The sequence below is a fragment of the Pseudomonas sp. NPDC089918 genome (genome assembly GCF_050280605.1).
Taxonomy (GTDB): Bacteria; Pseudomonadota; Gammaproteobacteria; order Pseudomonadales; family Pseudomonadaceae; genus Aquipseudomonas.
The window spans coordinates 1-57671 of the sequence record NZ_JBNNVP010000011.1; the positions used below are offsets into that span (position 1 = coordinate 1).

45 protein-coding genes and 2 pseudogenes (1 of these 47 running past the window's edge) are annotated in these 57671 nt (G+C 60.8%); 26 read left to right on the top strand and 21 right to left on the bottom strand.

Annotation, left to right across the window (positions count from 1 at the left end):
• Window positions 1-177 precede the first annotated feature (177 nt).
• The 5 genes from ACQKPC_RS10290 to pvdM form a co-directional block, all read right to left on the bottom strand.
• Window positions 178-2658, bottom strand: coding sequence for a TonB-dependent siderophore receptor (locus ACQKPC_RS10290; protein WP_427624386.1), 2481 nt, complete (start codon window positions 2656-2658; stop codon window positions 178-180).
• Window positions 2659-2956: 298 nt separating this feature from the next.
• Window positions 2957-4606 carry a cyclic peptide export ABC transporter gene (locus ACQKPC_RS10295; RefSeq protein WP_427624388.1) on the bottom strand — a complete coding sequence of 550 codons (1650 nt, stop codon included), beginning with the start codon at window positions 4604-4606 and terminating at the stop codon, window positions 2957-2959.
• Window positions 4607-4880: 274 nt separating this feature from the next.
• Complete coding sequence (locus ACQKPC_RS10300; protein ID WP_427624390.1) at window positions 4881-5768, bottom strand: formylglycine-generating enzyme family protein; 888 nt, start codon at window positions 5766-5768, stop codon at window positions 4881-4883.
• Window positions 5769-5996: 228 nt separating this feature from the next.
• Window positions 5997-7283, bottom strand: a complete 1287-nt coding sequence (locus ACQKPC_RS10305) for an aminotransferase class V-fold PLP-dependent enzyme (RefSeq protein WP_427624392.1) — start codon at window positions 7281-7283, stop codon at window positions 5997-5999.
• Window positions 7280-8650, bottom strand: a complete 1371-nt coding sequence (pvdM, locus tag ACQKPC_RS10310) for a pyoverdine-tailoring dipeptidase-like protein PvdM (protein ID WP_427624394.1) — start codon at window positions 8648-8650, stop codon at window positions 7280-7282. The genes ACQKPC_RS10305 and pvdM overlap by 4 nt, the downstream gene beginning before the upstream one ends.
• 412 nt (window positions 8651-9062) lie before the next feature.
• Here pvdM and ACQKPC_RS10315 point away from each other — a divergent pair, with 412 nt between their 5' ends.
• Entirely contained in the window at window positions 9063-10688 is a 1626-nt protein-coding gene (locus tag ACQKPC_RS10315) for a PvdJ/PvdD/PvdP-like protein (protein WP_427624396.1), read from the top strand.
• 138 nt (window positions 10689-10826) lie between these two features.
• Here the strand turns inward: ACQKPC_RS10315 and ACQKPC_RS10320 are convergent.
• From ACQKPC_RS10320 to ACQKPC_RS10330, 3 genes and pseudogenes are all read right to left on the bottom strand, one after another.
• Window positions 10827-12222: pseudogene (locus tag ACQKPC_RS10320) on the bottom strand (efflux transporter outer membrane subunit).
• A gap of 7 nt (window positions 12223-12229) precedes the next feature.
• Entirely contained in the window at window positions 12230-14203 is a 1974-nt protein-coding gene (locus ACQKPC_RS10325; RefSeq protein ID WP_427624398.1) for a MacB family efflux pump subunit, read from the bottom strand.
• Window positions 14204-15364 carry an efflux RND transporter periplasmic adaptor subunit gene (locus tag ACQKPC_RS10330; RefSeq protein WP_427624400.1) on the bottom strand — a complete coding sequence of 387 codons (1161 nt, stop codon included), beginning with the start codon at window positions 15362-15364 and terminating at the stop codon, window positions 14204-14206.
• Window positions 15365-15678: 314 nt separating this feature from the next.
• Here ACQKPC_RS10330 and ACQKPC_RS10335 point away from each other — a divergent pair, with 314 nt between their 5' ends.
• From ACQKPC_RS10335 to ACQKPC_RS10355, 5 genes are all read left to right on the top strand, one after another.
• Entirely contained in the window at window positions 15679-16161 is a 483-nt protein-coding gene (locus ACQKPC_RS10335) for a sigma-70 family RNA polymerase sigma factor (RefSeq protein ID WP_427624402.1), read from the top strand.
• A 144-nt stretch (window positions 16162-16305) separates the two neighbouring features.
• Window positions 16306-17643: a lysine N(6)-hydroxylase/L-ornithine N(5)-oxygenase family protein gene (locus ACQKPC_RS10340; protein WP_427624404.1), complete on the top strand. Its 1338-nt coding sequence runs from the start codon at window positions 16306-16308 to the stop codon at window positions 17641-17643.
• A 330-nt stretch (window positions 17644-17973) separates the two neighbouring features.
• Window positions 17974-18423, top strand: a complete 450-nt coding sequence (locus ACQKPC_RS10345; protein ID WP_427624406.1) for a response regulator — start codon at window positions 17974-17976, stop codon at window positions 18421-18423.
• Between the two features lie 152 nt (window positions 18424-18575).
• Window positions 18576-19196: a response regulator gene (locus tag ACQKPC_RS10350; protein ID WP_427624408.1), complete on the top strand. Its 621-nt coding sequence runs from the start codon at window positions 18576-18578 to the stop codon at window positions 19194-19196.
• Window positions 19197-22439 (top strand): ATP-binding protein, encoded by a 3243-nt coding sequence (locus ACQKPC_RS10355; RefSeq protein WP_427624410.1) that lies wholly within the window; start codon window positions 19197-19199, stop codon window positions 22437-22439.
• A 5-nt stretch (window positions 22440-22444) separates the two neighbouring features.
• Here ACQKPC_RS10355 and ACQKPC_RS10360 read toward each other — a convergent pair whose 3' ends face one another.
• Complete coding sequence (locus tag ACQKPC_RS10360) at window positions 22445-23353, bottom strand: LysR substrate-binding domain-containing protein (RefSeq protein ID WP_427624412.1); 909 nt, start codon at window positions 23351-23353, stop codon at window positions 22445-22447.
• A 105-nt stretch (window positions 23354-23458) separates the two neighbouring features.
• Between ACQKPC_RS10360 and ACQKPC_RS10365 the strand changes: the two genes are divergently transcribed.
• The 4 genes from ACQKPC_RS10365 to ACQKPC_RS10380 all read left to right on the top strand — a co-directional run bounded on the left by ACQKPC_RS10365 (window position 23459) and on the right by ACQKPC_RS10380 (window position 27403).
• Window positions 23459-24325 carry a pirin family protein gene (locus ACQKPC_RS10365; protein WP_427624414.1) on the top strand — a complete coding sequence of 289 codons (867 nt, stop codon included), beginning with the start codon at window positions 23459-23461 and terminating at the stop codon, window positions 24323-24325.
• A 127-nt stretch (window positions 24326-24452) separates the two neighbouring features.
• Complete coding sequence (gene ycaC / locus ACQKPC_RS10370; protein WP_052963111.1) at window positions 24453-25079, top strand: isochorismate family cysteine hydrolase YcaC; 627 nt, start codon at window positions 24453-24455, stop codon at window positions 25077-25079.
• Between the two features lie 193 nt (window positions 25080-25272).
• Window positions 25273-26718, top strand: coding sequence for a mechanosensitive ion channel domain-containing protein (locus ACQKPC_RS10375; protein ID WP_427624417.1), 1446 nt, complete (start codon window positions 25273-25275; stop codon window positions 26716-26718).
• 244 nt (window positions 26719-26962) lie between these two features.
• Window positions 26963-27403, top strand: a complete 441-nt coding sequence (locus ACQKPC_RS10380; RefSeq protein ID WP_008011502.1) for a carboxymuconolactone decarboxylase family protein — start codon at window positions 26963-26965, stop codon at window positions 27401-27403.
• A 9-nt stretch (window positions 27404-27412) separates the two neighbouring features.
• Here ACQKPC_RS10380 and ACQKPC_RS10385 read toward each other — a convergent pair whose 3' ends face one another.
• Window positions 27413-29005 (bottom strand): DHA2 family efflux MFS transporter permease subunit, encoded by a 1593-nt coding sequence (locus tag ACQKPC_RS10385; protein WP_427624420.1) that lies wholly within the window; start codon window positions 29003-29005, stop codon window positions 27413-27415.
• On the bottom strand, window positions 29002-30123 hold the full coding sequence (locus ACQKPC_RS10390) for an HlyD family secretion protein (RefSeq protein WP_427624422.1): 1122 nt from the start codon (window positions 30121-30123) through the stop codon (window positions 29002-29004). Before ACQKPC_RS10390 ends, ACQKPC_RS10385 begins: the two co-directional genes overlap by 4 nt.
• A 286-nt stretch (window positions 30124-30409) precedes the next feature.
• Between ACQKPC_RS10390 and ACQKPC_RS10395 the strand changes: the two genes are divergently transcribed.
• From ACQKPC_RS10395 to ACQKPC_RS10405, 3 genes are all read left to right on the top strand, one after another.
• Window positions 30410-30910 carry a sigma-70 family RNA polymerase sigma factor gene (locus tag ACQKPC_RS10395; RefSeq protein WP_427624424.1) on the top strand — a complete coding sequence of 167 codons (501 nt, stop codon included), beginning with the start codon at window positions 30410-30412 and terminating at the stop codon, window positions 30908-30910.
• A 172-nt stretch (window positions 30911-31082) separates the two neighbouring features.
• The gene (locus ACQKPC_RS10400; protein ID WP_427624426.1) at window positions 31083-32057 is read left to right on the top strand and encodes a FecR family protein; all 975 of its coding nucleotides are present in this window, start codon (window positions 31083-31085) and stop codon (window positions 32055-32057) included.
• Between the two features lie 97 nt (window positions 32058-32154).
• A complete protein-coding gene (locus tag ACQKPC_RS10405) occupies window positions 32155-34578 on the top strand; it encodes a TonB-dependent siderophore receptor (protein ID WP_427624428.1) in 2424 nt (807 codons plus the stop codon).
• A gap of 114 nt (window positions 34579-34692) precedes the next feature.
• Here ACQKPC_RS10405 and ACQKPC_RS10410 read toward each other — a convergent pair whose 3' ends face one another.
• Entirely contained in the window at window positions 34693-35844 is a 1152-nt protein-coding gene (locus ACQKPC_RS10410) for an MFS transporter (protein WP_427624430.1), read from the bottom strand.
• A 169-nt stretch (window positions 35845-36013) separates the two neighbouring features.
• Between ACQKPC_RS10410 and ACQKPC_RS10415 the strand changes: the two genes are divergently transcribed.
• Window positions 36014-37003: a diaminopimelate epimerase gene (locus ACQKPC_RS10415; RefSeq protein WP_427624432.1), complete on the top strand. Its 990-nt coding sequence runs from the start codon at window positions 36014-36016 to the stop codon at window positions 37001-37003.
• 130 nt (window positions 37004-37133) lie between these two features.
• On the opposite strand, the gene codA is transcribed toward ACQKPC_RS10415, so the two are convergent.
• The 5 genes from codA to ACQKPC_RS10440 form a co-directional block, all read right to left on the bottom strand.
• Window positions 37134-38381, bottom strand: a complete 1248-nt coding sequence (gene codA / locus ACQKPC_RS10420; RefSeq protein ID WP_427624437.1) for a cytosine deaminase — start codon at window positions 38379-38381, stop codon at window positions 37134-37136.
• A gap of 13 nt (window positions 38382-38394) precedes the next feature.
• The gene (gene codB / locus ACQKPC_RS10425) at window positions 38395-39666 is read right to left on the bottom strand and encodes a cytosine permease (protein WP_192343261.1); all 1272 of its coding nucleotides are present in this window, start codon (window positions 39664-39666) and stop codon (window positions 38395-38397) included.
• A 266-nt stretch (window positions 39667-39932) separates the two neighbouring features.
• A complete protein-coding gene (locus tag ACQKPC_RS10430; RefSeq protein ID WP_218399068.1) occupies window positions 39933-40757 on the bottom strand; it encodes an alpha/beta fold hydrolase in 825 nt (274 codons plus the stop codon).
• Between the two features lie 239 nt (window positions 40758-40996).
• Window positions 40997-41353 carry a 6-carboxytetrahydropterin synthase QueD gene (gene queD / locus ACQKPC_RS10435; RefSeq protein WP_003173033.1) on the bottom strand — a complete coding sequence of 119 codons (357 nt, stop codon included), beginning with the start codon at window positions 41351-41353 and terminating at the stop codon, window positions 40997-40999.
• 255 nt (window positions 41354-41608) lie between these two features.
• On the bottom strand, window positions 41609-42688 hold the full coding sequence (locus ACQKPC_RS10440) for a patatin-like phospholipase family protein (protein ID WP_427624440.1): 1080 nt from the start codon (window positions 42686-42688) through the stop codon (window positions 41609-41611).
• A 331-nt stretch (window positions 42689-43019) separates the two neighbouring features.
• Between ACQKPC_RS10440 and ACQKPC_RS10445 the strand changes: the two genes are divergently transcribed.
• From ACQKPC_RS10445 to ACQKPC_RS10480, 8 genes and pseudogenes are all read left to right on the top strand, one after another.
• Window positions 43020-43328, top strand: coding sequence for a PepSY domain-containing protein (locus tag ACQKPC_RS10445; protein WP_427624442.1), 309 nt, complete (start codon window positions 43020-43022; stop codon window positions 43326-43328).
• A complete protein-coding gene (locus tag ACQKPC_RS10450; RefSeq protein ID WP_427624444.1) occupies window positions 43328-43648 on the top strand; it encodes a PepSY domain-containing protein in 321 nt (106 codons plus the stop codon). Before ACQKPC_RS10445 ends, ACQKPC_RS10450 begins: the two co-directional genes overlap by 1 nt.
• 3 nt (window positions 43649-43651) lie before the next feature.
• Window positions 43652-44320, top strand: a complete 669-nt coding sequence (locus ACQKPC_RS10455) for a response regulator transcription factor (RefSeq protein ID WP_008071174.1) — start codon at window positions 43652-43654, stop codon at window positions 44318-44320.
• A complete protein-coding gene (locus ACQKPC_RS10460; RefSeq protein WP_427624447.1) occupies window positions 44317-45630 on the top strand; it encodes a sensor histidine kinase in 1314 nt (437 codons plus the stop codon). Before ACQKPC_RS10455 ends, ACQKPC_RS10460 begins: the two co-directional genes overlap by 4 nt.
• 503 nt (window positions 45631-46133) lie before the next feature.
• Window positions 46134-47450 (top strand): Na+/H+ antiporter family protein, encoded by a 1317-nt coding sequence (locus tag ACQKPC_RS10465; protein WP_427624449.1) that lies wholly within the window; start codon window positions 46134-46136, stop codon window positions 47448-47450.
• A gap of 185 nt (window positions 47451-47635) precedes the next feature.
• Window positions 47636-48454, top strand: a pseudogene (locus ACQKPC_RS10470) (cache domain-containing protein); the annotation flags it as partial.
• 102 nt (window positions 48455-48556) lie between these two features.
• Entirely contained in the window at window positions 48557-49312 is a 756-nt protein-coding gene (locus tag ACQKPC_RS10475) for a methyl-accepting chemotaxis protein (RefSeq protein WP_427624553.1), read from the top strand.
• Window positions 49313-49620: 308 nt separating this feature from the next.
• Window positions 49621-49785, top strand: a complete 165-nt coding sequence (locus ACQKPC_RS10480; RefSeq protein WP_427624451.1) for a metallothionein — start codon at window positions 49621-49623, stop codon at window positions 49783-49785.
• A gap of 70 nt (window positions 49786-49855) precedes the next feature.
• On the opposite strand, the gene ACQKPC_RS10485 is transcribed toward ACQKPC_RS10480, so the two are convergent.
• The 3 genes from ACQKPC_RS10485 to ACQKPC_RS10495 form a co-directional block, all read right to left on the bottom strand.
• Window positions 49856-50083, bottom strand: coding sequence for a DUF6555 family protein (locus ACQKPC_RS10485; RefSeq protein ID WP_008071169.1), 228 nt, complete (start codon window positions 50081-50083; stop codon window positions 49856-49858).
• Between the two features lie 316 nt (window positions 50084-50399).
• Entirely contained in the window at window positions 50400-51434 is a 1035-nt protein-coding gene (locus ACQKPC_RS10490; protein WP_427624453.1) for a purine-nucleoside phosphorylase, read from the bottom strand.
• 24 nt (window positions 51435-51458) lie between these two features.
• Window positions 51459-52415, bottom strand: coding sequence for a nucleoside-specific channel-forming protein Tsx (locus tag ACQKPC_RS10495; protein ID WP_008071167.1), 957 nt, complete (start codon window positions 52413-52415; stop codon window positions 51459-51461).
• A 476-nt stretch (window positions 52416-52891) separates the two neighbouring features.
• Here ACQKPC_RS10495 and selD point away from each other — a divergent pair, with 476 nt between their 5' ends.
• Together selD and mnmH are read left to right on the top strand one after the other, a co-directional pair.
• Window positions 52892-53926, top strand: a complete 1035-nt coding sequence (selD, locus tag ACQKPC_RS10500) for a selenide, water dikinase SelD (protein ID WP_427624456.1) — start codon at window positions 52892-52894, stop codon at window positions 53924-53926.
• Window positions 53926-55029, top strand: coding sequence for a tRNA 2-selenouridine(34) synthase MnmH (gene mnmH / locus ACQKPC_RS10505; RefSeq protein ID WP_427624458.1), 1104 nt, complete (start codon window positions 53926-53928; stop codon window positions 55027-55029). The genes selD and mnmH overlap by 1 nt, the downstream gene beginning before the upstream one ends.
• A gap of 137 nt (window positions 55030-55166) precedes the next feature.
• On the opposite strand, the gene ACQKPC_RS10510 is transcribed toward mnmH, so the two are convergent.
• Window positions 55167-55841, bottom strand: coding sequence for a histidine phosphatase family protein (locus ACQKPC_RS10510; RefSeq protein WP_427624460.1), 675 nt, complete (start codon window positions 55839-55841; stop codon window positions 55167-55169).
• Window positions 55842-56222: 381 nt separating this feature from the next.
• Here ACQKPC_RS10510 and ACQKPC_RS10515 point away from each other — a divergent pair, with 381 nt between their 5' ends.
• Both ACQKPC_RS10515 and hemB read left to right on the top strand, forming a co-directional pair.
• Window positions 56223-56930, top strand: a complete 708-nt coding sequence (locus ACQKPC_RS10515) for a glutathione S-transferase family protein (protein ID WP_427624462.1) — start codon at window positions 56223-56225, stop codon at window positions 56928-56930.
• 227 nt (window positions 56931-57157) lie between these two features.
• Window positions 57158-57671, top strand: partial view of a porphobilinogen synthase gene (hemB, locus tag ACQKPC_RS10520; protein ID WP_427624464.1) — the 5' portion only. Its footprint extends 461 nt past the window's final position; only the first 514 of its 975 coding nucleotides appear in the window; it begins with the start codon at window positions 57158-57160; the stop codon falls past the right edge of the window.

Here is a 57671-nt window from a genome sequence, read left to right on the forward strand (position 1 = left end):
TGATCGTTCCCACGCTCTGCGTGGGAATGCCTCAACGGACGCTCCGCGTTCGGCTCTGGAAGGGACGCGGAGCGTCCCGGGCTGCATTCCCACGCAGAGCGTGGGAACGATCAACGTCAGCTTTTCCCGCACAAAAAAACGCCCCGCAATTGCGGGGCGTTTTCATTGAGGTTGCAATCAGAAGTCAGCCTTGACCGACATCACGAAGTTGCGCGGTTCACCGTAGAAGTTACCCCAGCCTTCGGAACCGATCGTGGCGTAGTAGCGCTTGTCGAACAGGTTGTTGCCGTTCAGTGCCACGGACCAGGTGTCGTCGATGCGGTAGCCGATGCGACCGTTCCAGACCGCATAGCCAGCCTGGGTGATGTTGTTGCCGCTGCTCGCCGAGGTGCGGTAGTTGCTGCTTTGGGCATTGACGCCGGCACCGACGGTGACGCGTTCCAGCGGGCCGCTGAGCGCATAGTCGCCCCACACACGCAGCAGGTGGCGCGGCACATAGGTGTTGTACGACACGCCATCCTGACTGACGTCGGCATCTTCCAGAATCTTGGTCTGAGTGTAGGTGTAGCCGGCGAGCAATTGCAGACGATCGATGACTTCACCGCTGACTTCAGCTTCGAAGCCCTGGGCGCGCACTTTTCCGGAGTTCAGCGAGCAGCTGCTGTCCGGGCAGGCCGGGTCATCCTGGGCTGCGTCTTTCTGGACGGTGCGGAACAGGTTGAAGGAGCTGTTCAGGCGACCGTCGAACCATTCACCCTTGATCCCCAGTTCATAGCTCTGGCCGATCAATGGCTTGAGCGTCGAACCGTTGATGGTCTTGTAGTTGCCTTGCGGGGTGAAGATATCCGCGTAGCTGGTGTAGACGGTCAGGTTGTCGTTGATGTCGAACAGCAGCGCGGCGAACGGGGTGACTTGCCCGGTTTCCTTGGCCTCGGAGCTTGTCGGCGTGCCTTCGCCGCGCCAGAACGAGACGGAGTCGGTTTCGGACTTGTACCAGCTGACGCGGCTACCCAGTACGAAGGTCAGCGGATCGGCCAGTTTCAGGCGTGCCGTGGAGTAGGCGCCGTATTGCTTGATCCGCATGTCCACCGGACCACCCCGGGAGGCATTGGCCAGGTAATAACTTTCATCCGGCTGGGGCAGGTGATGGTCGGGGTTCAGCACATTCTGGCTCTGAGGCAGGAGGGCCACGGCGTAGAAGTCGTCCTTGTGGGAGCGGCTGGCGTTGGCACCGACGATCAGCTCGTGCTCTTGGCCGAATGCGTCGAACTTGCCGTCCACATACGCGTCGAGGCCGTAGTCGACCTGATCGTAGTCAAAGATGCTGCCGATCATCGCGGTACTGGTGCTGGTGGCGCCAACCGGTACTGAACCGCTGGGGAAGGCGTATTCCATGTCCTGGGTGTTTTTCGAGTAAACCCCCGCGACCTTCAGCGCCCAGTTGTCGTTGAACTCGTGTTTCAGGTCGCCAAAGTAAGTGGCCCGCTTGCTGCGCTGGTTGTTCCAGGCGGTGTTCAGGCACGTGGAACGAGAGAGCTTCAGGTCGCTGCCATCGGCGTAGCGCGGCAAGCCGCCCCAGCACGGAGTGGCATCGACGTCTTCATAGGCCATGCCCAGGCCGAGAGTGGTGTAGTCGCTCAGGTCGAAGTCCAGCGCACCGTAGTAGATCTGGTCCCTGCGTTCGCCCACGTCATAGAAATACTGACGGGTCTGCTGGGTCACCACGGCCCGGCCACGGATGGTGCCGGCGTCGTTCAGCGGGCCGCCGGTGTCGACCTGGCCACGGTAGTTGTCCCACGTGCCGGCAGACAACGACAGTTGAGTGTGCGGGGTGTCCTGGCCGCGCTTGCGCACGAAGTTCACACCACCGGCAGTGCCCCCGGCGCCCTTCATCATCCCGGCCGCACCGCGCAACACTTCGACCCGATCATAGATCGCCATGTCGCTGTTGAAGGCATCGGCCTGCACGTAGCTGCTGCCGATGTCCAGCGGCACGCCGTCGTACTGGTACTGGCCGGTCATGCGGAAACCCCGGGAGTAGAAATACTTGCCACCCATGGGCGAATCGTAAACGGTAATGCCCGGGGTTTTTTCCATGACCTGTTCGATGGTGTTCAGGTTCTGGTCATCGAGCATCTTGCGCGTGATGACAGTGATCGACTGCGGGGTTTCCCTGAGCGAGTGCTCGCCCTTGCCAATGGTCACCGCACCGGTGGTGTAGGAGTTGCTGCCTTCGGTGGTTGCGCCCAACCGCTGACCGTTGATGCTGGTCGGTGCCAGTTCCATCGCGCTGCCGGTGGCGGGCGCCAGCAGGGTGACCGTGTTGCCGTCGCGTTGATGGCGGATCCCGGTGCCCTTGAGTATCGCGTTTAGCGAATCATCTTCCTGGTAGCGGCCATTGAGGGCGCTGGACCGCAGGTTCTGGATACTCTCGGGGCTGTAGATGATTTGCAGATTGGTCTGTTGACCGAGGGTCTGCAGTGCCTGAGCCAATGGCTGGGCCGGGATGTTCAGGGTCCATTCCTGGGCCTGGACATACGGCGTCACCGCCAGGGTCATCGCCAGGCCGAGGCCGGTGGACGTCATGCGCGAGCGGGTCGTGCTGCTCATTAACAGGGCGCGGGTCAGAGGTCGAAGCATGAAACGGGATGCGGACATGAGGTTAAGACCTTGGCAGGTATAGTTGGTAATGGTTCTTATTCATCTCATTAAGACGATGAGGCCGCGGCAAACCGGAAAATTATTTTTCCGGTCCAGGGGCAATGCCGGTCAGTTAAGTGGAGGCCAAGACTCTGTGGCGAGGGGGCTTGCCCCCGTTGGACTGCGAAGCAGTCCTGAACCTGCAACCTCGTTCTGCCTGGCACACCGCATGCAACGTAATTGCGACTGCTTCGCAGCCGAACGGGGGCGAGCCCCCTCGCCACAGGGGGCTTGGCACGCCCCCAGGCCTCGTCAGTCAGGCGGGTTGCAGTTCGCTTTTGACCTTGCCGGCCTCCATGCGCACCAGTTGATCGGCTACGTCGAAATAGCGGTCATCGTGGGAGATGACGATGATGGTCTTGCCCAGGCGTTTCAGGTCGGGCAGCAGTTCGGTGTAGAAAATGCGGCGGAAGGTCGGGTCCTGATCGGCCGCCCACTCATCGAACACCAGTACCGGCCGTTCTTCGAGCCAGGCATTGACCAGCGCCAGGCGTTTGCGCTGGCCGGTGGAAAGGTCGGTGGTGCTGAATGCGCCGTCGCGCACGCTGACCTTGTGCGCGATCTCCAGCCGTTCGAGGTAGCGCGTGGCATCCTGGGGCACTTGCCGGTCGCCCTGAATCAGGTCATCGAACAGGTAATAGTCGGCAAATATCGTGGTGAAATTCTGCCGGTAGTCATCGCGATTGAGGGCTGTGATCGGCTGGTCGTTCACGCGGATCTCGCCTTCGGTGGGCGCATAAAGACCCAGCAGCAGTTTGATCAGTGTGGTTTTGCCGCAACCGTTTTCACCGACGATGAAGACAATGTCGCCTTGCTCGATGCGCAGGTTGACCGGGCCGAGGCGGAAGGGCTCGCTGCCCTCCACCGGGGGGAACGCGTAACGCACGTTGCTCAGTTCCAGGCTGTGGACCGGGCCGGGTTTGTGGCCCTGATCTTCCAGCAGCAGGTGCGGTTCCGGGGAGGAAAACTGTTCGCTGAGCTCGGCGATCCGGCGAAACGCAATCTGCGCACGGCTGATGATCGGCAGGGTGCTGACCAAATGTTCCAGCGGGCCCTTCATGTACAGCAGCACCAACACAAAACCGCTCATCACGGCCTTGTCGGCACTGGGCCAGAACGATTGCAGGGCCAGTGCCAGGCCGATGACCACGAAGAACAGCATCGAGCCGAACGACTTGGCAATGACGAAGGTATTGATCGAGCGGATCTGCGTGTCACAGATTTTCTCGGCGGTTTTCTGGATGCCGGATACGAACATCCGCTGACGCCGCGGGCGGTGGATGCGCAGTTCCTTGGCCCCTTCGGCGATGGCGTTGTAGTGCTTTTGCAGCTCGTCTTCGGAGTCGCGCGCCGCGTAGAAACCGCGCATGCCCTTGGCCCGGGCGATGGCCTGGATGGTGGTGCCGATGGCGATGGCCACCAGCATCATCAGAAACATCGGCCACGACAGCATGGCCAGGTAGCCGAGGCAACCCAGGGTCACGGTCAGGGAAATCGCCAATGGCGCGAAGGCGAAGGCGAAATCGCTGATGGTGTCCACGTCATGGGTCAGCACCGGGATCAGCCGGTGGCTGCGGTAGCGCTCGATCTGGTCGATCGGCGCCGACAGCACTTTCTCCCCCAGCTCTTTGCGCAGCCTGGCGATGATGTGCTGACCGACGTAGTTGGTGCCGATGTCGGAAAGAATCGAGGTCAGCAGCGCCAGCACGCACAGCCCGGCGAAAATCATCACCACGGTGCGGGTCAGGCCATCGGCGGAATGCAGCGCATTGTTGATGGTTGCCAGCAACACGGTGACGCTCAGGCCACCGATCATGCCGAGCACGATGGACACAGAGACAATCAGGCGGAAGGGCTTGAGCAGGGCGAACAATTCGTTGATCGCCCCACGCGTTGGCTTGGTCATGGAGGATTCCTGCTTCGATGCGGAGGGAGTGCCGGTACTTAAGGAAAACGAATGGTCGGGGACTTTATTTAAACGGCTGCGGAGGGTAATTGCCGGTTAGTCACAACACCTGCGGCGAGGGGCTTGCCCTAATGCTGGTAGCTAAAGCCGCGCAAACTTGTGGGAGCGAGCCTGCTCGCGATAGCGGTGGGTCAGGCAACATTGATGTTGAAGGTGCCGCCGTCATCGCGAGCAGGCTCGCTCCCACAAGGGCAAGCCCCTTACCCCAAGGGATTCAGAGCTCACGCACTACACGAAACCCCAGCCAGTCGCCGCTGCTAGTGGGCAGGCTGCTGTTGCGATTGCCGGAGCGGGAAAACACCGGTGCTTCGCCCCAGTCGTTGCCGCGCATGACCTGGCGTTTGCAGTTCTGCTCCAGCCACGGGCTGCCGTCGCTGGGCACGCCGACATAGTCTTCGCGGTAGCAGTCGGCGACCCACTCATAAACGTTGCCGTGCATGTCGAACACGCCAAAGGCGTTGGCCGGGAAAGTGCCGGCCGGGGAGGTGAAGTTGTAGCCGTCGGCGGCGCCGTAGGTGTTGGCGTTTTTGGAGATCTGGTAATCGGCGCCTTCATCGAATGCAAAGGGGAAAGCCCCGGTGCTGCCGGCGCGGGCGGCGTACTCACGGATCGACTCGCTGGGCATGCGATAGGCATGACCGGTTTTCTTCGACAGCCAGGCGATGTAGCCCTCGGCTTCGGCCACGTTCATGCACACGGCCGGGTGGCGTGCCGTCTGTTTGAAGCTCGGTTTGCCGGCCGTGCAGCGACGACCCGGCCGATCATCGAAGTCGGCGGGGGTGTTGCCGGTGGCGCGCGTGTACGCGTCCCATTCGCCGGCCAGTACCTGGAAGCGACTGATGGCGAAGGGGCGGGTGAAGGTCACTTCATGCAGCGGACCTTCATCGGGCTGGTGGCCGACTTCATCCGCTGGTGTGCCCATGGTGTAGCGGCCGGCGGGCAGCACGACCATTTCCGGACAGTCCTTGCAGTCCTTGAACACCTTGCCGGGAGTTGGCGGGCTTGCGGCCTGAGCCGTACCGGGCAGCAGGCTGGCGAGCAGTGCGGTCAGTGCCAGGGCCGATAGGGTTCGCAGGGAAGAGGGCATATGGAGCGTTTTCATAAGTCGTCTCGGTTAAAGGAAAACGGTGCCTCGCAGCTCACTCATCAGTCATGCCGACCATTGTGGCGAGCGAGCTTGCTCGCGCTGGGCTGCGCAGCGGCCCCAAAAATCTGCCAGTCATTGCCGATTTTTGTGAGCGCTACGCACTCAAGCGCGAGCAAGCTCGCTCGCCACAGGTCTCTGACTCAAGACTTTCCAAGTGAGCTGCATTGGCCTGGGAGCGAGAGTTCACGCGGAGCGCTTTTTGCCCAGCACATCGATGAAGCGGTCCACCTCGGCTTCGGTATTGAGCAGGCCGGGCGCGGTGCGGATCACCGGGCCGACGTCGCGGCTGACTGCATCGCTGACAATGTGGTTTTGAACCAGGTGGGCGGCCACGGCATCGCAATCCTGACCCTTGACCCGGAAGAAGCTGAACCCCGCCGAAAACCTCGGATCGACCGGGGTGACCAGCTCGACGCCCGGTTGCTCCAGCAATCGCTGTTTCAGGTAACTGTTGAGCTGATGGATACGTGCCTGGACGTCGGCCTTGCCCAGTTCCAGGTGCAATTTGAACGCTTCGTCCACGGCCCAGCGATGTTCGAAGGCGTGATAGCCGCCCGGGGACATGGTGGTGGAAAAGCTCGTGGCTTCGGAGAAGGTCGGCACGCTCGGGCTGACGTATTTCAGCTCTTCGCTGCGGCTGCAAACGATGCCGGTGCCGCGGGGGCCGAACATCCATTTGTGGGTGCCGGCAATGAAGAAATCGCAGTTCATCGCCGGGAAACTCAGGTCTTCGACGCCGAAACCGTGTACGCCGTCGACCACGTAAACGATCCGGTCCTTGTCGTCGCGCTGGCAATTGTGTTCATCGACGAGTCGGCCGATGTCGCTGATCGGCAGCTTCACGCCACTGCCCGAGTGCACCCAGGTCATGCCCAGCACGCGTGTTTCGGGGCGGATGTTGCGGTTGATGGTATCCAGCACCTGGTCGGCCGAGATCGACTGTGGCTGCTCGAACAACTGAATCTTGCGCACGCGGGTGCCATCGCGCTGGTTGCGAAAACGCAGGATGTTGTTCGTGGAGTAATGCTCGTGAACCGTAGTGAGGATTTCCTGATCGGCGCGCACTTGCACGCCGCCATAAATCATCGCCAGGCCTTCGGTGGTGCTGCCGGTGAGGGCGATCTGTGTCGGTTTGGTCTGCAAATACCGACCGGCCCAAAGCCGTACGTTTTCTTCGCGCTGGTGGGTCACGCCCAGGTCCCAGTCCATGGCCAGCCCGGGATTCAGGTCCAGCGCGGCGCGGTGACGGGCGATGGCCTCGCGCACGGGTTTGGGGTGGGAGGTCACCAGAAAGTTGGCGAAGTGGATGTAGTTAGGGTCCTGGTCGAACAGCTGACGCAATTGCGCCCACTTGTCCCGGGGCAGCGCTTGCGATTGCGCGGCGGCGACCGGTGAGCCGAGGCTGGCAGCCAACGGCAGGCCAGCGGCGAGGATCCCGGCCTGTTTCAGAAAGGTCCGACGGTCATTCATGGCTTGACTGGTTCCTGGCGAGAAATCAGCGTGGGCTTCGCGGCTTTTTGCACCTGTTCCCAGACCCGCAGGAAGTTGCCGCCCCAGAGCTTGGCGATATCGGCTTCGGAGTAACCGCGCTGGATCAATTCGGCGGTGACGTTGCGGATTTCGCCGACATTTTCCCAGCCCTTGATGCCGCCGCCGTCGTTGAAGTCCGAAGCGATGCCGACGTGGTCGATGCCGACCTTGCGCACGGTGTAATCGATAGCGTCGCCGAGGTCCTTGAGCGTGGCCTTGGGTTCTTCCTCAAGAATGGCGTACAGACCGCTGGCGTATTGACCGAGCTTCTGTTCGGACCAGGCGGTGATGATCGGGTCGCCGGGCATCAGCGCCATCGCCAGGTTGGGCAATGGCGGCAAATCGAAACGTGCGCGCAGGGCGTTGAGTTTGTCCTGTGTGCCTTGGGTCAGCGGTTTGAGGTATTGCGAGAAACCGACCACCTGCACCACGCCACCGCTGTTCTTGATCAGCTGCAACTCTTTGTCGCTGAGGTTGCGCGGGATGTCCACCGAGGCCCGTGGTGCCGAGTGCGAGGCCACCATCGGCGTGCGGCTCAGCTGCGCCACTTGCTCCAGACCCTTGGTCGACATCTGCGACACATCAATGATCACGCCCAGATCGTTGAGGCGCTGCACCGCTTGTTTGCCGATGTCCGACAACCCGTCGAGGGCATCGGGGGAGTCGTTGAAAAACGGCAACGGTCGTGACGAATCGGCCCAGCTGTTGTTGCCGATGTAGCTGAAACCGAACATGCGCATGCCGCGAGCGGCCCACAGGTCCAGTTTGCTCAGGTCATTGCCCAGCGGGTATGCGTTGAGCATGCTGATGAAAATCGCAAACTTGCCTTCGCCGTGCAGGCGTCGGAAGTCGTCGGGGGTGTAGGCGATGCCGACCTGATTGGGAAAGTCGCGCACCAGTCCGGAGATGATTTTGTAGCGCACTTCCTGCTGGTTGCGCGCTTCTTCGACGAAACCGTCGGTGGGCCTGTGCGGGGCGTTCGGGCCGTTCCACATTTCCGGCCAGCCGAAGACCGTCAGCGCCGCGCCGGACAGTCGGCCACGGTTGGCCTTGATCAGGTCGAACTGGCCGGAACCGTCCTTGTCGGCCTCGTTGCCGTGGGCACCGAAACTCAGGGGAACGGTGATGTGGCTGTCGAAGGAAAGGATCCGCTCCTGCAGTTCGGTGGCCTGTTTCATGACCTTGACCGGGTAGCCGGGATTGTCCTTGAACCCGTAATCCCAGACCAGCCAGCCTGCGCCGGCACTGATGGCCAGGGCCAGTGGCAGGCCGAGGTACAGGGCCTTTTTCGAACGTGTTTTTGTCATCGCCATCTCAGTCAGGTTCGCCGTTGAGTGCAGGCGCAGGGGCCTTTGCTATCTGGGAAGAACGAGTGACCAACAGAAAAAATTAGCGGCTTGTGCGATTCCCTGTGGCGAGGGAGCTTGCCTGTGGTGCAGGCTTTTTTGTGGCGAGGGGGCTTGCCCCCGTTCGGCTGCGAAGCAGTCGCAAACCGGCTTACACGTTCTGACTGCGGAATCGCGGTGAGCGGATTCAGGGTCGCTTCGCAACCCAACGGGGGCAAGCCCCCTCGCCACAAAAGCCTGCGCCACAGGAAAGGAAAGCCCTCTATCCACAGAAAGCCCCCCACAAGGGACTGTCTGGTGCGCTTAAATTTCCCCCCACAACAAACGTTCTAGCTTGGATAAAGCCTGCTTCAAGGCTGACACAGGTAGGGCAATGACGATTTCTCGACGCTGGTTCATGGCGGGCCTGGCGCTCACGAGCGCTGCGGTGCCTGCCGCTTTTTATGCACATCGTGAGTTGACCCGGGAAAAGGAACCGATCACGCCGGGGGAGGCCACGGTCGACCTGGCGAGCACCGCCGGGCAGCAACTGGCCGACAGCTTGCGTGGAATCTGGGACATTCGTTTTGTCGGCAGCGATGCCGGGCTTGAGGGCTTGCCGCAGGACGGGCTGGAGCTGTTTCTCGACATCGCTCATCGCGGACGAGGGTTGCGCGGCTACCTGGACACCGGCACTCATCTGCGTGGGGAAGGGGTGCCGCACTATCAGGTCATCGGCGATCTGGCACCGGCCAATGGCGCCGAACTGTACTGGCGGCTGATGCGCACCGACGCCCCGTTGGTGGCGCCAGTGTATGAGTTCAAGGCCAAACTCGACGAGGTCTGGGCGGCGTTCGGCAACGCCGGCAGCGGCACGTTCAGCGGCCAGGTGCTGAGCCTGAATCGCCCATTGGGTTTACCCGAACTCGACAACCGTTTTATCGCCATCAAGCGCCGGTTTCCCGAAGCGCGGGAGCGCACCGCCCTCAACCCGACATTTCTGGCGTGGCTGGTGTCCCCCGAGCATCGATTGTTTCATCAGCTCTGGCACGCCTCCCGAGACAAATGGCACAAGCTCTCGGAGAAAAAACGCGACGCGTTGCGCGGTATCGGCTGGCAACCCGGCCCACGGGACAAGGAGCGTGATGCCCGCGGGCCGCGCAAGGACCGTAACGGTTCGGGCATCGATTTCTTCTTCATGCACCGGCACATGCTCGGCATCGCCCGGTCCATGCAGGATTTGCCGTCATGGCCGGCGTTCCCCTTGCCGCAGCCGGAACTCGAGCGGGATCGCCAGGGCTTCGCGCGCTATTTCGATAATCACGATGGCAATGCCTTGCCGCCGACCTGGTTGACCGAAGGCGACGACGAATACACCAAGTGGGTCAGTGACATCAAAGCCGCAGAGACCTATCACAGCAACTTCCAGGTCTGGGAGTCGCAGTACCGGGATCCGCGTTACCTGTCGAAACTGACCCTCGGCCAGTTCGGTTCGGAGGTCGAGTTGGGCCTGCACGACTGGCTGCACATGCGCTGGGCCTCGGTGGCTCGGGACCCGTCCAACGAGATACCAGTGCCGATGGCCCGGGATCAGGCCGACTTCGCGGCGCGCTGGTATGCCCCGGAAAACGATTTTCTCGGCGATCCATTTTCGTCCCACGTCAACCCGGTGTTCTGGCGCTTCCACGGCTGGATCGACGATCGCATCGAAGACTGGTTCCGCGCCCATGAACGTTTTCACCCCGGTGAACTGAGCCGCCTGGAGGTCAACGGCGTGCCGTGGTTTGCGCCGGGGCGCTGGGTGGAAGTGGGCGATCCGTGGCTCGGGCCGGACACCCACGGTTGCAGCACGACGCCGGGTCTGCAGGTGGGGCGTTCGGTGGAAATGGATCCGGAAACCATGAAGCTGGCGTTGCGCATCACCTTTGGCGATGAAGACAACATGGGTGACCTGTTGCGCAAAGTGCCGCGACGGCCGTGGTATGCGCGGCATTTGAAGGTCAAGGGATGGCCGGTTTAAGCAGATAGACCGCGTTATCGTTCATCGCGAGCAGGCTCGCTCCCACAGGATCCGGGCTGGACACAATGTTTGTGTACGACGCCGATCCAATGTGGGAGCGAGCCTGCTCGCGATAGCGATCTCAAAGCTCACACCGAGCTAAAGCACCTGCCACCCCCCCACCCAACGCCTTGTACAGCGCAATACTGGCCTGCAACCGCGACAATCTCAGCTGCACATTCAGATCCTGGGCGGCATACAGCGTGCGCTGGGTTTGCAGCACCGTGAGCAGGTCTTCGGCGCCGGCCTGGTAACGGCTCTGGGCGATGTCGAAAGCGCTCTGCGCCTGGCTCAGTTCCTCTCCCTGCCACTGGCGTTGCTCGTCCAGCCCGCGAATGCTGTTGAGGGCTTTTTCCACATCGGCGAAGCCATTGATGATTGCCCCGCGATAGGTTTCCAGCAGTTCCTGTTGACGCGCCGTGGCCTTGTCGCGCTCGGCACTGAGGCGGCCATTGTTGAAGACCGGCGCCACCAGCCCCGAGGACAGGTTGTAGAAAGTCGTGCGCAACAGATCCGAGGCCAGGTCGGCACCGGTGCCCAGGCTGGCGGTGAGCGTCAGCTTGGGCAGCATCGCCGCGCGGGCGACGGTCACATCGGCCTGGGCGGCGGCGAGTTTGGCTTCGGCGCTGGCGATGTCCGGACGGCGGCTCAACAATTCACTGGGCACGCCGCTGGCAATCTCCGGCCAGTGCAATTGATCGAATGGCTGCTCCGCCAGCGTCAGTGCCTGCACCGGTTGGCCGAGCAGGGCGGCGAGGGTGATCCGCGCTTCCCGTGCCTGTTGTTGCACCAGTGGCAGTTTGCGTTGCTGTTCGGCCACCAGACTTTTTTGCTGAGCCAGTTCCAGCGCCGTGGCGCTGCCGGCGTCGTAGCGAGTCTGCACCAGTCGCAAAACGTTTTGGGCGTTGGCCAGGTTCAGCTCGGCGATCCGTTGCTGTTCACGCAACGACAAGGCCTGGGTGTAGCTGTTGGCCACGCCGCTTTGCAAGGTCAGCTCCACGGTGGCCCGATCGAACTCACTGGCCTGCAAGCCAAAAAGGGCGCTGTCTCGGGCCGCCCGTTTACCGCCCCAGAAATCGATCTCGTAACTGGCGCTCAGTTCCGCATCGTAATAATTCAGCGAGCGATTATCGGGGCTGACGTCCAGTTGGCTGTAGCCCTTGCCGTGCAGCAAGCGTTGGCGATTGGCGTTGAGGCCTGCCTTGAGTTCGGGCAGCAGCGGGGCGCCGGCGATGGTGGCGCTGGCCTGGGCCTGCTGCACCCGGGCGACGGCGGCGGCCAGATCGTGGCTACCCACGCTGGCCTGTTCGATCAGGCGATTGAGTTGCGGGCTGCCGAACTGCGTCCACCATTGCCGATTGCTGTGTGCAGCGGCGGCGGTGTTCGGCGATTGCCAGGCGACGGGTGGTTGCAGGCCGCTGTCGGGGCGCGGCGCAGGGTTGCTGCAGGCGGCCAGCAACAGGCTGGCGGCCAGAAGGGTCAGGGGCACTTTCATAGGTCGATCATTCACTGGTAAGGGCCGTGACCGGATCGAGCCGGGCAGCCTTGCGGGCAGGCATGAAGCCGAAGATGACACCGGTGACCAGGGCGCAGCCGAAGGCGCCGAGCACGGCGAACAACTGGAACGCAACCGCGACATTGCCGAGCAGCAGCACGCCACCGACCAGCAGCGCCAGACCGATCCCGGCGACACCGCCGACCACCGAGAGCATCACCGCCTCGGTGAGAAACTGGCGCAGGATGTCGCGCTGACGGGCGCCGGTGGCCATGCGAATACCGATTTCCCGGGTGCGTTCACGCACGGTCATCAGCATGATGTTCATGACGCCGATACCGCCGACCAATAACGAAATCGCTGCAATCGAACCGAGCATCAATGACAGCGTGCCTTGGGTGCGGGCCTCGGCCTGGATCATGGCGGCGTTGTTGGTCAGCTCGAAATCGCGCTTGCCCTTGTGCTCGCGCAGCATCGTTTGTTCGATTGCCTGCTCGGCCTCCTTGACCTTGCGCGCATCCTTGGCGGCGATCACCACATACTCGGGATTGCGGCTGCCAAACAGACGCACACTAGCAGCCGAATAGGGCACGGCGATGCGGTTGTCGCTGTCGGAATCGCCGGAACTGGAGCCTTTTTCCGCCAGCACGCCAAGCACCTGAAACGGCACGTTTTCGATCAGGATGTACTGGCCAATCGGGTCGGCCAGGTCTTTGAACAGCTTCTCCCTGACCTTGTGGCCGATCACCGCAACGGCGGCGGCGCTGTCTTCATCGGCCTGGGTGAAATAGCTGCCCTGAACCACCGGCCAATTGAAAATGCTCGGGAAGTTGGTGTCGTTGCCGCCCACATAGGCGGTGTGATCGGCGTTGCCGAAACGCACGCCGGCCGTCGAGCCGTTGACCGGCATGATCCGCTGCACCTGAGGCAGATTGGCGAGCGCGGCGACGTCGTCGAGGGTAATGATCCCGGGCGGCGTACGCGGATTGGGCGCGGCGCCGCTGAGGTAAATGATGTTGGAACCGAAGGCGCCCATCTGCGCCATCACCTGGCGCTTGCTGCCTTCGCCCACCGCCAGCATCACCACCACTGACGCAACGCCAATGACAATCCCCAGCAGCGTCAGGGCAGTGCGGAAGCGGTTGATCCACATCACGCGCCAGGCCGCCTGAACCGCGTCCAGCAGTTCGCCTTTCCAGGCGCCATTGGGCTCGCTGCCGGCGCTCAGGCGCTGGCGCAGGTCCACGGCTTGCAGCGCGCCGGGACGGGCCGTGCGCGGGGCGGCCGAGGGACTTGTGGCGGTGTCGCTGATGATCAGGCCGTCGCGGATTTCGATGACCCGGTTGGCACGCCTGGCCACTTCGCGGTCGTGGGTGATCAGGATCACCACGTGCCCCTGACTGGCCAGTTCGTCGAGCAGGCTCATGACTTCGGCGCCGCTGTGGCTGTCGAGGGCGCCAGTGGGTTCGTCGGCGAGGATGATGTGGCCGCCGTTCATCAAGGCGCGGGCGATCGACACCCGTTGCTGCTGACCGCCGGAAAGCTGATGTGGACGGTTGCCTGTGCGCGAGCCCAGGCCGAGGCGCTCGAGCAGGGCCGCCGCGCGGGCATGGCGTTCGTCCGCCGGGGTGCCGGCATAAATGGCCGGCATTTCGACGTTTTCCTGGGCCGATCCGGACGGGATCAGGTGGTAACCCTGAAACACGAAGCCGAAGGCCTCGCGCCGTAGCCACGCCAGTTCGTCGCTGCCAAGGCCAGCGACGTTTTCTCCGGCGAACAGGTAGTCGCCGCTGGTGGGGCGGTCGAGGCAGCCGAGGATGTTCATCAGGGTCGATTTGCCGGAGCCGGAAGCGCCGACAATGGCGACAAATTCGCCGGCATGGATCGACAGGTCGATGCCGCGCAGCACTTCCACCACGGGGCTGTCGCCACCGCCGTAGGCTTTGCGAATCTGTCGCAGGTCAATCAGGGGCGTTTGCATTCAGCCTCCGCTGCCGGTGAGCGGGGCGCTCAGCACGTGATCGCCTTCCGCCAGCCCCTCGAGAATCTGCGTGCGCAGCCGGTCGCTGATCCCGGTGCGAACCTCGCGGCGCTGAACCTCGCCGTCGGCCGCCACCACTTGTGCCACTTGGCGATCCGCCGCGGTGCCGTTTTGCAGGGCCGCGGTGGGCACCGTCAGCACGTTCTGCGCCTGCTGGGCGACGAAAAATACCTGGGCGGTCATGTCGGTCATCAAGGCGTTGTCGGCGTTGTCGACATCCAGCAACACGGTGTAGAGCACCACCCGTTCGCTGCCGCTGCGACCGCTGGTGGGGCTGCCCTGCGTCTGTTCGAGCGGGCGCGGCGGCACCGGCAAAATCTGCCGCACGGTGCTGCTCCAGCGCCGGCTGCCACCGCTGAGGGTGGTGAACCAGGCGGTCATGCCGGGTTTGACCTGGCCGATATCGGCTTCGGAAACTTCGGCCCATACGGTCATCGGTGACAATCTTGCAATGCGCAATATCAGCGGCGTCTGTTGTTGGGCATTGAGCGTCTGGCCTTCCCGGGCGCCGACGGCGACCACCGTGCCGGACATTGGCGCGTAGATCCGTGTGTAACCGAGCTCTGCTTCATCGCTGCGCAAACTGGCCTGGGCTTGACGAATCTGCGCCTGGAACATGTCGATGCGCGCTTGTCTCGCCCGGACTTCGGCGCGGGCGGTCTGCACATCTTCTTCGCGGGTCGCGCCGCCAGCCTTGAGGTTCTGCTGGCGCTGGTACTTTTGCTGCGCCAGATCGTGCTGGGCGCGCTGCTCTTGCAATTGGGCCTTGAGGTTGTCGATGGAAAAGCGCCCGGCGTCGAGTTTGGCTTTCTGGGTCGAGGGATCGATCTCCACCAGCAATTGGCCTTCCTTGACTTGATCGCCGGCCTCTACATGAATTTTCTGGATCTGCCCGGACGCCTGGGCGCCGACGTCGACGTAACGTCGCGGTTGCAGGGTGCCGAGGGCGGTCACGCTGTTTTCGATATCGGCGCGGGTCACGGCGGCGGTGGCAAGTTTTTCACGCCCCGGCGGGATCACTTGCCAGGCGGCCAGGGCAACGGCAGGGATCAGGCACAGAGCGACAAACAGGGCGCGTCGGGTGGGGCGGGGACGTTTCATGCGGGGTTCCAGCCGGTAAAAATCGGCCCGTCGCTCGGCGTGCGCGGCAGTGACCGGCGCCGCTGAACGCTGTCGGTGGACCGACAGACACGGGAAGCTGTCCTGTAAACGAGAACCCCGGAGCAGAATTTAAGCCTTGAGACATGGGGTTACAGCACGACAAATGAGGTTATTTCTCAAGTAAATGGATCCAGTGCTTTAAATCTATATGAGAATTACTATAAATTACGCCTCTTGCGCGCTGCCATCATCGTGCCGCCATCTCTTTTATGGCGCACTCTTTATGGCACAGATTGGCCCAAGAACCGGGAGTCATGTTGGAAAACTACTATCGCGAGCTGGTGTGTTTCCTGAACGCCAAGCTAGGCAACCGTCAGGTGGCCGAAGATGTGGTGCATGACGCTTATCTGCGGGTGCTGGAGCGTTCCAGTGACACGCCGATCGAACAGCCCCGGGCGTTTCTTTATCGCACCGCGCTCAATCTGGTGATCGACGACCACCGACGCAATGCCTTGCGCCAGGTCGAATCCCTGGACGTACTCGACAGCGAAGAGCGCTACTTCACGCCATCCCCCCACAACAGCCTCGATCATGGCCAGCGCCTGGACATGCTTCAGCGCGCACTCGCGGAGTTGCCAAAGCTGTGTCGCGAGAGTTTTCTTTTGCGCAAGATCGACGGCTTGTCGCACCCGGAAATCGCCGAGCACCTGGGGATTTCCCGGGCGCTGGTGGAAAAGCACATCGTCAATGCCATGAAGCATTGCCGGGTGCGAATGCGCCAGTGGGACGCCCATTGATCGGCACCGTTTAATCAGGCCTCGTTAAATTTTTTTTCATTGTCCTCGTTCCTATTCAACAGACGATCTGCTGCCGCACAAGGCCGGTCAGGTCACCCAGGCTTTATCCCCGCTGGTCCGGGGTTCATCCAGAGGACACTGGAAATGACACAGGCAATTGCATCGCCCATCGTTCACGACCTGATCGGCGTCGGTTTCGGCCCTTCGAACCTGGCCCTGGCCATCGCCCTGCAAGAGCGCGGGCCGAGCCAGGGCGAGCTGGATGTGCTGTTTCTCGACAAGCAGGCGGACTACCGCTGGCACGGCAATACCCTGGTCACCCAGAGCGAACTGCAGATTTCCTTTCTCAAGGATCTGGTGACGCTGCGTAACCCGACCAGCCCATATTCTTTCGTCAATTACCTCAAGCATCACGGTCGTCTGGTGGACTTCATCAACCTCGGCACCTTCTATCCGTGCCGCATGGAGTACAACGATTATCTGCGCTGGGTCGCCGGGCAATTTACCGAACAGAGCCGCTATGGCGAGGAAGTGTTGGCCATCGAGCCAGTGCTGCACCACCAGCAGGTCGAAGCACTGCGAGTGATCTCGCGTGATACGCAAGGTCAGCAGCATGTGCGCACCACCCGTTCGGTAGTGGTCAGCGCCGGCGGTACACCGCGCATTCCCGAAGCGTTCAAGGCACTGAAGGATGACGGCCGGGTGTTCCATCACTCCCAGTACCTGGAGCGCATGGCCAGGCAGCCGTGCGTGAACAACCAACCGATGAACATTGCGATCATCGGCGGCGGGCAGAGTGCGGCGGAAGCCTTCATCGACCTGAACGACAGCTTCCCGTCGGTGCAGGTGGACATGATCCTGCGTGGCTCGGCCCTGAAACCGGCCGATGACAGCCCCTTCGTCAACGAAGTGTTTTCGCCGGAGTTCACCGACCTGGTGTTCCAGCAGGCCAGCAGCGAACGCGAGCGTCTGGTCAACGAGTACCACAACACCAACTATTCGGTGGTGGACATCGACCTGATCGAACGCATCTACGGCATCTTCTACCGGCAGAAAGTCTCGGGCATTGCGCGACATGCGTTCCGTACCCTGACCACCGTCGAAAAAGCCACCGCTACCGAGCGCGGTATCGAGCTGGCGACGCGCAACAACGCCACCGGTGAAGTCACGGTTCGCTGCTACGACGCCGTGGTGCTGGCCACCGGTTACGAGCGCCAGATGCACCGCAAATTGCTGGCGCCGCTTGCACAGTATCTGGGCGATTTCGAGGTCGATCGCCACTACAAACTGATCACCGACGAGCGCTGCAAGGCCGGCATCTACATGCAGGGCTTCTGCCAGGCCAGCCACGGCTTGAGCGACACCTTGCTGTCGATCCTGCCGATCCGCGCCGATGAAATCGCCGGCTCGCTGTATGACCATGGCAAGTCGCGTGGGCATGGCCGGTCGGTGATGGATTTGTTGTTGGCGACTGCCAGCTGAGATTTGTGGCGGCTATAAGGCCGCCATCGCGAGCAGGCTCGCTCCCACATTTGATCTCTGTCTTACACAAACTCTGTGTTCACTGAGGATCCACTGTGGGAGCGAGCCTGCTCGCGATAGGCCCCTGCGAAGCACCACAAATCTTGAATCCTGAACCCTCCTGACTAACTCCTCGCTGCAACGGCGCGGCGAAACCCGACCCGTTCCGAGGGCCATGTACTGAAGGGATAAATGGCGCAGTTTTTAGGAAACGTCCTACAGAACGCTTCCTCGGTCTTGCGTAGCCTTGCCGCCTCACTCATCAGTCATTGATTGACCTGGAGGCACGCGATGATCAACAAAACCTTGCGTATCCTGATCGCCGACGAACAGCATTTTCACCGGATGAAAACCGAGCGGCTGTTCAATCAGCTCGGTTATTACCGGGTGGCCCCGGTACAAAGCCTTGTGGAGATGCTGACCCTCATCGAGTACGCCAGCGAGCCATTTGATCTGGTGGTCATCAATGCCTCGCTGGCGGATGGGGCATTGAACCTGCTCGGGTTCTTCCTCGATAACGGCCAGGTTCACCACGCCTTGATCTACGATGGCCAGCAGGCACAGTTGTCGCCGACCCCGGCCGCCGGTGTTAAACAGAAGGTTCAGCAAAAGGTTCAGGTGAGCCACGGGGCGCGGCCTGATCTGGTGTCCATTCAACGGCTGATGGCGCTCATCGATCCGCCTGCGGGTGAAGCTTCACAGTCCCCCGTGCATGCGCGATATCAGCATCAAATGGCTTGATTCTGGGTTACCGCTCGTCGGAACTATCATTTCTGACAGGTACCTCCTTCCTGTCCGTCATGCAAAAGTCTTAGCGCAGCCGTTACGTCCGGTTCGTCGTTATCCGGCGTGCATTGGTGCGCAATCGTCAGATCTTTGCACAGGGAGTTACCATGAAGTCAGTGCTGATTGTGGACGATCATCCGGTGGTACGCGCCGCAGTCAAAATCGTGTTGGAGAAGGAGGGTTTCAAACGGATTTATGAGGCGTCCAGCGGTAGCGAGGCGTTGTCGATGCTCCGAGAGCATTCACCCACGCTGGTGCTGCTGGATCTGGTCATGCCCGAGGGCGATGGGCTGGATGTGCTGGACCGGATCAGGGCCAGTGACTGGTCATGTCTGGTACTGGTTTTCACGTCCCTGGATCCGCTGTTTTTTCAAGAGCGTTGCATGCGCGCCGGGGCCATGGCGTATGTCGCCAAGACCAACGACCTGAGTCAATTGCATAAAGCCGTGCATGCGGTCATGACCGGTTACACCTATTTTGCGCGGCTGCCTTCGGGATCGCAGGACGCCCTGCAACGCAGCGAAAAACAGATGATCGACAAACTCTCCAACCGCGAACTGACCATCCTGCAATACCTGGCCCGGGGCACGAGTAACAAGGCCATCGCTGAGCTTATGCACCTGAGTCACAAGACCGTCAGCACCTACAAGACCCGCTTGATCGAAAAGCTTGGCGTGAACGCGGCGGTGCACCTGCGGGACTTCGCCAAGCGCAATCATCTGATCTGAATGAAACCGACCGTGCGCATCGTCCTGTTGGCCTTGATGTTGAGCCTTGTGCCGCACGTTTCATCGGCACTGGCTGACGAGCCGCAGCGGTTGCATCTGCTGGGGCGCTCCACCGTGGAGGGCTTTGAGGTCAAGCTGGATGAAAAGGACTGGCAATGGCTACGCGATAAACGAGCCCTTCGCCTGGGTGTAACGGGGGCGGATTACCCGCCGTTCGAAGTGACGCGTCACCGCGATGAACTGGAGGGCATCACGGCCGATTACGCCGAGCTGCTGGGGCAACTGCTGCATGTCAAAATCGATGTGCTGCGTTATGCCACTCGTGAGGCCGCCATGGACGCCCTCAAACGACATGAGCTGGATCTGCTCGGGACCTCGAACAACTTCGAAGCGGGCGACCCCGCGCTGACCCGGTCCCGAGCCTATGCCGAAGATCAGCCCATGCTGGTCACCCGCCTGAACGAGCGAATGCCCGTCGACCTTGCCGGCAAACGCATCGCCATGGTCGAAGACTATTTGCAGGCGCAGACCGTTGAAGATTTTTATCCCGATGCAAGTTTGCAACTCTATCCCTCGGCACTCGATGCGCTCGGAGCGGTAGCGTTCGGGCCAGACGATGTGTACCTCGGCGACTTCATCAGCGCCAATTATCTGATCAACAATAACTACCTCAACAATGTTCATCTGGCGGGGCCTTCCGGTCTGGATGCCAATCCATTCGGCTTTGCTTTGGCGAAGGACAATCCGCGTCTCAAAAGCATCATCGACAAGGCTCTGGCGGCGATTCCGATGGAACAACGCGTGGTCATCGAAGTGCGCTGGAGTGCCGGCAGGGCTAATGCGGCGGGTCAGGAACAGGTGCGTTTGAGCCCCAGTGAACAACGCTGGCTGGACCGGCATCCGACGGTCACTGTCGGTGCGATCGACAACTTTGCCCCGCTGACGTTCTACGATGCCCAAGGCCGGTTCAACGGGGTGACGGCGCAGTTGCTGACGCTGATCAGCCAGCGCAGCGGTTTGACCTTTCAGGTGCAACGCGGCCACTCACTGGACCGGCAGATTGAGCAACTCCAGGACGGCGAAATCGACCTGTTGCCTGTGGTCACTCCCAGTACCGAGCGCGAAGACGCATTGCTGTTTACACGCGCCTACCTCAGCAATCCATTTGTGCTGGTCAGTGCAACGACGACGGGCAGCCCAAGGACGCTGGACGATCTGGCCGGTAAACGCCTGGCGATTTATCGTGGTCATCCGTTGTTCGGGTTCCTGCAGGCCCGGGCGCCGCAGGTGCGCCTGGTCGAAGTGCAAAGCCCGGCCGAGGGCATGGAACGGGTGATCAAGGGGCAGGCTGATGCGACGCTCAGTTCATTGATCGTCGCCCGTTACCTGATCGCTCGGCACTACCCGGATCGCCTGCGCGTCAGCAGCACCGTCGGCGACCAACCCGCCCGTATCGCCTTGGCCACGCACCGCGGCGCGCTGGAGTTGCATTCGATTCTGAACAAGGCGTTGCTGAGCATTTCGCCTCAGGAAATGGACGATCTGGTGGCCCGTTGGAGCAATGATGTGGTGCTGGATGACAGCTATTGGCTACGCCATCGTCAAGGCATTCTTCAGGCGTTTGCCGTAGCTGGCGCCCTGTTGTTGCTCGCCCTGGGCTGGATCGCCTGGCAGCGCCGGCAAATCCGTCAGCGCCAGCACTGGTTACGGCAATTGCAGGAGGCCAAGAACGAAGCGGACGATGCCAACCGCGCAAAAACCACTTTTCTGGCCACCATGAGTCATGAGATCCGCACACCGATGAACGCCCTGATCGGCATGCTCGAACTGGCCCTCAAACGTGCGGACGAGGGCGTCACCGATCGCTTTGCCATTGAGGTGGCGTCCGGTGCCGCACAACAATTATTGGCGCTGATCGGTGACATTCTGGACATCGCCCGTATTGAGTCCGGGCATTTATCCCTGACACCTGAACGCGCCAATCTTCGGGAGTTGGTGGAGTCGGTGTGTCGGGTTTTCGAAGGCCTTGCACGGCAGAATGAACTGGCGTGGCGAATCGATCTGGATGAACACAGCGATTGCGACGTGTTGATCGACCCCACCCGTTTCAAGCAGGTGCTGTCCAATCTGCTGAGCAACGCCATCAAGTTCACCCGTGAGGGCGAGGTGAGCCTGACGCTGCGGGTGACGCCCGTGACGCCGGAGCATCTGACGGTCAGTGTGCGCATTGAAGACACTGGCATTGGCATCAGTGACGTCGATCGGCAACGGTTGTTCAGCCCGTTCGCCCAAGCCAGCAATAACCAGCAGTCAGCTCGCGGCGGCTCCGGGTTGGGCCTGGTAATCAGCCGCACCCTGTGCGAAATGATGGGCGGCCAGTTGCAACTCGACAGCGTCCTTGGGCAAGGCACACAGGTCGACATCACCCTTGAGCTGATCGCACTGCAACCGTTGCCTTCCATTGCGGCAGTGGATAGCGGGGTGCAGGTGCCGACGCGACCACTGACGATTCTGGTGGTCGACGATCACCCGGCTAATCGTTTGTTGCTTTCATGGCAACTGAGCCACCTGGGGCATCGTGTTCTGGAGGCTGAAGAGGGCGCCCGGGGGCTGGAGCTGTGGCGCGAACATGAGTTCGATCTGGTGGTTACCGACTGCAATATGCCCAGGCTCAGTGGTTATGAACTGGCGGGTGCAATACGCGACGAAGAGCGCGTCCAGGGATTACCGTCGACGCTGATTCTGGGCTTTACCGCCAATGCGCAGCGTGAGGAAAAAGTCCGCTGCCTGGAGGCAGGCATGGACGACTGCCTGTTCAAACCCATTCTACTGGCGGATTTGAGCGCATGGCTGGCGTCCAGGTTTGTGAATGAGTTGCCAGAGACGCTCGAAGAGCAACCCCCGCCCGAGATGGACTTGAGTGGCCTGGAGCAATACGTTGGTGCGGACCGCACACTGCTCGATCGGCTGGTGCGCGAACTGGCGGTGACCAACCGGGTTGATCGGGATGATCTGCTCGAGGCGCACGCCAGAGGCAATCGCCATGACCTGCAAGCCCTGGCGCACCGCATCAAGGGCGGTGCGCGCATGGTCCGTGCGGTGCGTTTGATCGAGCATTGCGAGCAACTGGAGCGTGTCATCAATGAAGGGAACACGGTGCTGCTCAATGAAGCCGTCGATCGGTTGCAGCACGCTATGTCATTGCTGGACAAGCATTTGAGCGCAGATTCGAGCCAGGTCTGAAGCTTTTAAGCAATATCGCTATGGCTAAATTCCTCGCCCAGAAAGTCGATCAAGGTCCGCACCGACGGCAGCAATCCGCGTCGTGACGGGAAGATCGCATGCACGATCCCGCACTTGGGTGCCCAGCCCGGCACCAGTTCCACCAGTCGGCCGGCGGCAATCTCATCGCGCACCACCACACTGGGCAGGTGGGCGATGCCGATGCCGGCGAGCACCGCATGACGCAAGGCCAGCAAGTCGTCGGTGACCATCCGCGGGGTATGACGAATCAGCGCGCTGGCGCCATCGGCACCGAACAATTCCCACTGATATTCCCGCTGCGCGCCACCCCAATGCACGCTCGGCAGACCGCTGAGATCAGCCGGCGTAGCCGGTGACGACAAGCGCTGCACAAATGCCGGACTCCCCACCAGGCATTGGGTGCTGTTGCCCAGCACCTTCATCACCATGTCAGTGTTTTCCAGCGGTGGAAAGCGCACGCGCAACGCGATATCGAACCCTTCGTGGATCAGGTCGACCCGGCGGTTGGTGCTTTCGATGAACAACTCCACCAGCGGGTATTTGAGCATGTAGCGGGTCAGCATCGGCCCGACCCAGGAATTCAGCAGTGCTGTCGGGCAACTGATGCGCACCAGGCCTTGGGGTTCGGAGCGATTGCGTTCGATCAGTTCGGCGGCGCTTTCGGCTTCCACCCGCATGGCCAGGCAACGCTGGTAATACGCCTGGCCGATTTCGGTCAACGAGCAATGCCGGCTGCTGCGGTGCAGCAAGCGCACACCGAGGCGTTCTTCGAGCTCGGCAATGCGTCGGCTGAGCTTGGATTTGGGCATGTCCAGCGCGCGTCCGGCCGGGGCGAAACCGCGGTGCTCCACCACTTGGGTGAAGTAGTAAAGGGTGTTGAGGTCTTCCACCATCGTTCTCCAAATAGAACGCTAAGGCTGATTTTTGCAGTCTAGCGCACCAAAGGCGCCGGTTTTAAGCTTTGTCCATCGCGTCACACAACAGATTTGGAGGAAAAGATGAAAAACATCATCGGTATCTACACCAGCCCACGACCTCACTGGGTCGGCGACGGTTTTCCGGTTCGCACGCTGTTTTCCTACGACAACCTGGGCAAACACATCAGCCCGTTTCTGCTGCTGGATCACGCCGGCCCTGCCGAATTCACCCCGACCACCGAGCGTCGTGGCGTTGGTCAGCATCCGCACCGCGGTTTTGAAACCGTGACTATCGTCTACAAGGGCGAAGTGGAACACCGCGACTCCACCGGCAGCGGCGGCAAAATCGGCCCCGGCGATGTGCAATGGATGACCGCAGCGTCGGGGATTCTCCATGAAGAGTTCCACTCCGAAGCTTTCGCCAAGAGCGGCGGCACCCTGGAAATGGTGCAGCTGTGGGTCAATCTGCCGGCCAGGGACAAGATGGCCGAGCCCGGTTACCAGACGATTCTCGACGCTGACATTCCGAGCATCCCACTGAAGAACAACACTGGCAGCCTGCGCTTGATCGCCGGTGAGTTCGAAGGCCACAGCGGCCCGGCGCGGACCTTTACGCCAATCGACGTATGGGACGTTCGCTTGAACGCCGGCAAGTTGCTGACCCTGGATCTGCACCAAGGGCGCAACACCGCACTGGTGGTGCTGCGCGGCACGGTTCAGGTCAATGGTGTGGAACTGGTTCGGGAAGGGCAGTTGGCGTTGTTCGAGCGCGATGGCAATCAGCTCAGTCTGCAAGCCAATAACGACGCCGTGGTGTTGCTGCTAAGCGGTGAGCCGATTGACGAGCCCATTGTTGGCCACGGCCCGTTCGTGATGAACACCGAGCAGGAAATTCACCAGGCCTTTGCCGACTTCCAGTCGGGACGCTTTGGCCGGATGAGTGATTGAAATCATTGTTGTTGCGCTGTGGCGTGCCGGGTTTGGCTGACTACGCTTGCCTGGCCACGTTTAAACGAAAAATCAGAGTTCACTTCCGCCGGCCCGTTCGGCATCGATAAAAAGCGAGGATTACCCCATGACTACTTCCTACAAACGTCTCGACAAGGATAACGCCGCCGTTCTGCTGGTCGATCATCAGGCAGGTTTGCTTTCTCTGGTGCGCGACATCGATCCGGACCGTTTCAAGAACAACGTGCTGGCCCTGGCCGACCTGGCCAAGTACTTCAAGCTGCCAACGATTCTGACCACCAGTTTCGAAACCGGCCCCAACGGCCCGCTGGTGCCGGAACTCAAGGCACTGTTCCCGGACGCGCCGTACATCGCTCGCCCAGGCCAGATCAATGCCTGGGACAACGAAGACTTCGTCAAGGCGATCAAGGCCACTGGCAAGAAACAACTGATCATCGCCGGTGTGGTGACCGAAGTCTGCGTGGCGTTCCCGGCGCTGTCGGCACTGGCCGAAGGTTTTGAGGTGTTCGTGGTGACCGATGCTTCCGGCACGTTCAACGAACTGACCCGTCAATCGGCTTGGGATCGCATGTCTTCGTCCGGCGCCCAACTGATGACCTGGTTCGGCCTGGCCTGTGAACTGCATCGCGACTGGCGCAACGACGTGGAAGGTCTGGCGACTTTGTTCTCCAACCACATTCCGGACTACCGCAATCTGATGACAAGCTACAACACCCTGACTAACGCCAAGTAAACACTGATCAACTGTGGGAGCGAGCCTGCTCGCGATAGCGGTCCGACAGTCACTGCAAATGTGTCTGTTCTACCGCCATCGCGAGCAGGCTCGCTCCCACAGTGTTTTGTGTTGTTCTCAGGCCATCAATTGCTCCTACACTGTGCCCAATCTGTGAGATCTTCGCGCCATTGGCCCTTACTGGAGTTGCTTGATGCTGTCACTGCTTACCGATCACCCGTTGCTCAGCGCGCTGATTCTGATCCTGATCGATCTGGGATTGTGGCGTTTGATCACGGCCAGCGGCAGCAACTGGAAACTGGTGGTGCGGCTGGTGATTTTCGCGCTGTTCAGCATGCTGCTGTTCAACGAAGGCTTGAACCCCATGGAGCCGGCGCCCTGGGCCGACAATGTGCCATTGCACCTGGCGGCGACCGGTTTGCAAATTGGCTGGTGGCTGTTCGGCGCGCGCACCCTGACGGTGTTGATCGGCGCGGTGATGATGCAACGGGTCGGGCACACCGGGCGTTTGTTGCAGGATCTGCTCGGCGCAGTGATTTTCCTGATCGCGATCATCGCCGCCCTGGCGTACGTTCTCGATCTGCCAGTCAAGGGCGTGCTGGCAACGTCCGGTGCGTTGGCGATCATTGTCGGCCTGGCCTTGCAAAGTACCCTCAGCGACGTGTTTTCCGGGATCGTCCTGAACACCACCAAACCCTATCAACTGGATGACTGGATCTCCATCGACGGCACCGAAGGCCGGGTCATCGACATTGACTGGCGCGCCACGCGCCTGCAAACCGCGCAAGGTAGCATGGCGGTGATTCCCAACTCGTTGGCGGCCAAGGCCAAGATCATCAACTTCAGCCGACCCAGTGACATTTTCGGGGTGTCGATCAGCTTGCAAGTAAGCCCCCATGCTCGTCCGCAAAAGGTGATCGATGCGCTGGAGCGGGCCATGCAGGGCTGTCGTCTTCTGTTGAACAAACCGGCGGCGAGCGTGGCGTTGAAAACCTCCTGCGGCACCGGCGCGGAATACGAAATCAGCGGTTTCGTGGTCTCCATGGATCAGAAGCGCGTGGTGCGCAATCAGCTGTTCGACTTGGCATTCCGGCACTTGCAGGCATCGGGTATCAACTTGCTGTCGAGCGCTGAGCCCAACTCGCCCGCTGCCCTGTCACGGCCACTGGCATTGCTGGAAAGCTCGAGCATTTTCTCGACCCTGCGCCAGGAAGAGAAGGAAGCCTTCAGCCAGAACATGACCCTGCAAACCTTCCGCGCCGGGGAAATGATCTTGTCGGCGGGGGAGGTCAGCGATCATTTGTTCATTATCGAATCAGGCGTGGTGTCGGTGGAACTGAGCCGTGGCGGGGTCAAGTTCGAGTCCGGGCGCATGGGGCCGGGAGAGGTGATTGGCGAGGCCGGGATACTGTCTGACTCGTCAGTGCCGGCGGACATCAGCGCCAAGACTTTTTGCAGTTTGTACCGGATCGAGAAGGAATACCTCAAACCGTGCCTGGAGGCGCGGCATGACATCAGCGAAGCGATGAAGACTTTGCTCGATTTCCGTTTGCAAAAGGCCCAGACGTTTGCTCAGGAAACACCCAAGATGGTGGAGAAAAAAGGGTTTTTGCAGTGGTTGCGCAAGCGTAGCGGCTGATGTGTTGGTTGCCTGTTCGGGCCCCTTCGCGAGCAAGCCCGCTCCCACATTAGATCTTCAGTGAACACAGGTTTTGTGTCCGGCGAAGTCCAATGTGGGAGCGGGCTTGCTCGCGAAAGCGCCGGTACAGTCACTGAAAATCTTCTGATCTATTGGCATCCTCAACTTCCCAATAATTGGCTATTTGTACAACCTCAGGTCGGCATTAACGTAGCGCCAACCCCACCTGTTATTGGAGCTCACCATGCAACCTCGTATCGATTTCTATACAGCCTCCCCAGATGCCCTGAAAGCCATGATGGCCCTGGAAGCCGCCGTCTCGAAGCTGCCGCTTGAAAAGTCGCTGATCGAACTGGTCAAGCTGCGCGCATCACAGATCAACGGCTGTGCCTTCTGCATCGACATGCACACCGCCGATGCCATCAAGGGTGGGGAAACGCCACGCCGGCTGTTTGCCGTGACGGCCTGGCGCGAGGCACCGTTCTTCACCGATCGTGAACGCGCCGCACTGGCCTGGACCGAATCCTTGACCCAACTGAGCCTGACCCACGCGCCGGACGAAGACTATGCGCTGCTCAGCGCCGAGTTCAGCCCCAAGGAAATGGTCGACCTGACCGTGGCGATTTCCACCATCAACAGCTGGAACCGCCTGGCCGTGGGTTTCCGCAAAATGCCTCAAGAGTAAGACTCGGGCTCAATGCGCATCGGCACTCGGCGCGGCCGGTGGTTGCACCTTGCGCATCAAGGGCACCATCGCCGTGGCGAGGATGAAGCAGACCATGATCATCAGGAACGTGTCGCCATAAGTTTGCGTCTGCGCTTCGCGGTAGGTCAGCAGCCACAACTGACGCAGGCTGGCGGTGACGCCGATGTCACCGCTCTGGCCGAGGGCCGCGAAGTTGTTGCCGACCTGGGACAGCCACTGATTGAGTGCTTCGTTGGTGCTGTTGAGGTTCTCCGCCAACCGGGTGAAGTGCAGGTTGGTGCGGTCATTGAGGATCGTGGCGCACGCGGCGATACCCATCGCGCCGCCGAGGTTGCGCATCAGGTTGAACAACCCCGAAGCATGTTTGAGCCGCGCGGGCGCCAGTCCGCCGAGGGTCAGGGTCACCGCGGGCGGCACTGCCAGTTGTTGAGCGATCCCGCGCAAGGCTTGCGGCAGCATCAACTCTTTAGCTCCCCAGTCATGGGTGATCGGGCTGAAATCCCACATCGACAAGGCGAACAACCCAAGGCCGGTCATCATGATCCAGCGCAGGTCGATGCGGTTGGCCAGAAAGGCGTACAGCGGAATCGCCAGAATCTGGAACACCCCGGTGGAAAAAACCGCCAGGCCAATGTCCAGCGCGCCGTAACCGCGCACCCGGCCGAGAAACAGTGGCGTCAGGTATATCGTCGCGAACAGGCCGATCCCCGTGATGAATGAAAAGAAACAACCGAGGGCGAAGTTGCGGTCTTTCAAGGCACGCAGATCGACGATCGGATTGGCCACGTGCAGGGTTCGACCGATGAAAGCCAATCCGGCCAGGCCGCTGATCCAGGCGGTGGTCAGAATCGTGCTGTCGCTGAACCAGTTCCAGCGAGGGCCTTCTTCGAGGGTGTATTCCAGGCAGCCGAGAAACACCGACATGAACAGCATGCTCAGGTAGTCGGCGCCCTTGAGCAGCGACAATTCCGGCTGGTCGATTTTCACCAGCATCGGTACCGCCACCGCGACGAAAATCCCCGGCACCAGGTTGATGTAGAACAGCCAGTGCCAGGACGAAATGTCGGTGATCCAGCCACCGATCACCGGCCCCAGCGTCGGTGCCAGCGAGGCCACGGCGCCGATGGTTGCGGCGGCGATCACCCGTTGTTTACCGGTGAAGAAAAAGAACGCGGTGGTGAACACCAGCGGGATCATCGAACCACCGAGAAACCCTTGCAGGGCACGGAAGGCGATCATGCTCTGGATGTTCCATGCCGCGCCGCAGAGCAGGCTGGCCAAGGTGAAACCCACCGCCGAAGCGCAGAACAACCAACGAGTCGAGAACACCCGGGACAGCCAGCCCGACAGCGGAATCACGATGATTTCGGCGATCAGGTAACTGGTCTGCACCCACGCGGTTTCGTCGGCGCCGGCCGAGAGCCCGCCGCCGATGTCACGCAGCGACGCCGAGACGATCTGGATATCCAGCAGCGCAATGAACATGCCGATGCACATGGTGGCGAAGGCGAATACCTTGGTCGCCGTCGCCATGTTGGCGGCGTTGAACGGCTGCGTGGGGGCGGCGAGGGCGCGGTTCATGGCGCGCTGGCCACGGTCGGGGTTTCAGGTTCGGCGCGGGTATCCACTTCGGCGGTCACCGACAGGCCGGGACGCAGATGACCGAGCACGCCGTCGGCCGGATCGAGCAGGATTCGCACCGGCACCCGCTGGACGATTTTGGTGAAGTTACCGGTGGCGTTTTCCGGTGGCAGCACGCTGAACTGCGAACCACTGGCCGGCGCGAGGCTGTCCAGATGACCGTGGAACTCACGTCCCTTGAGCACATCCGCATGAACGATCACGCGCTGGCCTGGCGTCATCCGCGACAGCTGATCTTCCTTGAAATTGGCATCAACCCATAGTCCGCTGGCCGGCACCACCGACAACAGTTGCGAACCGGCCTGGGCGTAAGCGCCGACCCGTGCCCGGCGATTGCCGATCACGCCGTCGACGGGGGCTTTCAACTCGGTGTAACCGACGTTCAACTGCGCCAGATCACGCTCGGCCCGTGCCTGTATCAACGCGGCGCGCGCTTGCTGCTTCTGGGTTTCGATCACGTTCAACTGACGTTGCGCAGCCAGCAGTTCGGCCTGAGCCCGGGCACTCTGCGCCTGTGCAGTCTTGAAGGTGGCGTCGGCCCGTTGTGCGCTTTCCACCGAGACGGCATTGCTGTTCACCAGGCGTTTGTAGCGGGCGTTATCGTCCCGCGAACGGGCCGTTTCGGCGCCGGCGGCATCGATGCCGGCGCGGGCCTGGCCGATCACCGCGTGTTGCAGTTGTTCGGTGGCGTCGAGGTTGGCGAGTAACGCTTCTTCGGCAGCCACCGCACCTTCGGCCTTCGCCAGGTTGGCGCGATAGTCGCGGGCGTCGAGCCGGATCAGCACATCGCCGGCCTTGATCTTCTGGTTGTCGGTGACCAGCACTTCTTCGATATACCCCGCGACCTTCGGCCCGATCACCGTGACGTCGCCACCGATGTAGGCATCGTCGGTTTCTTCGATGAAGCGGCCGGCGGTCCACCAATGGGTTGCGTACAGCCCGATGATCACCAGGGCCGCAATAGCTGCCGTCAGCGAGAGCAACCTTTTAAGCAGGGGAGGCTTGGGTGTGGTCACTGCGACAGCAAGGTCGGGTTCAAGGCTGGGCATGCTGGTCATGGACAAATACCTGTGAGAATCGGTGCTTTATTACGAATGTAATATGACGCAAGTAATATTTAGAGACAATGGGTTTCTGAGACCGGTCGTCAGTTGGCGTTGGCGGAAGGATTTCGGGCTCAACAGGCCACACAATGGACCTGAGCAACCGCGATTACAGGACTCGATCTGCCAGAGAAACCGCAAACCGAGGGCATCAAACCCGACGCTGAGGATCGATGGAATCCATTGCTTCCAGTTAATAGGAAGCATTACTATTCGCGCCTCCTCCTCACAGCACACCGCAATGACCCCCAAGCTGCCCCGCAGACACGGCTTTTTCGAGTATTACGAAGAGTTGATCGGCACCTGGACCCGTCGTCTGAGAAATCGTCAGCAGGCCGAGGACCTGGCCCACGACACCTTCGTGCGGGTGCTTGAGTCCGATTCGGCGGCGGTGCAACAACCTCGGGCGTATTTGCACCAGACCGCGCGAAACATTGCGGTGGACGGGTATCGGCGTGAGGATCGGCGCAGTGCTATGGAGTCGGAGGCGATTGATCACAGTGTGTCGTCGTCCGGCGACCCGGAGCATTTCATGCACGCGATCCAGTTGGCCGATTCCATCGAACGGGCGCTCACCGAGCTGCCGGTCAACTGCCGCAAGGTGTTCGTCTGGCAGAAGATCGAAGGCCTGACCCAGGCCGAAATCGCCGAACGCTTGGGGCTGTCCAAGAACATGGTGGAAAAGTATATGATCCGCACCCTGCGGCATTTGCGTGATCGCCTGGACGGGTTACAGCCATGATTCGCCACAGCCCCGAAAAGCTCGCCGGCTTCTGTAGGAGCTGCCGCAGGCTGCGATCTTTTGATCTTGATCTCCAGCGGTTTCAAGACTGTCAAAAGATCGCAGCCTGCGGCAGCTCCTACGAAAGGCAGGTGCGGTGCGCCTTTTCATCCCCGGCCAAACAGGACTTTCCATGATGGATACTCGTGATTGTGCGTGCGGGCAAACAACGGTTCGCGACGACGCGGCGCGGTGGTTTGTGCGTTTGCAGGAGCCTGCCGTCAACGCCGAAGAACAGCGTGGCTTCGAGAGCTGGCTGGACGAACACCCTCAGCATCGCGACGAATATCAAATGCTCCAGAGCCTGTGGGCGGCAGCCGATCTGCTGCCGGCCAAGCGTTTGCACGCCTTGTGCGAAACTTCGCCGGCCCGCGGCAAACGTCGTCCGCTGGTGCGTTATGCGGTGGCCGCCAGTGTGTTGGCGGTGGCGCTTGGCCTGGGGCTGTTCAGTGGCTTGAACCCTCCGGCGACCTACACGGCTGAGTATTCCACGGCCCTTGGCGAACGTCGTCATGTGGCGTTGCCGGACGGTTCGGTGATTGATCTGAACAGCCGTAGCCGGGTGCAGGTGCGCTATGAAAAAGATCGTCGCGGCATCGAGTTGACGCAAGGCGAGGCGATGTTCAGCGTCGAGCACGACAGCAGCCGACCGTTCGTGGTCGAGGCGGGTAGCGGCAAAGTGACTGTCACCGGCACCCGTTTCGACGTGCGTCGCGACAGCACCGAAACCCGCGTCGTCGTAGAACAGGGCACGGTCAAGGTTCAAGGTGACGGCGCTGATTTCATCAGCCTCACCGCCGGCCTCGGTACTCGCGTCAATGCCCAGGGCATTGTCGCCGCCGCTTATGCGGTCAACCCTGCAGAACTGACCGCATGGCGCAGCGGCAAACTGGTGTTCAACAACGCCAGCCTCAGCGAGGTGGCCGAAGAGGTGTCGCGCTATCGGCAAAAACCGCTGACGGTCGGCAGCGCCAAAGTGGGTAATCTGCGCCTGACCAGTGTGTTCAAATCCGACAACACCGACGCGCTGCTCAAGGCCTTGCCGAGCATTCTGCCGGTGGCCATTCGGACCCTCGATGACGGCAGTCAGGAAATAATTGCCCGATAGATTCAGGTTTTTTTCGAGTTCTTCGTCTTCTTGTCCAACTGCAACTGGTTTGCATTAACAGCCGCACACTTTTGCGATCCACAGGACAATGTTCGACGTGAAGAAAACCACCGCTAAAAATAACAAATCATCCTGGCTGCCCCTCGCTCTCGCCTTGGCGGTCAGCTCGGCGCTGCCCCAGGCGTTCGCTGCGGATACCATTCATATTCAGGCGCAGCCGTTGGGCCAGGCCTTGAGTCAGCTGGGCCAGCAAACCTCGCTGCAGGTTTTTTTCAGCCCTGAACTGGTGGCCGGCAAACAAGCCCCGGCGGTCGACGGCAATCTCTCGCCGGAACAAGCCTTGCGCCAATTGCTGCAAGGCAGCGGCCTGCAATACCAGATCGATGAAGGCTCGGTGACCCTGATGCCAGCCCCGACTTCCGCCGCCAACGGTCCGCTGGAGTTGGGCGTGACGGACATCAAAGTGGTCGGCGACTGGCTCGGTGATGCCGACGCCGCCGTGGTGCAAAACCATCCCGGCGCGCGCACGGTGATCCGTCGTGAAGCCATGGTCGAGCAGGGCGCGATGAACGTTGGTGATGTGTTGCGTCGTGTACCCGGCGTGCAAGTGCAGGATGCCAACGGCACCGGCGGCAGCGATATTTCCCTGAACGTTGGCGTGCGTGGCCTGACCTCACGCCTGTCGCCACGCTCCACTGTGCTGATCGACGGCGTGCCGGCGGCCTTCGCCCCTTATGGCCAGCCGCAGCTGTCCATGGCGCCGATTTCCTCCGGCAACCTCGACAGCATCGACGTGGTGCGCGGCGCCGGTTCCGTGCGTTATGGGCCGCAGAACGTCGGTGGCGTGATCAACTTCGTCACCCGGGCGATCCCGGAGAAAGCCACCGGTGAAATCGGCACCACCCTGGAAACCACTCAGCGCGGTGGCTGGAAACACATCGACACCGCGTTTCTCGGTGGCACCGCCGATAACGGCATGGGCGTGGCGCTGTTGTATTCCGGGGTGAACGGCAACGGTTATCGTAAAAGCAACAACAGCAATGACATCGACGACGTGATCCTCAAGACCCATTGGGCACCCACCGATCAGGACGATTTCAGCCTCAATTTCCATTACTACGACGCCAGCGCCGACATGCCCGGCGGCCTGACGCAGAAGCAGTACGATGCCGATCCGTTCCAGTCCGATCGTGACCATGACAACTTCAGCGGCCGTCGCAAGGATGTGTCCTTCAAGTGGATTCGGCAGATCGACGACCGCACCCAGGCCGAAGTGCTGACCTACTATTCCGACAGTTTCCGTGGCAGCACCATCGCCGCTCGCGACCAGAAAACCCTCAGCTCCTATCCGCGTACTTATTACACCTTCGGCATCGAACCGCGGGTGTCCCATGTATTCGATCTGGGCCCGACCACTCAGGAAGCCAGCGTCGGTTATCGCTACCTGAAAGAGGGCATGCATGAAGAGGCGAGCCGCCTGGCGCTGGTGAACAATCAGCCGGTGGTCACCAAAACCTCCGATGGTCATGTGTTCCAGGACCGCACCGGCGGCACCGAAGCCCACGCCGTGTACATCGATGACAAGATCGACGTCGGCAACTGGACCGTGACCCCCGGCATCCGTTTTGAAAGCATCAGCACCGAATGGCACGACCGACCGGTTCTCGACACCGCCGGCAAACCTGTGCAGGAAAAACGCCGCAGCATCGACAGCAACGAACCGCTGCCGGCCCTGAGCGTGATGTATCACATGTCCGAGGCCTGGAAGCTGTTCGCCAACTACGAAACCTCGTTCGGCAGCCTGCAATATTTCCAGCTCGGTCAGGGTGGTTCGGGTGACAACACCGCCAATGGCCTGAACCCGGAAAAGGCCAAGACCTACGAGATCGGTACGCGCTACAACGATGACGTGTGGGGCGGGGAAGTGACGCTGTTCTACATCGACTTCGATAAAGAACTGCAGTACATCAGTAACGATGTGGGCTGGACCAACCTCGGCGCCACCACGCACCAGGGCCTTGAAGCCTCGGTGCACTACGACATGGCGGCGCTGGACCCACGACTCGACGGCCTGACCGCCAACGCCGGTTTCACCTACACACGCGCCGTTTATGAAGGCGAGATTCCAGGCTTCAAGGGCCGTGACCTACCGTTCTACTCGCGTCAGGTGGCGACTGCCGGGCTGCGTTACGACATCAACCGCTGGACCTACAACCTCGATGCCTTTGCCCAGTCCAAACAGCGCTCGCCGGGCACCGCGGTGAACGCTGATGGCAGCTTCAGCGGCAACTACATCACCGAAGGCAGCGCGGACGGCCAGTACGGCGACATCCCGGGTTACGTCACCTGGAACGTGCGTGGCGGGTATGACTTTGGCTCGCAACTGTCGAACCTGAAAGTCGGGGCAGGGGTGAAGAACATCTTCGACAAGCAGTACTTCACCCGCTCCAGCGACAACAACTCGGGGATGTACGTCGGCGCACCGCGTACGTTCTTTGTGCAGGCCAGCGTCGGGTTCTGATAGACCGAGTTGACTTCATCGCGAGCAGGCTCGCTCCCACAATAAATCTTCGGTGAACACAAGATTTGTGTACGACGCAGATCAAATGTGGGAGCGAGCCTGCTCGCGATGCTGTTAAACCTTCAACACCTTCCCACCAATCGCCACGGCCACCAGCAACACCGCCATCAACCCAAAGGCAAAACTCAAGCTGCTGCCATGGGCGATAAAGCCGATCACCGCAGGCCCGGCGAGAATCCCTGCATAGCCCAACGTGGTAATGGCCGGCACGGCGATGCTTTCCGGCATGACGGTCTGTTTGCCGACGGCGGTATACAGCACCGGCACAATGTTCGAGCAGCCAGCCCCCAGTAACGCATAACCCACCAGCGCCGCCTCCCACGCCGGTGCGAACGTCGCCAGCGCCAGGCCCGCCGCGGCCGTCAGCCCACCGAACACAATCACCCGCGTATAACCAAGACGCCGAACAATTCTGTCGCCGGTCAAGCGCCCGACGGTCATGGTCAGCGCAAACGCCGCATAACCCAGCCCGGCATACGCCGTGTCGATCCCGCGCTCCTGCGCCAGGAACACCGCGCTCCAGTCGAGCGCCGCGCCTTCGGCCAGGAACACAATGAAGCACATCCCGCCGATAAACAGCACGATGCCATGGGGCACGGCGAATGCCGGGCCGGAGCTTTCACTGCCGTAAGGCAACAGGTGCGGCGCGGCTTTAAGCAATGCCAGCACTAGAATCACGATCACCACCAACATCGCCCCCAGCGGCGAAAAACCCAAACCGAGCAGGGCGCTGACACCCGCCGCGCCGACGATCCCGCCGAGGCTGAACAGCCCATGAAAACCCGACATCATGGTCTTGCCGCTGACCCGCTCGACGATCACCGCTTGCAGGTTCACCGTCGAATCCACCGTGCCCAGGCCCGCGCCGAACATGAACAACGCCGCGATCAACGCCGGAATCGTAGACACCGTCGCCAACAGCGGCAGTGCCGCACAGATCAACAAGGTGCCGCCGCTCAACACCCGACGGCAGCCGAAGCGCGTCGCCAGAATCCCGGCCATCGGCATCGCCAGAATCGAGCCCACCCCCAGACACAACAGCAACAGCCCAAGGGTTCCTTCATCCAGCCCGGCCCGCGCCTTGGCGTAAGGCACCAACGGCGCCCAGGCCGCGATGCCGAAGCCTGCGATGAAAAAGGCGATGCGGGTGGACATCTGTTCCAGACGTCCGGGGACGAAGGTCGCTTGGGTGTTGAGGTTGGTCATATCGATCCTTGGCAAAAAACGTCGCGTCCCCAAGGGACATTGAACAACCGCAAAGGGTTCGATCATCACGTCCGGGCGGGGGAGCAGTCAGGCAGGGTGACATCCTTGCACAGCCGGCCGCTGTTTCGCGATATCGTCGACACATCAATTGTTCATAGAGAGGGGCGCCATGACGCGGATGTACGATGCTCGGGGCAATATCTATGCGGTGGTGGCGCCTGACGCCCTGCGCGGCAGCGGTATAGAGCTGCCTGAACAGGCCTGCCGTGCCGCGCAAATCCGGGAAACCTGGGCGTTGTCGGCCATCGAGGCATTCTGCGGCTGGGCTCCCGGGACACAACCACCCGGCAGCAAGGCGCATCGTTGCGATGGTCTGCTGGTGGGGCCGTTTCAATCGTCGCCGCCGTTTGACCTGCTGATCGTCAACACCGACGGCAGCCTGGCCGAGCGCAGTGGCAACGGCCTGACGATTTTTTCCCAGGCCCTGAGTGAACAAGGGCTGATGCCGGAAGAGGCCTGTCAGCTGCGGGTTCATCACGACAAGAGCGACGCGGTTTCGCCGGTGGAGACTTCAGTGAAACCCGCTGAAATCGATGGTGTGCAAGGGTTCTGGCTGGATTTGGGAAAGCCTTCGTTCGGGCCGCAAGCGGTGGGTGCGCGCGAGGTTGAACGCGTGACGCTGAATGATCGTGAAGTCAGCCATGTGCAGCCGTTGTCAGCGCTTGATCCTGCCTGGAGCCGGAGCCAGTTTGTGCGCATCGGCAATCCGCATTGCGTGACGCTGCTGGCGAATGCCGACGCGTTGCCGAGCAATGAGCAGATGCGTGAGCCGCCATTGGCGCAAGGCTTGATGCGTATTGCCTATGCCATGCCGACCGGGGCAGGGCAGCCGTGTCCGGCGGGTGTGAATCTGCAATGGGCGATGCTTGAATCCGAGGGCCGAATCGTTGCACGGGTGTTCGAGCGTGGCGAAGGGCCGACCGCCTCGTCGGGCACCAGCGCCAGTGCGGTGGCGTGTGCGGCGTGGCGAGTGGGTTGGGTGGCGGCCGGGGCAGTGAAGGTGGTCATGCCTGGCGGCACGGCGCCGATTTTGCTGGAAGAAGTGGATGGTGAATTGAGTCGGGTGAGGTTGTTTGGTACGGCGCGGTTGATGGGTTGAAATTTAGATCGCCATCGCGAGCAGGCTCGCTCCCACAGTGGATCGTTGTGTACACAAATACCGTGTCCACCGAAGATCTAATGTGGGAGCGAGCCTGCTCGCGATGGCGTCAGCCCAGACAACCTGAACTTCAGCTCAGATCGCTGAAAAAATCCACCACCGGCATCTGCCGCTTCATCAACACCTTGCCCCCGCGAACCGAGTACAGCGGCAGGCCCTGGCTGCGGATCACCTCATAATCGCTGTCCGCCGACAGAATCAGCAGATTCGCCGGCCGTCCTTGCTCCAGCCCATAGCGATCACCCAGGTTCATGGCCTTGGCACTGTTGTCGGTCACCAGATCCAGCGCGCTCTGCAGATTGCGATAACCGAGCATGTGGCAGATGTGCAAACCAGCCTCGAGCACCCGCAGGATGTTGCCGTTACCCAGCGGATACCACGGGTCGACAATCGAATCCTGGCCGAAGCACACATTCATCCCCGCTTCGAGCAACTCATTCACCCGAGTCACGCCACGGCGTTTCGGGAAGCTGTCGAAGCGTCCTTGCAGGTGAATGCTTTCGGTGGGGCAGGAGACAAAGCTGATCCCCGAATGCCCGAGCAGCCGAAAGAGCTTGGCGCAGTACGCGTTGTCGTAGGAGCCCATGGCCGTGGTGTGGCTGGCGGTGACGCGCGAACCCATGTCGCGGCTGCGGGCCTCTTCGGCCAGCACTTCAAGGAAACGTGAGTGCGGGTCGTCGGTTTCGTCGCAATGCACGTCCACCAGGCAACCGGTGCGTTCGGCCAGGTCCATGAGGAACTTCACCGAGCTCACGCCCTGATCGCGGGTGTATTCGAAATGCGGAATGCCCCCGACCACATCGGCGCCCAGGCGGATCGCCTCTTCCATCAGCTCCCGACCGTTGCGGTACGACTCGATGCCTTCCTGAGGGAACGCGACGATTTGCAGGTCGATCAGATGACGGCTTTCTTCGCGGACTTCGAGCATTGCCTTGAGCGCGGTCAGCTCCGGGTCAGTGACGTCGACGTGGGTGCGCACATGCTGGATGCCGTGGGCGGCGAGGGTCTGGATGGTCTTTTTGGCGCGGGTCTTGGTGTCTTCGTGGGTGATGGTCGCCTTGCGCTCGCCCCAGCACTCGATGCCTTCGAACAGCGTGCCGCTCATATTCCAGCGCGGCTCGCCAGCGGTCAGGGTGGCGTCGAGGTGAATGTGCGGCTCGACGAAGGGCGGTACCACCAGATTACCGCCGGCGTCCAGGTCGTCAGGCCCCAGTGATGGGGCTTCGGTTTGCCGGGCGATGCTGTGAATCAGGCCGTTTTCCAGGTGCAACTCATGCAGGCCTTCTTGGTTGCGCAGACGGGCGTTGATGATGTGCATCAGGCAATCCTTCTTATAGATCTTGGAGTGGCGCGTCGGCGGTACGGGCACCCAGTACGCCGGTCAATAACACATACGTTAGCGCGGCAGCGGCAATCCCTACCAGCGGCGCGACCCATGGCGAGTTGAAGGCGGCGACCGTGCCGACCGCATAGGCAGTCAGGCCAGACCAGTTGAACGCGGGCAATTGCGTATCCGCCAGGCGGGGATAGTGACCCCGATAGCGGAAGAAAAAGTCCGCCATGATCACCCCGCCAATCGGCGGAATCACCGTGCCCAGCAGAATCAGGTAAGGCACCAGCATGTCGTACATGCCCAGCAGGGCCAGCAGCGTGCCGATCACCGCGCCGGCCAGGGTCACGGTTTTGCGACGGTCGGTGCGCAGCAGGTTGCAGCCAGCGACGGCGAAGTTGTAGATGGTGTTGTCCTGAGTACTCCAGATGTTGAGCAGCAACATCGCCATCGCGGCCATGGCGAAGCCTTGCAACAGCAGCACTTCGACCACATCCGGTTGCTGATAGACGATGGCGCCGTAGGCACCGATTAGCACCATCAGACCGTTGCCGACGAAGAAGCCGATCAGGCTCGCCAATACCGCCACCCGCGCCGAACGGGAGAAGCGTGTCCAGTTGGTGGCTTGCGTCGCACCGCTGACGAATGTGCCGAACACCAGGGTAATCGCGGTCGACCAATCCAGCGTTCCTGTCGGAACCACCGCGAGCAAGCCCTCGAGACCGCCGACCTTCACCGTCGCGACCCACATCGACAGCATCAGCAGCAACATCATGGCCGGTACGGCGATGTACGACAGAATCTCCAACCCGCGATAGCCGATGTAGGCCGTGGCACAGAAGCCCAGGCCGAACAGCACCATCAACCCGAGAACCGTGCCCTCGCTCAGTTCGAAATATTTTCCCAGCACCACTGCCGCCGTCGCGGTGCCCCAGGCATACCAGCCAATTTGGGTGAAGCCGAGGATCAGATCGCTGAGTTTGCTGCCCACTTCACCAAAGCAGAAACGTCCCATCAGCACCGAGTTCAGGCCGCTCTTGAAGGCGATGTAGCCCAGCCCAGCGGCGTAGATCCCCAGCAGCAGATTGCCGACGATAATCACCGCCATCATCTCGCCGAAACTGAACGCCACACCGAGCTTGCCGCCGGCAAACATGGTCGCGGTGAAGAAGGTAAAACCCAGTAGCACCATGGCGGTGGAGGCAAGTCCCTTGCGGGCATGCATCGGGACTTCGCTGAGGGGGTAATCGTTGCCCGAATCGTTCTGCGTCATATGGCGTTCCTTGCTGGATGGAGGACGCGGGGGGTGTTGCAGTGCTCGTGCCAAGCGTGGGGTGGCGTAGTTATTTATAGCCGAGCCGACGGAGTTGGCCCGCAGAGAGGCACGAAAGCGGTGCGGGGTTGAGTCAAATTGGAACATTTGTTGATCGTTCCCACGCTCTGCGTGGGAATGCAGCGCGGGACGCTCCGCGTCCATTCCGAGGCGGACGCAGAGCGCCCATTGAGGCGTTCCCACGCAGAGCGTGGGAACGATCATCATCAACCGGCCAACGGCAAAAACCGCAGCAGCGCCGCCACAATCACCTCCGGCGCATCCTCCTGAACCAGATGCCCGGCATTCGCAATGGCATGAAACTGCGACCCGGCAATCATCTGTTGCAGCGCCCGGCCGCGCTCGATGGGAATCCACTGATCGTCCTCTCCCCAAAGAATCTGCACCGGGCAGCGAACCGTCGGATACAGCCCTTCGACCTCGCGGGTATAACGTTCATCCATCTGCGCGATCTGCCGATAGAACGCTGCTTGCCCAGGCTCCCCAAGCCATGGCCGCACATAGGGCGCCAGCTCTTGATCGGGAATCTCGCGCTTGATCGCGCCGCGAATATAGGCCGGCACAATCGCCTGCTGAATGTAATCGGGCAATCCGCTGAATGCGGCTTCATGCTGACGCACATGCTGCACGAATGGCGAACCCCAGGGCGACAGCGCCACTGGATCGATCAGCGTCAGGCTGCGGTAATCCTTGCCATTGAGCAGATGCGCGCGCAACGCGGTGGCGCCGCCGAAATCGTGGGCCACCACGTCTGGCCGTTGCAGGCCCCAGTGCTCCAGCAACTGCGCCAACAGTTGGTTTTGTACGCCCAGCGACACATCGCCGTCCGGCTGTGTGGATTGCCCGTAACCCAGCAGATCGAAGTAGTGCACCCGGTGCGTGGTGATGAAGTGCGGCGCAATCCGGTGCCATACATAAGAAGAGAAGGGCGTGCCATGCACGAACACCAGCGGCGGACCGTCGCCACGTACGGCGTAGCGCACGGAGTGCCCATTGAAACGATAGGTCTGAGCCAGCGGCCAGTCAGCCATGGGAGCGTCCTCTTGGCATGTGCGAGCCAAGAAGCATAAGCATAAAAAAACAGCCATTGAAGGCTGTTTCTCTATTCACTGACGAAACGCAGTTGCCCCTTGTGGGAGCCCTGTGGCGAGGGGGCTTGCCCCCGTTTGAGTGCGTAGCACTCACAAGATCTTTGGTGTATCAGAGATTTTAGGGCTGCTTCGCAACCCAACGGGGGCAAGCCCCCTCGCCACAGAATCTCCCTCGGGGGTTATTCACCGCGATAGATGCAACCGCTGGTGCAGGTCTCGTGGATGCGAATCGCGCTGAGTTCCGGCAGCAGGGGCTTCAATTCATTCCAGATCCACTTGGCCAGCACTTCGCTGGTCGGGTTTTCCAGGCCGGGAATGTCGTTCAGGTAGTTGTGGTCCAGGCGCTCGTAGAGCGGCTTGAAGATCGCCTTGATTTCCGAGAAGTCGCGGATCCAGCCGGTGTGCGGATCAAGGTCGCCGCTCAGGTGAATCGCCACTTTGAACGAGTGACCGTGCAGGCGACCGCACTTGTGGCCGTCCGGCACGTGGGGCAGGCGGTGGGCGGACTCGAAGGTAAACTCTTTGAAGATTTCCACAGTGATGTTCAGCTCTGTCAGGTGGCGATCGCCGCGGCGATAGGGGCAGGTGGCGAGTTTACCAGCTTGTGTTTGGCGATGCGGGAAAACACTGACCAGTGTCCTGTCTCACCAATACGTTCCTCTTTTGGCGAGTGGCTGTTGTCGTCAGGCAAGGCGCCGCGACGAGTCATAGCCCGCTATGGCGAGGAGCGGCAACGCAGCATGGCGACAACAGCCACCGTCAAAAAGGAACAGTATTAGCGAGACAGGGCACTAGAGGGTCAGCAAGCGCTCGCCGAGGCGACCGTTGGCGGTCAGTTCGAGAAACTCGTCACCTAGCCTGCGGCTTTCATCCATCGTCACGCGCCAGTACTTTTGCCGGCTCGGGGCGTCGCCCATGAAGCGCTTGAAATCGTTACGGTCCGGCAGTTTGCCGAAGGGCAGGCGCGCCAGATATTCCTTTGACGGCGCCAGCAGCAGAACATCCTGCAAGCGCGCAGGACAGGCGCGGCGCCACGGCAGGGTCTTGTCGAACCAGCCGGGGATCACTCGATCAGTGAAGTGCGGATACAGCACAATGTCGTTGCCGCTGTAGGGCAGGTCGAGGTGATAGTCCAGCAGTCCGCCATCGCGAAACGTCCCGGCGCCGGCACCCGGCAGGTCGCGCACGCCTTGCATGACCATCGGGATCGAACCGGAGGCGAGCAGGGCCTGGCGCAGGTTGCCGGCATCCAGCGCAACGAAGCGCGACGGGAAGTCATTCAGCGCGTTGACCGGTGGCGCCAGACGCGGGTCATGGATGATCAGCCGCTCGAAATGCCGCGACAGCCGCGCCCGCCCGCGCAAGTTGTCGGCGATCACCGATGACAGGCCCAGCCCCAGCCGACCGCGATGATCGTCCGCCAGCAGGCCATGGCTTTTGACCACCATGATGTTCAGTCGGTAGTGGGCGTTGTCCAGAATCGAGGCATCGCGGCCGTCGAGCAAGTCATCGAGCATGCGTCGGGAACTCTGGCTGATCTGCGCCATGGTCACGCCCTTGGCGAAATTCTGCCCGGTATACAGATGACCGAGGCGGCGGATGCCTTCGGCGGCATCCGGCAGGCAGGCGCTGGCGAACCGCCAGGAACCCACCGAGGCGCCGATCAGCGAACGCTCCCGGGGCGCCGCCGGCAGCCATTCGCCGAACAGCGCCAGATCCAGCCCCTGAATTCCCAACGCTTTCGGGCCACCGGCGGCACCCGGCAGCGTGCCCACATCGGCGGCGCTCAAGCCATTTGCACGGATGCGCGCCAAGGCTCGCGGGCCGGCCTTGACAGTCAGGGAAGGGAACTTGATGTGGATCGCGGTCATAACCGGTCTCGATGTCTGGCAGGCGGGGGATTATGTGGGAGCGGGCTTGCTCGCGAAAGCGGTATAACAATCGACATATTTATTGAATGTTAAGCGCCCCCGATCAATGTAGGAGCTGCCGAAGGCTGCGATCTTTTGATTTTGATTTTGATTTTTGGCGTTCATGACGTAGCCAAAGATCAAAAGATCGCAGCCTTCGGCAGCTCCTACAGGGATTTGTGTGTCAGTGATGTCGTGTTGCTATCTCCTATGATGGCAATTCAGTTTCAGTTAAGTTCGAATCACTAAGGTAGCTCTTGTAGCAACACATAAAAAAATACGGAGACACCCCATGAAAATCCTGACTGCCCTATTCACCGCATCCCTTATCAGCCTGACCGCCAGTATCGCCCACGCGCGCGACCTCGGCCCCGACGAAGCCCTGAGACTGCGCGACGCTGGTACCATTGTGTCCTTCGAGAAGCTCAACGCCACGGCATTGGCCAAACACCCCGGCGCCAAAATCAGCGAAACCGAGCTTGAAGAAGAGTACGGCAAGTACATCTACCAGGTGGAACTGCGCGACCCGCAGGGCCTTGAGTGGGACCTGGAATTGGACGCTGTCAGCGGGCAGGTTCTCAAGGATCATCAGGATACGTAATGAAGGTGTTTTGTTTAAATCGACGCGCCAGCAGTCGGATGGCGCTGGCGCTCCTGGCATTTTGCTCGGTGGTCATGGCCCGCGACCTGGATCAGGACGAGGCCCTGCGCCTGCGCCAACAAGGTGTGATCCTGCCGCTGGAGCAGCTCTTGCAGCAAGCGCTGGACCTCTATCCCGGGGCCAAGTTGCTGGAAGCCGAGCTTGAGGAAAAGCACGACGTCTACATTTACGAGGTCGAGCTGCTGACCGCCGAAGGTATGGTGCGCGAGCTGGACCTCGACGCCATCACCGGCCATTTACTGAAAGACAAGGAAGACTGACCGATGCGTTTGCTCCTGGTGGAAGACCACGTGCCGCTGGCCGACGAATTGATGGCCGGCCTCAACCGGCAGGGTTACGCGGTGGATTGGCTGGCCGACGGCCGCGATGCGGTGTACCAGGGCAGCAGCGAGCCTTATGACCTGATCATCCTTGACCTGGGACTGCCGGGTTTGCCGGGGCTCGACGTGCTGGCGCAATGGCGGGCCGGCGGCTTGGCCACGCCAGTTCTGATCCTCACTGCGCGCGGTTCCTGGGCCGAGCGGATCGAAGGTCTCAAGACCGGCGCCGACGATTACCTGACCAAACCGTTTCACCCCGAAGAGTTGCACCTGCGAGTCCAGGCATTGTTACGCCGCTCCCACGGTCACGCCAATCAGCCGACGCTCAAGGCCGCCGGTTTGCATCTGGATGAAGGTCGCCAGTGCGTGACCCGCGACGGTGCAGACATCCAGCTCACCGCCGCCGAGTTTCGCCTTCTGCGTTACTTCATGCTGCACCCTGAACAAATCCTTTCCAAAAGCCACCTCGCTGAACACCTCTACGACGGTGAAACCGAGCGCGATTCCAATGTGCTGGAGGTTCACGTCAACCACCTGCGACGCAAGCTCGGCCGCAGCGTGATCGAAACCCGTCGCGGTCAGGGTTACCTGTTCGGCGGGCAAGCCCAGTGAGGTCGATCCAGCGCCGCTTGAGCCTGGGCCTGATCAGCGTGATGGTGATCGTCGGCCTGGTGCTGGCGCAAACCAGCCTGTGGCTGTTCGAAATGGGGTTGCAACGCTACCTCGAAGACGGGTTGCGCAACGACAGCGAAAACCTGCTGGTGGCGCTGGTGCGTGGGCCGCAGGGTTTGCAACTGGATGAGCGGCATTTGTCGCCGGCCTATCAGCGACCGTTCTCCGGGCATTACTTTCGTATCGATTTCGCCAACAGCCATTGGCGTTCCCGCTCGTTATGGGATCAGGAGCTTCCGCAGCTTGGACATCCTGGCCTGCATAGCAATCTGCAATTGGGGCCGGAAGGCCAGCAGTTGTTGGTGTTGCGTTCGGACTATCGCCGGTTGGGCCAGGCGATTTCCATCAGCGTCGCCCAGGACTACACCCCGGTGCGCGAGAGCTTTCGGCGCATGCAGCAGGTCGGTCTGGGGTTGGGGCTGGCGGGGCTGTTGTTGATTTTGCTATTGCAACGGATCACCGTGCGCCGCGCCTTGCGCCCCCTGGAAAAGGCTCGCGAGCAAATCGCCCAATTGCAGCAGGGCCAGCGTTCGCAACTCGACGAAGAAGTACCGCTGGAGCTGGAACCGCTGGTGGCGCAGATCAACCATTTGCTGGCCCACACCGAAGACAGCCTCAAGCGTTCACGCAACGCCTTGGGCAACCTCGGCCATGCCTTGAAAACCCCGCTGGCGGTGTTGTTGAGCCTGGCTTGCAGCGAAAAACTCGATGCTCACCCGCAGTTGCGCAAAGTCATGCAGGCGCAACTGGAACAGGTTCAGCAACGGCTCAATCGCGAACTCAACCGCGCCCGGCTGTCCGGGGATGCACTGCCGGGAGCGTTGTTCGATTGTGATGCCGAGCTACCGGGGTTGTTAGCCACGTTGAACATGATCCACGGCGAACACCTCGACTTGAGCTACCGCGCGCCTGCCGGTTTGCAACTGCCGTGGGATCGCGAAGATCTGCTGGAGTTGCTCGGCAACCTGCTGGACAACGCCTGCAAATGGGCGGATGCCGAGGTGCGGCTGAGCGTGGTCGAAACGGCGGAAGGGTTTGAGTTGAGCGTGGAAGACGATGGGCCGGGAATTCCCGAAGACCAGCGCGCTCAGGTATTCAGCCGCGGTACCCGGCTGGATGAACAGACGGATGGGCATGGGCTGGGGTTGGGCATCGTGCGCGACATCGTCGATACGTGGGGCGGGGTGTTGAAGTTGCAGGAAAGCGAGTGGTGCGGGTTGAAAGTCACGATCGAACTGCCCAAACGCTGACCCCGATCCAAAGAACACTGCTTAACCTGTGGGAGCGGGCTTGCTCGCGAAGACGGCGGCACAGTCAACATCGATATGCCTTCAAAGTAAAAACCATCAAGACAGTTGCTCCCACATTGGATCTGTATTGCCTGCAAATTTTGCGGACAACCACTACCCCTGTGGGAGCGAGCCTGCTCGCGATAGCGGCGGTACAGTCAATATCAATGTCGCCTGACACAACTCATACCCTTATGACACTGATTCACATCCCGTAGGCGCTGCCGAAGGCTGCGATCTTTTGATCTTCTGGCGTCATCGAGGTCGTTGAAAATCAAAAGATCGCAGCCTTCGGCAGCGCCTACAGGTGTTGGCTTTGACAAGGCGGCAGCGGTCCGGCACAGTGCGCGCCCTCTAATAAAACCCATTTCTCCTAATCCGCTGGCGGCGCTCATACAGACTGCCGGCCGGACTCATTCCGTTTGGCGGTGATTGCCTCACCGCGCTGCTTTGAGGTAACAACAATGAATGCAGTAATTGCCGCGGTCGGCATCATGCTGATACTCAGCCTGTCCCGCGTGCATGTGGTGATCGCGCTGATTGTGGGCGCGCTGGTCGGTGGCTTGACCGGTGGCCTGGGCATCGACGCGACCCTTAAAGCTTTCAATAGCGGCCTCGGCGGCGGGGCGACGGTTGCGTTGTCCTATGCCTTGCTCGGCGCGTTCGCGGTGGCCATTGCCAAGTCCGGCCTGGCCCATGCGCTGGCCGACAGGGCCCTGGCCATGGTCGATCGCCAGCACGCCAACGGTGGCGGAAACGTCAAATGGCTGCTGATCGGCCTGCTGTGGGTGGTGGCCATCGCCTCCCAGAACATTTTGCCGATTCATATCGCCTTTATTCCGTTGCTGGTGCCGCCACTGTTATATGTGCTGACCAAACTGCAACTGGACCGTCGATTGATTGCCTGCGTCATTACGTTCGGGCTGATCACGCCGTACATGTTCCTGCCCGTGGGCTTCGGTAACATCTTTCTCAATGAAATCCTGCTGGCCAACGTCGCCCGTAGCGGAGTAGACATCAGCGGTATCAACGTCACCCATGCCATGGGCATTCCGGCGCTGGGCATGGTTTTTGGTCTCGCGGCAGCCTTCATCAGCTATCGCAAGAAGCGCGTTTACGATCTGGAAAAGATCGAGCAGGTCGAACAGGTCGCGGTGCAGTACAACCCCATGAGCCTGGTGATTGCCGGTCTGGCGATTGCCGCTGCGTTCATTGTTCAGTTGCTGCTGGACTCGATGATTATCGGGGCGCTGGTGGGCTTCCTGATCTTTTCGGTGTCGGGCATCGTCAAATGGCGCGACACCGATGACCTGTTCACCGAAGGCATGAAGATGATGGCGATGATCGGCTTCATCATGATCGCCGCCTCCGGGTTTGGCGAAGTGATCAAAGCCACCGGGCAAGTGCAAACGCTGGTGGAGTCCTCGGCTTCGTGGATCGACCACAGCAAAGCCATTGGCGCGTTGCTGATGCTGCTGGTGGGCCTGTTGGTGACCATGGGCATTGGCTCGTCGTTTTCCACCGTCCCGATTCTGGCGGTGATTTTCGTGCCGTTGTGCGTGCAACTGGGCTTCAGCCCGATCGCCATCGTGTGCATCGTCGGCACCGCCGGCGCATTGGGCGATGCCGGGTCACCCGCGTCGGACTCGACCCTGGGCCCGACCTCCGGTCTGAACATCGACGGCCAGCATCACCACATCTGGGACACCGTGGTCCCGACCTTCCTGCACTACAACCTGCCATTGCTGGCGTTTGGCTGGGTGGCGGCGATGGTTCTGTAACGGCTACTACCCCTGTGGGAGCGAGCCTGCTCGCGATTGCGATCTGTCAGTCACATTGATGCTGAAGGTATCGCCGCCATCGCGAGCAGGCTCGCTCCCACAATGATCGCGTTCAACTTTTGAATTGGCCTGCCGTTATAGCCTTTAACCACGCCAACAAAATCAAAAGAGTGAACGTCATGCGCATGAGCCTGAAGGCTAAAGTCCTGTCCCTTGCCGTCCTCCCGGTGCTGCTCTTTGCGCTGGTCATCAGTCTGACCACGTTGTTTATCCTGCAAGAGCAGGCGAGCAAGGAAGTCGAGCAAACCCGTCAGCGCCTGCTCAGCGATGCCAAGGCGACCCTGCAAAGTTACGTTGCCGTGGCCATGACCACGATCAAACCGCTCTACGACGCGGCCGCCCCCGGCGATGACGCAGCGCGGGCGCAGGCGATCAAATTGCTGTCGAGCATCACCTATGGCAAGGACGGCTACTTCTTCGGCTACGACTCCAATACCGTGCGCCTGTTCAAGGCCAACAGCCCCGAAGGCGTGGGCCAGAGCTTCAAGGACAACCGCGACCCGAACGGCGTCTACGTCAACCGTGACCTGGTGAAAGTCGCCAAGGACGGTACTCACTACCTGCAATACAGCTCGCCGCTGCCCGGTAACACCCAAGTGCTGGTGCCCAAGCTCGGCTACACCGAATACCTGCCGAAGTGGGACATGGCGGTCGGCACCTCGGTCAACCTCGACGGCATCGAAGCCCAAGTGGCAGTGGTCGAGGCCAAGGTCCAGGAACGCATGCAAGGCGTGGTGCTGAGCATTGTCGGGATTGCCGCGGTGGTGTTGTTGGTGATTGCTGCTGCCGGGATGCTGCTGGCCAACACCATTCTGCGTCCGCTGAACCTGATGAAAGCCAACCTCGACGACATTGCGGCGGGCGAGGGCGACCTGACCCGGCGTCTGACCATCACCAGCCAGGATGAACTCGGCCAACTGGCCGGCTCGTTCAACCGTTTCGTCGACAAGATCCACGGTCTGGTACGCCAGATCACTGAAATGACCTCGCAACTGACCGGGCTGGTGAATCAGGTGTCCGATCAGGCCCAGCGCTCGGATCAAGCCATGGAGCGCCAGCGTCACGAAACCGATCAGGTGGCCACGGCGATCAATGAGATGTCAGCGGCGGCCCAGGAAGTGGCCAAGAGTGCGCAAAACGCGGCGGTCGCTGCCCAGCAGACCGACGAAGAAGGCCAGGCCGCCAAGCGTGTGGTGGCCGGCAGCATCGTGAAGATTCATGCGTTGGTGAATGACATTCGCAGCAGCGGCGTATCGCTCGACAGCCTGCAGAAAGACGTGTCGTCGATTGTCAGCGTGCTCGGGGTGATCCGTTCGATTGCCGAGCAGACCAACCTGCTGGCGCTCAACGCCGCTATTGAAGCCGCCCGCGCCGGTGAGGCCGGGCGTGGTTTTGCGGTGGTCGCCGACGAAGTGCGTGCATTGGCCAGTCGCACGCAAATCAGCACCCAGGAAATCCAGGGCATGATCGACCGCTTGCAGGCCGGCACCCAATCGGCGGTCGAAGCCATGCGCCGCTCCAGCGAGGCCGGCGACGGCACGTCGGCCCAGGCCAACGAGGCGGGGGCGTCTCTGGATGCCATGGCCCAATTGATCGGCACCATCAACTCGATGAACGCCCAGATCGCCAGCGCCGCCGAAGAGCAAACTGCCGTGGCCGAAGAGATCAACCGCAGCGTGCACCAGATCGCCGTGGCCGTAGACAGCGTCGCCGACGAAACCCAGCTCGGCGCCCAGACCTCGCGCAGCCTGGCCGATCTGGGGCAGCGCCTGGGGCAACTGGTCGGGCAATTCCGTATCTGATTGAGAGTGCTTGTGTGGCGAGGGGGCTTGCCCCCGTTGGGTTGCGAAGCGACCCCAGAACCATTCAACTTGGTTATATCTGATAAACCGCATTCGCCGGTTTTACAACTGCTGCGCAGTCGAACGGGGGCAAGCCCCCTCGCCACACGGCAGTGTTCGTCCATGAGTAGCTGCATCGCGACTACCCTCATTAGTAAGCAAACACCGTCCAAGGGTTTGTTTGAACCCGTTTGGGGGACGAGCGGTCATTTGCTTCAGGTGTCGCGCACCCGCGGCACCTTGACGACCACAACAATGGAGTCAGACTCATGATCGACAGTGAAGGTATCTGCGACTGCCCCAAATGTTCCTGCAAACTGGGCGAACATCCGATCGCGCGTCACGGCAAGCACTATTGCTGTGAAGCCTGCGCCAAACATCACGAACACGGCGAAGCATGCTCCACCAAAGGCTGCAAGTGTGCAAAGCACTGACCGTTCAGCCAAAAAAGTGGAGCCGTCCAGGCTCCACTTCGGTTTGAATTTTTCCCCTCCTTTTTGACGCTCAACTGGCCGGTCGCCAGGTCACATTCTCGATGCCGAATTTCTCTGCCAGCGGTTTGCTGGTCTTTTGCACTCTCTCACGGCCAAAGCGCGGGATCCGGCCTACTCCGGCATCGCAACTTGCCCAGTGCCAAGCCTCTGCATTGTCCATTTTGTCGAGGCGGATAATGAAAGACTTGGGCTGGCCATGAAGGGTGTATTCAATGACGAAAAGTTTTGCGTTGTTCATAAAACCCGTATTCCTCCCTGTAGTTATAGAGGGATCACGAGGCGCGGCGAAAATTCAGTCGAATTGTCGGACGGTGACAGTGACTGGCGACAGCCGGGCGCCTCGTGATCCTGGAGCGTTCCTGACCCCAGATGATCCTAGCCTATGGCCCAAGGTGCGCCGGCGGAACCATCCCAGTCGGCATCTTTGTCGAATGTTCTGGCCCTATCGCGAGCAGGCTCGCTCCCACAGTTGATCTGCGCCGCTCACATGATTTGTGACCAACACAGACCTCTGTGGGAGCGAGCCTGCTCGCGATGACGGACTGAAGCTGGACTCAGACCTCAGGCACACCTTTCTCCCAAGCCGACCAATTCTGCAAAATCTCCTGCACCAACGGATTCCCCGTGCGGTACAGGTTCTCCAGCGCCGGCACAAACCCACCTTGATCGGCATATTTGAGCAGGTTATCCACCTCGCTCTGGCCCGGCGCCGGCCGGTCGAAGTCGGAACCGGCGCGCACCACCGCCAGGCGCCGGACATCCACCAGCCCCTCGCGGCTGGCGCGCAGCAGCGCCTCGTAGGTGGAGTTGTCTTCCTGCTGAGTGGTGCAATAGACCCCTTCGTTATTGGTCAGCAGTTTGGTCCAGACTTCCGCCCGCTCGCTCAACCGCGTCCCGGAAAACCAGGTATTGCCCGCCAGCGTGTCGCACTGGGTCACCACCGGTGGTTGATTGGCAGGGGCCGATGGATATTTCAAGCGCCATGCCGCTGATTCCTTACTCTCGCTCAGCTGAACCTTGTGGCTCAGGGCGAACGCCTTGGCCTGCAACTTCGGATTGAGTTCGAACACTTCAGTCTTGTAGTCCAGCGGTGGCTTTTCGTTCGGGCCTTTGGTGTTGATGCCCAGGTAACCGGTCGGCCAGTCTTTCGGCGCGTCCCGGGAATCCAGCTCCCACTGGGTGCCGAACTCCACCAGGTAGTGCGCCCACGCGGTGGTGCCGATGGTGCCGTGATGCGGGCTGATGCCGGCAATCCCGGCGATCAGGAAGTAACTTTTGCGCAGGTCGAATTTCGGTGACAGCGCCAAAGCCAGAGTCGAGGCCGCGGCATTGGTCTGGCCCATGCCGGTGACCATCAGGCACACCTGTCGGGTGTTGCAGCGAATATTCGGGTACTCGGCAGACAGGCCCGGTACGCGCACTTCTTGCTTGAGCTCCAGGCGATCGATCCAGTTCTGCGCCTCGGGGGCGAACATGGTGATCAGCATCACTTTCGGCTGGATCGGTGCGTCGCTAGCCCAGGCAGCAGAAGAGAGCAGAGTGCCGCAGGCCAGGGCCACGGATAAGGAAAGACGCGTCATTGCATTCATAAAACCTCCTGATTCAAATGAGCCTTAAAACTGATAACCGACACCGGCGTAGTAACCCCAGCCGTTGGAACGGGCGCGGAAGTCACCGTCGCCGAAGTTCAACTCACTGCCGTCGTCCCAGTTGCCGCCGTTGTGGAAGTAACGGCCGACCAGGGTGAAACGCAAGTGGGTGAAGGCGTAAAGCAACACGTTGGTGGCCACGGTGGCGTTGGCGGTGCGGGCCGGGTTGTCCTTGTGCAGGTCGGAGCCGAAGTCGAAGTTGGTGAAACCGATGTAGGTCAACGAAGCGCCGTTGCTGAAACTGCTGATGGGCACGATGTACTTGAGCTGGGCGCGGTAGCCGTCCCACGAATATTCATTACTGGCGCCGTAGTTTTCCCATTGGTAGCGACCATAGAAGTTGGCCGACAGGTTGACCCGCGAATGGGTGTCGATGTCGGTGCCCAAGCCGCTGTACAGCGTGTTGGCGCGGTTGGCGCTGTTGCTGCCGTGGTCGTAGATCCAGTCGAACGCCACGTACCACTCCTTGAACGGCCCGACGGCCAGGCTGCGGCCGGCCAGGTAGTCGATGGAGATCCGTGGTTCGTGCTCCATGAACACCGGCGAGCCGTGGTCCCAGACACCTTTGTCATGGCTGTTGCCGATGTCGAAGATCTTTGGAATGTCGATGTAGCCGTACAACTCGAACGGGCCCTTGCGGCCGAAGTATTCATATTCCAGGTAGATGTCGTCGGCCGGTTGCGGGCCGAAGCTGATGTCTTTGCTGCCGATGACGGTCAGGTCCTGGTTGAACCAGTCCGACAGGTAGGCGCCTTTTTTCGGCGGGCTGGCTTCAGGGCTGAGGGCTTCGCCCTGGGCGGATTCTTCGGCGGTGGCCGGTTGGGCCAAAACGTGGCTGCTGAGTAGTCCTGTAACGCTGGCCAGCAACAAGGAAACAGCCAAAGTGCGCGAGCAAGTGACGCGGCTGGAGGTGCAATGCATTAAAAGTCCCTTTTCGTGCGGATCGAAAGCCCGGTGGTGCGGGTTTTACGCGGTTAGGTGGCGAACAGGCCGGTATCGGCGACTCGCAAACGTTTGCACAAGGCATACCAGTTTTGTTCAAAGTGCTGAAAAATTGAGGGAATTGGTAGTTTTGTTGTCCTTTTGGTCAAGGATTTCGGGGCGATGAGCAGAAGGAGTGGTTTTCAGGGCGAAGGGGATCTGGCGGGGATATGCACCAAAGTGGTGTCGACTGGCAGATGATCAACCCGATCTGTGGCAAGGACGGGCAAAGGAGATTTTGTGGCGAGGGGGCTTGCTGTGGCGAGGGGGCTTGCCCCCGTTCGGCTGCGCAGCAGTCGTAAACCAAAACCGCATTGTCTGGTTTTGGGGCCGATGCGCAGCCCAACGGGGGCAAGCCCCCTCGCCACAGGGTTGCTGTAGAATCCTCGGCATTGACTTCACAAGGTGCACCCCTGATGAGCGAGCCGATTCGTCTGACCCAATACAGCCATGGCGCAGGCTGTGGCTGCAAGATTTCGCCCCAGGTGCTGGAGGTGATTCTGGCCGGCAGCGGCGCACAAAACCTGGACCCGAAACTCTGGGTCGGCAACGCCTCGCGCGATGACGCGGCGGTGTATGCCATCGACGAAGAACGCGGCGTGGTCTCGACTACCGACTTCTTTATGCCGATCGTCGACGATCCCTTCGACTTCGGCCGTATCGCCGCCACCAATGCCATCAGCGATATCTACGCCATGGGTGGCGATCCGTTGATGGCGATTGCGATCCTCGGCTGGCCGGTCAATGTGCTGGCGCCGGAGATTGCCCGGGAAGTGATTCGTGGCGGGCGTTCGGTCTGCGACGAGGCGGGGATTCCACTGGCTGGCGGCCATTCCATCGACGCGCCAGAGCCGATCTTCGGCCTAGCCGTGACCGGACTGGTGGAAAAACGCCACATGAAGCGCAATGACACCGCCACCGCCGGTTGCTTGCTGTACCTCACCAAACCCTTGGGCATCGGCATCCTCACCACGGCCGAGAAGAAGGGCAAGTTGCGCCATGCCGACATCGGCCTGGCCCGCGACTGGATGTGCACCCTGAACAAACCCGGCAGCCGTTTCGGCAAGCTCGACGGTGTGACCGCGATGACTGACGTCACCGGTTTCGGCCTGCTCGGGCACTTGGTGGAAATGGCCGACGGCAGCAACGTGACCGCTCGCATCGAATATGACCGGGTGCCGCGCCTGCCGGGCGTCGAGTATTACCTCGATCAGGGCTGTGTGCCCGGTGGCACGCTGCGCAATTTCGACAGCTACGCCAGCAAGGTCGGCCGGCTCCAGGAGTTGCACAAACGCGTGCTCTGCGATCCGCAGACCAGCGGTGGTCTGCTGATTGCGGTCACGCCTGAGGGCAGTGAACAGTTTTTGGTGGTGGCGGCCGAACTCGGCCTGACCCTTGAGCCGATCGGCGAACTGGTTGAGCGACAGACTAACGCGGTAGAGGTGATTTGATGTCCATCGACTTCACCGATTACCGCGACATCTTTCTCAACGACCGGCCGATGATGGATACCCGCGCGCCGGTCGAATTCCTCAAGGGCTCATTCCCTGGGGTGGTCAATTTGCCGCTGATGAATGACCTCGAGCGGCAACGGATCGGTACCTGCTACAAGCAGCAAGGTCAGCAAGCGGCCATCACGCTGGGGCATCAATTGGTGGCCGGCGAGATCAAGGCCGAGCGCATCCAGGCCTGGGCCGAATTTGCCCGGGCGCATCCAGATGGGTATTTGTATTGTTTTCGTGGCGGGCTGCGTTCGCAGATCGTTCAGCAGTGGCTGAAGGACGAAGCAGGTATCGACTATCCGCGGGTCGGTGGCGGCTACAAGGCCATGCGCACCTTCTTGCTCGACACGCTCGATCAGGCCATTGCCCAGTGCGATTTCGTTTTGCTGGGCGGTATGACCGGCACCGGCAAGACCGAGGTGCTCACGCAATTGAGCAACGGGCTGGACCTTGAAGGCCACGCCCATCATCGCGGCTCCAGCTTCGGCAAACGCGCCACCGGCCAACCCTCCAACATCGACTTTGAAAACCGCCTGGCCGTGGATGTGCTGAAGAAACGTGCCCGTGGTATCGAACAGTTCGTGCTGGAAGACGAGAGCCGCGCGATTGGTAGTTGCGCCTTGCCGCTGCCGCTGTATCAGGGCATGCAGCAGTTTCCGATGGTCTGGCTGGAAGACAGCCTGGAAGGGCGGGTCGAGCGAATCCTGCGCGATTACGTGGTGGACTTGTGCGCCGAGTTCATCGAAGTGCATGGCGATGAAGGCTTCGCGCTGTTTTCCGAGCGTTTGCTGGCGAGCCTGAACAATGTCCAGAAAAGGCTGGGCGGCGAACGCCATCAGCGGATGTTGACCTTGATGGAAGATGCGCTGGCGGAACAGGCGAACAGCGGTGCGGTGGATTTGCACCGAGGCTGGATCGAAGGGTTACTGCGCGAATATTACGACCCGATGTATGCGTTTCAGCGGGAGAAGAAGGGGACGCGGATCGAGTTTGTCGGGGAGCGGGGGGCGGTGCTTGAATACCTGCGGGAGCGGGGTAATCAGCGGGGATAATGTAGTTTTTGCCGGCCCCATCGCGAGCAGGCTCGCTCCCACACTGGATCTCGGTAGTACGCAGAATCTGTGTTCACTGAAGATCAAATGTGGGAGCGAGCCTGCTCGCGATGAGGCCCTGACAAGCGCCCGACCACTTACGTCGGACAGGTCTCCTGACCGTTATCCAGACCTTGCTTGTAGCTGTGGCTCTTCAGGCTGGCCTTGCCGTTGTGCCAGGTCAGTGTGAGCACGTACAGCGAGTCGTAGTCGCTGGATGCCCAATCATCGGTGATGTTCTGTTTCTCGCCGACGGCTTCCCCGGCGACCTTGTTGATCAGCTCGGGCAGGTACCCGTGGGACCAGGCCGTATAAATGACCGAATTGTGATACTTGTCGTGCAGCAGTTCATCCGCCAGGTCGCTGGTGTCGTTGGCCGAGAAGTTGATGTTCACCGGCAAACCGAGCTTGATCGCGCTGGGGCTGATGGTCATCAGGGGGCGGATGTAACTGTAGGAGTTATCGAATTCGCCTTCCTCGACATTGCGTGTCGGGTTAGCGGCGAACACGTAGTTGGCCTTGCCGAATTTTTCCGGCAACAAGGTGGCCAGGTCGATGGCGCGATTCAACCCCTGACAATTGAGCTGACCCAGTCCGCCCGCGGGTTTTTCCGCGTGGCGCAAGAAGACCAGCGTCTGGGTGCCGTCCGCCGGTTGGGCGCGGCTTTCACTGGACTCAAGCGACAAAAACAACGCGCTGACCGCCAGCAGGGAGGGCAGGAAGATATAGGCGCGATGCTTGAAGCGTTTGGCGAATTTCAATGGATTCATCATCGAATAGGTCATCTTCAGCGTATTCGGTTAAGGCTGACAAACCTTGACACCGCGAGCTCCCAGCATAGGGTGTTTTCCATGTCGTTGACCCGGGTCCGTTTCCTACAGGGCAATGCTCAGAGTCCTCTGAAGCCCTTTGGTTCGATCCGAGTGAGGTGCCTGGCACTTTAACGGCAACCTTGAACGGATTGGGAAAAGGTTATCGACTGGATGTTGCGGATTTATGGACACGGCACACACCTTACTCCTTGTAGGAGCTGCCGAAGGCTGCGATCTGTTGATCTTTCTCTTCGGCGCGCCCCCTGAGGACGCCAAAAGATCGCAGCCTTCGGCAGCTCCTACATTATGATCTTCACTCCGTTTTTCCCGTGGATGCCCCTTATGACCGATTTGTCTGCATTCCCCATCACTCGAAAATGGCCGGCGCAATACCCGGAGTGGATCCAGCTCTATTCCTTGCCAACGCCCAATGGCGTCAAGGTTTCGATCATGCTCGAGGAAATCGGGCTGCCCTACGAGCCGCATCGTGTGGGCTTCGACACCAACGATCAGCTGTCCCCTGAATTTCTCTCGTTGAACCCCAATAACAAGATCCCGGCGATCCTCGACCCCCATGGTCCGGGGGATCAACCGCTGGCGCTGTTCGAGTCCGGGGCGATTCTGATTTACCTCGCCGACAAGAGCGGGCAACTGCTGGCGCAGGAATCGGCGGCGCGTTACGAGACCCTTCAGTGGCTGATGTTTCAGATGGGCGGTATCGGGCCGATGTTCGGCCAGCTCGGTTTCTTCAACAAATTCGCCGGCAAAGACTACGAAGACAAGCGTCCCCGCGATCGCTACGTCGACGAAAGCAAGCGCTTGCTCAGCGTTCTTGAGGGCCGTTTGCAAGGACGCGACTGGATCATGGGCGAGCGTTACACCATCGCCGACATCGCGACCTTTCCGTGGGTGCGCAACCTGATCGGCTTTTACGAAGCCGGCGATCTGGTCGGCATCCAGAATTTCCCCAATGTTACCCGCGTTCTGGAGCGTTTTCTGGCAAGGCCGGCGGTGATTCGCGGGCTGGAAATCCCCAAGCAAGCCCTTTGAACCCCTCATCACCAAGGCAGGCAATGAGCTCATTCGCGCCGAACCTGTGGGAGCGAGCCTGCTCGCGATAGCGGTCTGTCATTCAGCATCTATGGTGGCGGTTATGGCCTCATCGCGAGCAGGCTCGCTCTCACAGGGGAATGCGGCAATTGTGCCCCGCGCCTTGCAGGGCATAAGCTTCGCCCCCTATAAGTTTCGTCTTTTCCGCCGTTTTTTCAGGAAGACCCATGCCCAGTCAGTTCCCCGAAGCACGTCCACGCCGTCTGCGCCGCAATGCGAGCCTGCGCAGCCTGTTCCAGGAAACCGAGTTCAGCTTGAATGATCTGGTGCTGCCGATTTTCGTCGAGGAAGAAATCGACGATTTCGTGCCGATCAAGAGCATGCCCGGGGTGATGCGCATTCCCGAGTCGAGGCTGGCCGGCGAGATCGAGCGTTACGCTCGGGCCGGGATCAAATCGGTGATGACGTTTGGCGTGTCCCATCATCTGGACAGCACTGGCAGCGATACCTGGAGCGACAACGGCCTGGTGTCACGCATGTCGCGCATCGCCAAAGACGCCGTGCCGGAAATGATCGTGATGTCCGACACCTGTTTCTGCGAGTACACCGACCACGGCCACTGCGGCGTGCTGCACCACCACGAAGTCGACAACGACCAGACCTTGATCAACCTCGGCAAACAAGCCGTAGCCGCTGCCCGCGCTGGCGCCGATGTGATCGCTCCGTCGGCGGCCATGGACG

Excerpts from the sequence above, each read along its gene's own strand:
- ACQKPC_RS10290 (WP_427624386.1), bottom strand. The coding sequence starts at position 2,658 with ATGTCCGCATCCCGTTTCATGCTTCGACCTCTGACCCGCGCCCTGTTA.
- ACQKPC_RS10295 (WP_427624388.1), bottom strand. The coding sequence starts at position 4,606 with ATGACCAAGCCAACGCGTGGGGCGATCAACGAATTGTTCGCCCTGCTC.
- ACQKPC_RS10300 (WP_427624390.1), bottom strand. The coding sequence starts at position 5,768 with ATGAAAACGCTCCATATGCCCTCTTCCCTGCGAACCCTATCGGCCCTG.
- ACQKPC_RS10305 (WP_427624392.1), bottom strand. The coding sequence starts at position 7,283 with ATGAATGACCGTCGGACCTTTCTGAAACAGGCCGGGATCCTCGCCGCT.
- pvdM (WP_427624394.1), bottom strand. The coding sequence starts at position 8,650 with ATGACAAAAACACGTTCGAAAAAGGCCCTGTACCTCGGCCTGCCACTG.
- ACQKPC_RS10315 (WP_427624396.1), top strand. The coding sequence starts at position 9,063 with ATGACGATTTCTCGACGCTGGTTCATGGCGGGCCTGGCGCTCACGAGC.
- ACQKPC_RS10325 (WP_427624398.1), bottom strand. The coding sequence starts at position 14,203 with ATGCAAACGCCCCTGATTGACCTGCGACAGATTCGCAAAGCCTACGGC.
- ACQKPC_RS10330 (WP_427624400.1), bottom strand. The coding sequence starts at position 15,364 with ATGAAACGTCCCCGCCCCACCCGACGCGCCCTGTTTGTCGCTCTGTGC.
- ACQKPC_RS10335 (WP_427624402.1), top strand. The coding sequence starts at position 15,679 with ATGTTGGAAAACTACTATCGCGAGCTGGTGTGTTTCCTGAACGCCAAG.
- ACQKPC_RS10340 (WP_427624404.1), top strand. The coding sequence starts at position 16,306 with ATGACACAGGCAATTGCATCGCCCATCGTTCACGACCTGATCGGCGTC.
- ACQKPC_RS10345 (WP_427624406.1), top strand. The coding sequence starts at position 17,974 with ATGATCAACAAAACCTTGCGTATCCTGATCGCCGACGAACAGCATTTT.
- ACQKPC_RS10350 (WP_427624408.1), top strand. The coding sequence starts at position 18,576 with ATGAAGTCAGTGCTGATTGTGGACGATCATCCGGTGGTACGCGCCGCA.
- ACQKPC_RS10355 (WP_427624410.1), top strand. The coding sequence starts at position 19,197 with ATGAAACCGACCGTGCGCATCGTCCTGTTGGCCTTGATGTTGAGCCTT.
- ACQKPC_RS10360 (WP_427624412.1), bottom strand. The coding sequence starts at position 23,353 with ATGGTGGAAGACCTCAACACCCTTTACTACTTCACCCAAGTGGTGGAG.
- ACQKPC_RS10365 (WP_427624414.1), top strand. The coding sequence starts at position 23,459 with ATGAAAAACATCATCGGTATCTACACCAGCCCACGACCTCACTGGGTC.
- ycaC (WP_052963111.1), top strand. The coding sequence starts at position 24,453 with ATGACTACTTCCTACAAACGTCTCGACAAGGATAACGCCGCCGTTCTG.
- ACQKPC_RS10375 (WP_427624417.1), top strand. The coding sequence starts at position 25,273 with ATGCTGTCACTGCTTACCGATCACCCGTTGCTCAGCGCGCTGATTCTG.
- ACQKPC_RS10380 (WP_008011502.1), top strand. The coding sequence starts at position 26,963 with ATGCAACCTCGTATCGATTTCTATACAGCCTCCCCAGATGCCCTGAAA.
- ACQKPC_RS10385 (WP_427624420.1), bottom strand. The coding sequence starts at position 29,005 with ATGAACCGCGCCCTCGCCGCCCCCACGCAGCCGTTCAACGCCGCCAAC.
- ACQKPC_RS10390 (WP_427624422.1), bottom strand. The coding sequence starts at position 30,123 with ATGACCAGCATGCCCAGCCTTGAACCCGACCTTGCTGTCGCAGTGACC.
- ACQKPC_RS10395 (WP_427624424.1), top strand. The coding sequence starts at position 30,410 with ATGACCCCCAAGCTGCCCCGCAGACACGGCTTTTTCGAGTATTACGAA.
- ACQKPC_RS10400 (WP_427624426.1), top strand. The coding sequence starts at position 31,083 with ATGATGGATACTCGTGATTGTGCGTGCGGGCAAACAACGGTTCGCGAC.
- ACQKPC_RS10410 (WP_427624430.1), bottom strand. The coding sequence starts at position 35,844 with ATGACCAACCTCAACACCCAAGCGACCTTCGTCCCCGGACGTCTGGAA.
- ACQKPC_RS10415 (WP_427624432.1), top strand. The coding sequence starts at position 36,014 with ATGACGCGGATGTACGATGCTCGGGGCAATATCTATGCGGTGGTGGCG.
- codA (WP_427624437.1), bottom strand. The coding sequence starts at position 38,381 with ATGCACATCATCAACGCCCGTCTGCGCAACCAAGAAGGCCTGCATGAG.
- codB (WP_192343261.1), bottom strand. The coding sequence starts at position 39,666 with ATGACGCAGAACGATTCGGGCAACGATTACCCCCTCAGCGAAGTCCCG.
- ACQKPC_RS10430 (WP_218399068.1), bottom strand. The coding sequence starts at position 40,757 with ATGGCTGACTGGCCGCTGGCTCAGACCTATCGTTTCAATGGGCACTCC.
- ACQKPC_RS10440 (WP_427624440.1), bottom strand. The coding sequence starts at position 42,688 with ATGACCGCGATCCACATCAAGTTCCCTTCCCTGACTGTCAAGGCCGGC.
- ACQKPC_RS10445 (WP_427624442.1), top strand. The coding sequence starts at position 43,020 with ATGAAAATCCTGACTGCCCTATTCACCGCATCCCTTATCAGCCTGACC.
- ACQKPC_RS10450 (WP_427624444.1), top strand. The coding sequence starts at position 43,328 with ATGAAGGTGTTTTGTTTAAATCGACGCGCCAGCAGTCGGATGGCGCTG.
- ACQKPC_RS10455 (WP_008071174.1), top strand. The coding sequence starts at position 43,652 with ATGCGTTTGCTCCTGGTGGAAGACCACGTGCCGCTGGCCGACGAATTG.
- ACQKPC_RS10465 (WP_427624449.1), top strand. The coding sequence starts at position 46,134 with ATGAATGCAGTAATTGCCGCGGTCGGCATCATGCTGATACTCAGCCTG.
- ACQKPC_RS10475 (WP_427624553.1), top strand. The coding sequence starts at position 48,557 with ATGGAGCGCCAGCGTCACGAAACCGATCAGGTGGCCACGGCGATCAAT.
- ACQKPC_RS10480 (WP_427624451.1), top strand. The coding sequence starts at position 49,621 with ATGATCGACAGTGAAGGTATCTGCGACTGCCCCAAATGTTCCTGCAAA.
- ACQKPC_RS10485 (WP_008071169.1), bottom strand. The coding sequence starts at position 50,083 with ATGAACAACGCAAAACTTTTCGTCATTGAATACACCCTTCATGGCCAG.
- ACQKPC_RS10490 (WP_427624453.1), bottom strand. The coding sequence starts at position 51,434 with ATGAATGCAATGACGCGTCTTTCCTTATCCGTGGCCCTGGCCTGCGGC.
- ACQKPC_RS10495 (WP_008071167.1), bottom strand. The coding sequence starts at position 52,415 with ATGCATTGCACCTCCAGCCGCGTCACTTGCTCGCGCACTTTGGCTGTT.
- selD (WP_427624456.1), top strand. The coding sequence starts at position 52,892 with ATGAGCGAGCCGATTCGTCTGACCCAATACAGCCATGGCGCAGGCTGT.
- mnmH (WP_427624458.1), top strand. The coding sequence starts at position 53,926 with ATGTCCATCGACTTCACCGATTACCGCGACATCTTTCTCAACGACCGG.
- ACQKPC_RS10510 (WP_427624460.1), bottom strand. The coding sequence starts at position 55,841 with ATGATGAATCCATTGAAATTCGCCAAACGCTTCAAGCATCGCGCCTAT.
- ACQKPC_RS10515 (WP_427624462.1), top strand. The coding sequence starts at position 56,223 with ATGACCGATTTGTCTGCATTCCCCATCACTCGAAAATGGCCGGCGCAA.